The 47,528-nt window shown below is 68.1% G+C and carries 40 protein-coding genes; 19 read left to right on the top strand and 21 right to left on the bottom strand.

All coding sequences use genetic code 11. From position 1 onward, the window contains the following. Both JHD82_RS17205 and JHD82_RS17200 read right to left on the bottom strand, forming a co-directional pair. A partial coding sequence (locus JHD82_RS17205) for a valine--tRNA ligase (protein ID WP_199137719.1) occupies nt 1-1,667 on the bottom strand: 1,667 nt, incomplete at its 3' end. 146 nt (nt 1,668-1,813) lie between these two features. Further along, entirely contained in the window at nt 1,814-2,443 is a 630-nt protein-coding gene (locus tag JHD82_RS17200) for a VOC family protein (RefSeq protein WP_012204140.1), read from the bottom strand. Nucleotides 2,444-2,688: 245 nt separating this feature from the next. Between JHD82_RS17200 and JHD82_RS17195 the strand changes: the two genes are divergently transcribed. After that, the gene (locus JHD82_RS17195; RefSeq protein WP_199137712.1) at nt 2,689-3,582 is read left to right on the top strand and encodes a cation diffusion facilitator family transporter; all 894 of its coding nucleotides are present in this window, start codon (nt 2,689-2,691) and stop codon (nt 3,580-3,582) included. Between the two features lie 38 nt (nt 3,583-3,620). Then, nucleotides 3,621-3,869, top strand: a complete 249-nt coding sequence (locus tag JHD82_RS17190; protein ID WP_199137710.1) for a DUF1272 domain-containing protein — start codon at nt 3,621-3,623, stop codon at nt 3,867-3,869. Here the strand turns inward: JHD82_RS17190 and JHD82_RS17185 are convergent, their stop codons facing one another. Genes JHD82_RS17185 through JHD82_RS17175 form a run of 3 tightly spaced genes read right to left on the bottom strand, consistent with a single transcriptional unit; the run spans nt 3,870 to nt 5,306 of the window. After that, complete coding sequence (locus JHD82_RS17185) at nt 3,870-4,274, bottom strand: DUF2809 domain-containing protein (protein WP_199137708.1); 405 nt, start codon at nt 4,272-4,274, stop codon at nt 3,870-3,872. A gap of 20 nt (nt 4,275-4,294) precedes the next feature. After that, a complete protein-coding gene (locus JHD82_RS17180; RefSeq protein WP_065346822.1) occupies nt 4,295-4,642 on the bottom strand; it encodes an antibiotic biosynthesis monooxygenase in 348 nt (115 codons plus the stop codon). Between the two features lie 34 nt (nt 4,643-4,676). Further along, on the bottom strand, nt 4,677-5,306 hold the full coding sequence (locus JHD82_RS17175) for an FMN-binding negative transcriptional regulator (protein WP_197957068.1): 630 nt from the start codon (nt 5,304-5,306) through the stop codon (nt 4,677-4,679). Between the two features lie 100 nt (nt 5,307-5,406). Here JHD82_RS17175 and JHD82_RS17170 point away from each other — a divergent pair, with 100 nt between their 5' ends. Next, nucleotides 5,407-6,915 carry a PLP-dependent aminotransferase family protein gene (locus JHD82_RS17170; RefSeq protein ID WP_233174772.1) on the top strand — a complete coding sequence of 503 codons (1,509 nt, stop codon included), beginning with the start codon at nt 5,407-5,409 and terminating at the stop codon, nt 6,913-6,915. A 63-nt stretch (nt 6,916-6,978) separates the two neighbouring features. On the opposite strand, the gene JHD82_RS17165 is transcribed toward JHD82_RS17170, so the two are convergent. The 7 genes from JHD82_RS17165 to hemC form a co-directional block, all read right to left on the bottom strand. After that, on the bottom strand, nt 6,979-7,557 hold the full coding sequence (locus JHD82_RS17165; protein ID WP_012204149.1) for a YceI family protein: 579 nt from the start codon (nt 7,555-7,557) through the stop codon (nt 6,979-6,981). Between the two features lie 69 nt (nt 7,558-7,626). Next, the gene (locus JHD82_RS17160) at nt 7,627-8,199 is read right to left on the bottom strand and encodes a YceI family protein (RefSeq protein WP_012204150.1); all 573 of its coding nucleotides are present in this window, start codon (nt 8,197-8,199) and stop codon (nt 7,627-7,629) included. Nucleotides 8,200-8,291: 92 nt separating this feature from the next. Beyond that, entirely contained in the window at nt 8,292-8,885 is a 594-nt protein-coding gene (locus tag JHD82_RS17155) for a cytochrome b (protein ID WP_199137704.1), read from the bottom strand. 222 nt (nt 8,886-9,107) lie between these two features. Beyond that, nucleotides 9,108-10,415, bottom strand: a complete 1,308-nt coding sequence (locus tag JHD82_RS17150) for a heme biosynthesis HemY N-terminal domain-containing protein (protein WP_012204152.1) — start codon at nt 10,413-10,415, stop codon at nt 9,108-9,110. 19 nt (nt 10,416-10,434) lie between these two features. Then, nucleotides 10,435-11,577 (bottom strand): uroporphyrinogen-III C-methyltransferase, encoded by a 1,143-nt coding sequence (locus tag JHD82_RS17145; protein ID WP_012204153.1) that lies wholly within the window; start codon nt 11,575-11,577, stop codon nt 10,435-10,437. Further along, nucleotides 11,574-12,383 (bottom strand): uroporphyrinogen-III synthase, encoded by an 810-nt coding sequence (locus JHD82_RS17140; protein ID WP_141829459.1) that lies wholly within the window; start codon nt 12,381-12,383, stop codon nt 11,574-11,576. The genes JHD82_RS17145 and JHD82_RS17140 overlap by 4 nt, the downstream gene beginning before the upstream one ends. Nucleotides 12,384-12,396: 13 nt before the next feature. Next, nucleotides 12,397-13,335: a hydroxymethylbilane synthase gene (gene hemC / locus JHD82_RS17135; protein ID WP_199137702.1), complete on the bottom strand. Its 939-nt coding sequence runs from the start codon at nt 13,333-13,335 to the stop codon at nt 12,397-12,399. Nucleotides 13,336-13,447: 112 nt separating this feature from the next. Between hemC and ppc the strand changes: the two genes are divergently transcribed. After that, complete coding sequence (ppc, locus tag JHD82_RS17130; RefSeq protein ID WP_199137694.1) at nt 13,448-16,297, top strand: phosphoenolpyruvate carboxylase; 2,850 nt, start codon at nt 13,448-13,450, stop codon at nt 16,295-16,297. Between the two features lie 102 nt (nt 16,298-16,399). Then, nucleotides 16,400-18,508, top strand: coding sequence for a PTS sugar transporter subunit IIC/EAL domain-containing protein (locus JHD82_RS17125; protein ID WP_099734352.1), 2,109 nt, complete (start codon nt 16,400-16,402; stop codon nt 18,506-18,508). A 51-nt stretch (nt 18,509-18,559) separates the two neighbouring features. On the opposite strand, the gene flhC is transcribed toward JHD82_RS17125, so the two are convergent. The 5 genes from flhC to JHD82_RS17100 all read right to left on the bottom strand — a co-directional run bounded on the left by flhC (nt 18,560) and on the right by JHD82_RS17100 (nt 23,186). Then, a complete protein-coding gene (gene flhC / locus JHD82_RS17120; RefSeq protein WP_012204158.1) occupies nt 18,560-19,102 on the bottom strand; it encodes a flagellar transcriptional regulator FlhC in 543 nt (180 codons plus the stop codon). 27 nt (nt 19,103-19,129) lie between these two features. Next, on the bottom strand, nt 19,130-19,456 hold the full coding sequence (flhD, locus tag JHD82_RS17115; RefSeq protein ID WP_012204159.1) for a flagellar transcriptional regulator FlhD: 327 nt from the start codon (nt 19,454-19,456) through the stop codon (nt 19,130-19,132). Nucleotides 19,457-19,776: 320 nt separating this feature from the next. Then, a complete protein-coding gene (locus tag JHD82_RS17110) occupies nt 19,777-20,682 on the bottom strand; it encodes a sulfurtransferase (RefSeq protein WP_199137692.1) in 906 nt (301 codons plus the stop codon). 93 nt (nt 20,683-20,775) lie between these two features. Further along, entirely contained in the window at nt 20,776-21,681 is a 906-nt protein-coding gene (locus JHD82_RS17105; RefSeq protein WP_034391274.1) for a DMT family transporter, read from the bottom strand. A 365-nt stretch (nt 21,682-22,046) separates the two neighbouring features. Continuing rightward, complete coding sequence (locus tag JHD82_RS17100; protein WP_012204162.1) at nt 22,047-23,186, bottom strand: aromatic ring-hydroxylating dioxygenase subunit alpha; 1,140 nt, start codon at nt 23,184-23,186, stop codon at nt 22,047-22,049. Nucleotides 23,187-23,526: 340 nt separating this feature from the next. Between JHD82_RS17100 and xseB the strand changes: the two genes are divergently transcribed. From xseB to JHD82_RS17075, 5 genes are all read left to right on the top strand, one after another. Then, on the top strand, nt 23,527-23,763 hold the full coding sequence (gene xseB / locus JHD82_RS17095; protein ID WP_012204163.1) for an exodeoxyribonuclease VII small subunit: 237 nt from the start codon (nt 23,527-23,529) through the stop codon (nt 23,761-23,763). Between the two features lie 8 nt (nt 23,764-23,771). After that, complete coding sequence (locus JHD82_RS17090; RefSeq protein WP_199137690.1) at nt 23,772-24,722, top strand: polyprenyl synthetase family protein; 951 nt, start codon at nt 23,772-23,774, stop codon at nt 24,720-24,722. A gap of 203 nt (nt 24,723-24,925) precedes the next feature. Beyond that, complete coding sequence (gene dxs, locus JHD82_RS17085; protein WP_034391284.1) at nt 24,926-26,806, top strand: 1-deoxy-D-xylulose-5-phosphate synthase; 1,881 nt, start codon at nt 24,926-24,928, stop codon at nt 26,804-26,806. Nucleotides 26,807-27,054: 248 nt separating this feature from the next. After that, a complete protein-coding gene (locus JHD82_RS17080; RefSeq protein ID WP_012204166.1) occupies nt 27,055-28,137 on the top strand; it encodes a TRAP transporter substrate-binding protein in 1,083 nt (360 codons plus the stop codon). 284 nt (nt 28,138-28,421) lie between these two features. Next, complete coding sequence (locus JHD82_RS17075) at nt 28,422-29,501, top strand: TRAP transporter substrate-binding protein (RefSeq protein ID WP_012204167.1); 1,080 nt, start codon at nt 28,422-28,424, stop codon at nt 29,499-29,501. A 146-nt stretch (nt 29,502-29,647) separates the two neighbouring features. Here JHD82_RS17075 and JHD82_RS17070 read toward each other — a convergent pair whose 3' ends face one another. From JHD82_RS17070 to JHD82_RS17060, 3 genes are all read right to left on the bottom strand, one after another. After that, on the bottom strand, nt 29,648-31,477 hold the full coding sequence (locus JHD82_RS17070) for a TRAP transporter large permease subunit (protein WP_199137688.1): 1,830 nt from the start codon (nt 31,475-31,477) through the stop codon (nt 29,648-29,650). 17 nt (nt 31,478-31,494) lie between these two features. Beyond that, a complete protein-coding gene (locus JHD82_RS17065; RefSeq protein WP_199137686.1) occupies nt 31,495-32,103 on the bottom strand; it encodes a TRAP transporter small permease subunit in 609 nt (202 codons plus the stop codon). Between the two features lie 176 nt (nt 32,104-32,279). Beyond that, entirely contained in the window at nt 32,280-33,446 is a 1,167-nt protein-coding gene (locus tag JHD82_RS17060; RefSeq protein WP_199137677.1) for a helix-turn-helix domain-containing protein, read from the bottom strand. Nucleotides 33,447-33,713: 267 nt separating this feature from the next. Between JHD82_RS17060 and JHD82_RS17055 the strand changes: the two genes are divergently transcribed. The 7 genes from JHD82_RS17055 to JHD82_RS17025 all read left to right on the top strand — a co-directional run bounded on the left by JHD82_RS17055 (nt 33,714) and on the right by JHD82_RS17025 (nt 41,573). Further along, a complete protein-coding gene (locus JHD82_RS17055; protein ID WP_013803615.1) occupies nt 33,714-34,190 on the top strand; it encodes a (2Fe-2S)-binding protein in 477 nt (158 codons plus the stop codon). Nucleotides 34,191-34,219: 29 nt separating this feature from the next. Further along, complete coding sequence (locus JHD82_RS17050; protein ID WP_199137675.1) at nt 34,220-36,610, top strand: xanthine dehydrogenase family protein molybdopterin-binding subunit; 2,391 nt, start codon at nt 34,220-34,222, stop codon at nt 36,608-36,610. 10 nt (nt 36,611-36,620) lie between these two features. Next, nucleotides 36,621-37,412 (top strand): xanthine dehydrogenase family protein subunit M, encoded by a 792-nt coding sequence (locus JHD82_RS17045; protein WP_199137673.1) that lies wholly within the window; start codon nt 36,621-36,623, stop codon nt 37,410-37,412. A gap of 8 nt (nt 37,413-37,420) precedes the next feature. After that, nucleotides 37,421-38,359, top strand: coding sequence for a MoxR family ATPase (locus JHD82_RS17040; RefSeq protein WP_199137671.1), 939 nt, complete (start codon nt 37,421-37,423; stop codon nt 38,357-38,359). Next, the gene (locus JHD82_RS17035; protein WP_199137669.1) at nt 38,356-39,603 is read left to right on the top strand and encodes a VWA domain-containing protein; all 1,248 of its coding nucleotides are present in this window, start codon (nt 38,356-38,358) and stop codon (nt 39,601-39,603) included. Before JHD82_RS17040 ends, JHD82_RS17035 begins: the two co-directional genes overlap by 4 nt. Nucleotides 39,604-39,641: 38 nt before the next feature. Then, entirely contained in the window at nt 39,642-40,373 is a 732-nt protein-coding gene (locus JHD82_RS17030) for a CoxG family protein (protein WP_012204176.1), read from the top strand. 129 nt (nt 40,374-40,502) lie between these two features. Then, complete coding sequence (locus JHD82_RS17025) at nt 40,503-41,573, top strand: XdhC family protein (protein ID WP_199137667.1); 1,071 nt, start codon at nt 40,503-40,505, stop codon at nt 41,571-41,573. Here the strand turns inward: JHD82_RS17025 and JHD82_RS17020 are convergent. Continuing rightward, a complete protein-coding gene (locus JHD82_RS17020; protein WP_016452483.1) occupies nt 41,570-41,956 on the bottom strand; it encodes a nuclear transport factor 2 family protein in 387 nt (128 codons plus the stop codon). The genes JHD82_RS17025 and JHD82_RS17020 overlap by 4 nt on opposite strands. Nucleotides 41,957-42,377: 421 nt before the next feature. Between JHD82_RS17020 and JHD82_RS17015 the strand changes: the two genes are divergently transcribed. Both JHD82_RS17015 and JHD82_RS17010 read left to right on the top strand, forming a co-directional pair. Next, entirely contained in the window at nt 42,378-43,985 is a 1,608-nt protein-coding gene (locus JHD82_RS17015) for an efflux RND transporter periplasmic adaptor subunit (RefSeq protein WP_199137666.1), read from the top strand. 46 nt (nt 43,986-44,031) lie between these two features. After that, nucleotides 44,032-47,163: an MdtB/MuxB family multidrug efflux RND transporter permease subunit gene (locus tag JHD82_RS17010; protein ID WP_199137664.1), complete on the top strand. Its 3,132-nt coding sequence runs from the start codon at nt 44,032-44,034 to the stop codon at nt 47,161-47,163. Nucleotides 47,164-47,528: the final 365 nt, after the last annotated feature.

Raw genomic sequence — 47,528 nt, 5'->3', positions numbered from 1 at the left:
GCGTCACGCACCAGGCCATGCATGTAGACATGGCGGAAGGGCACGCGGCCCGTGAAGTGCGTGGTCATCATGATCATCCGGGCGACCCAGAAGAAGATGATGTCGTAGCCCGTGACCAGCACCGAGCTGGGCAGGTAGAGGTTGTAGTCATCGTCGGCCGCCTCGGTCTGGTTCGGCCAGCCCATGGTGGAGAACGGCACCAGGGCCGAGGAGTACCAGGTGTCCAGCACGTCCTCGTCGCGCGTGAGCGTCTTGCCGGGGGCCTGGGCGCGGGCTTCTTCCTCGGTGCGGGCCACGTAGACCTTGCCGTCCTCGTCGTACCAGGCGGGAATCTGGTGGCCCCACCACAGCTGGCGCGAGATGCACCAGTCCTGGATGTTGTTCATCCACTGGTTGTAGGTGTTGACCCAGTTCTCGGGCACGAACTGCACCTGGCCGCTGGAGACGGCATCGATGGCCTTCTGCGCGATGGACTTGCCCGTGGCATCGCCTTCGCCCACCTTGTTCATGGCCACGAACCACTGGTCGGTCAGCATGGGCTCGATCACCTGGCCCGTGCGCGTGCAGATGGGCACCATGAGCTTGTGCTTCTTGGTCTCGACCAGCAGGCCGGCCGCGTCCAGGTCGGCCACGATGGCCTTGCGCGCCACGAAGCGGTCCATGCCGCGGTACTTCTCGGGCGCCTCGTCGTTGATGGTGGCCGTCAGCGTCAGCACGCAGATCATCGGCAGGCCGTGGCGCTGGCCCACGGCGTAGTCGTTGTTGTCATGCGCAGGCGTGACCTTGACCACGCCCGTGCCGAACTCGCGGTCCACGTAGTCGTCGGCAATGATGGGGATCTCGCGGCCCACCAGGGGCAGGATCACGGACTTGCCGATCAGCGCCTGGTAGCGCTCGTCCTCGGGGTGCACCATCAGGGCCGCGTCGCCCAGCATGGTTTCCGGGCGCGTGGTGGCCACCACGAGCTGGCCCGAGCCGTCGGCCAGCGGGTAGGCGATGTGCCACAGAGAGCCGTCCTTTTCCTCGTTCTCGACCTCGAGGTCGGAGACGGCGGACATCAGCTTGGGGTCCCAGTTCACCAGGCGTTTGCCACGGTAGATCAGGCCCTGCTGGTACAGGCGCACGAAGGTCTCGTTGACGATGGACGACAGCTTGTCGTCCATGGTGAAGTACTCACGGCTCCAGTCCACGCTGTCGCCCATGCGGCGCATCTGGCCGGTGATGGTGTTGCCGCTCTGGTTCTTCCACTCCCAGACCTTGCTCACGAAGTTCTTGCGCGCCTCGGGAGGCGTCGCGCCCATGTCGTGGCGGCTGGCGATGCCCTGCTCCTGCAGCTGGCGCTCCACCACGATCTGGGTGGCGATGCCCGCGTGGTCGGTGCCGGGCACCCAGACCGTGTTGTGGCCCTTCATGCGGTGGTAGCGCGTGAGGCTGTCCATGATGGTCTGGTTGAACGCATGGCCCATGTGCAGCGTGCCCGTCACATTGGGCGGCGGCAGCTGGACGGAGAACGATGGCTGGGATGCATCTGCCTGGCCCGTGCCGCGCACGCCGGCTGCGCCGTAGCCGCGCTTTTCCCATTCGGGGCCCCATTGGGCCTCGATGGCTGCGGGTTCAAACGATTTGGACAGGCTGTCGAGGCCTGGCTGGGCAATGGTGTCGCTCATGGCTTGCTTGCGGGGAATTGTGCGAATGGCGTTTGGCAAATGAAAACGGCATCCGTTGAAGGGATGCCGTCTGCATATGCGAAATGGATGACGGTTTGACGGGGATTCTACCGACCCCGTCCGTCTGCCTGTTCGCCGGGTCTTATTCAGGCCGCTGCGTCGGGGACGAACTCGGGCCGGTCGTTGCTCTGGGGCTTGAGCGGCTGGGCGGCCTTGCCTTCGGCGCGTTCCTTGCGCCATTGCTCCTTGCGTGCCGTCCACTCGTTCAGGCGGGCGTGGGCGGTGGTGCTTTCGCGCGCCATCTGCACTTCGTCTGCCAGTTGGGCTGAGAGCTCCAGGCGGATGCCGTTGGGATCGAAGAAATAGATGCTCTTGAAGATGTGGTGGTCGGTCACGCCCAGCACCTCGATGCCATGCGCCACCAGGCGGGCCTTGGTGTTCTCCAGTTCCTCGACGGTGTCCACGCGGAAGGCGATGTGGTTGATCCACAGCGGCGTGTTGGGCGAGGGCAGGGCCTTTTCGTCGTCGCCGATGTCGAAGAAGGCGATGAACGAACCATCCTTCAGGCGAAAGAAGAAGTGCGTGTAGGGGCAGTACTCGCCCGTGCTGGGCACGTAGTCGCTCTGGATGATGTGATAGAGCGGCAGGCCCAGGATGTCCTCGTAGAAGTGGCGGGTCTCCTCGGCATCGCGGGCCTTGTAGGCGTAGTGGTGCAGCTGCTGCACGGCGGCGGGCGGTGGCAGTGTGGACAGGTCGGGACGGGCGCTTGTGTTCATCGAATGTCTCCTTGGTGGATGTTTTGATTCTACTATTCGTAATCAATTTACCTAAATGAAATGTTGCGATGAATGCAGGGATATGCGCGCTGCGGTGTCCGGGCCACCTGCGGTGCCAGTTGCCGGCAGCACTTGACCTTCAAGTCACTTCACGCTTTCTCATGGAGGTCCGCGCCCCGGCCTGCCATGGACGCCATCGGTGCAGCGGCCCTCTGTTCACAACCGTTTTCAAGTCAAGGAATCTCATGAGCGACAGCCATCAGCACGGCGACGTGCGTGCCCTGCCGGAATCCCGCCTCTGGTTTGCCTTCGGATTGACCGGCACCTTCATGGTGGTGGAAATCATCGGTGGCATGGTCACGGGCAGCCTGGCCCTGATCTCCGACGCCATGCACATGCTGACCGATGCGATGGCGCTGCTGCTGGCCCTGGTGGCCATACGCGCCGGCCGCAAGGCAGCCGACCTGCTGCGCACCTACGGCTATGCGCGCTTCGAGATCCTGGCCGCCGCCGTCAATGCGCTGGTGCTGCTGGGCGTGGCCTTCTACATCCTGTATGAGGCCTACCGCCGGCTGTCGGCGCCTGCAGAAATCCAGTCCTTGGGCATGATGGCGGTGGCGGCCGTGGGCCTGGTGATCAACCTGCTCTCCATGCGCCTGCTGTCTGGCGGCAAGGACGAGAGCCTGAACGTGAAGGGCGCGTATCTGGAGGTATGGGCGGACATGCTGGGCTCGGTCGGCGTGCTCGCCGGTGCTGCGCTGATCTGGCTGACGGGCTGGCGCTGGATCGACTCGGCGGTGGCCGTGGGCATCGGCTTCATGGTGTTCCCGCGGACCTGGACCCTGTTGCGCGAGTGCATCAACATCCTGCTGGAAGGCGTGCCCTCGGGGATGAGCCTGCAGGCGGTGCGCGAGACGATTTCGGGCACGGCGGGCGTGGCAGCGATCCACGATGTCCACCTGTGGGCGGTCACGCAGAGCAAGCCCATGCTGACCGGCCATGTGGTGCTGCTGCCCGGCGCGGACGGCGAGCAGGTGCGCCGCGATATCGAAGACAGGCTGCAGGCCGGCTTCGACCTGCACCATACGACGCTGCAGATGGAGCGCGAGGACCGCTCCCCAGCAGAGCACATCCACTAGGATGCCCAGTCTTCATGGACCACACCCGGAGTGCACCGATGCTTGAGCTTCGACCCAACTGCGAATGCTGCGACAAGGACCTGCCGCCAGAGTCCGCCGAGGCTCGCATCTGCACCTTCGAGTGCACGTTCTGTGCCGGCTGTGCGGATTACGTGCTGCACGGCGCCTGCCCCAACTGCGGTGGCGAGCTGGTGGCCAGGCCGCGCCGGCCGGCGGACAAGCTGGAGCGGTATCCGGCCTCGACGAAGCGGGTGCTCAAGGCCGGCGGCTGCGCTGTTCGGGCCTGATCAGAGCACAGGCCTGGCCCTGCGGCTTTGGAACGCAGCCTCCACCGCCAGCACGGCTGCAAAACCCATCACATAGGCCAGCACATCCCACCAGTCGGCCGTGCTGCCCAGAACGATGCGCAAAGCGCGGTTGGGAATGTGCAACTGGAAGGTCGATGCCAGGAACTGGCCCAGCTCCACCAGCAGGCCCACGCACAGCGCGGCCGATGCCAGCGTCAGCACGCGCGCGGCGATCACGGTCTTGAACACGGCATAGACCCAGGCCACGGCCAACACGTCGCCGAAGAAGCTGCGCACCCAGCCCCAGCGCGCGCCGACGGTGGCCAGCAGCACGAGCAAGACAAACAGGGCCACCGCCCACGCCAGGGAAACAGGATCAAAACGCCATCGCATGGCCGCCATCATCGGGCCAAAAGCGGGTCCGGTCAGCGAGCCGGGTGCGCAGTGCCTTGCGCAGTGGTGGCCAGCGGGTGCGCTATCCCGCCGTCGCCGTAGCTGCCCACCACCTGGGCGATCACCACTTGGTAGCCCTTGAGCCAGCGCGCCTGTTGCTGCTTGGCTTCGAGGTGCGCAGGGTGGCGCATTAGTTGCTGCAGCGCCTCCCAGGTCTGCCAGTAGTAGACGTTGGAGACCAGGCCTGTGGCGGGGTTTTCCCAGGCCTCTTCGCCCAGGTAGCCGGGGATGGCGCGGGCGATCTCGGCGATCCGGCCGTCAAGGGCATGGAATGGCGCGTCGTATTCGCCCGGCGCGAAGGTGAAGGTGGATGTGTACATCGGTGGTTGGCAATCTGTGTGAGGGTGGCTGGCGCTAGATGCGCGGCGCCGCATCCATGGCACCGGCCAGCGGCTCCTGTCCGCGCTCGCGCAGCGCGCCGATGGCGCCTTCCAGGTCGCGGGCCTGCCGATTCTGGCTGAGCTTGGCCTTGCCCTCCAGGCGGGTGATGCGGATCTGCAGGCCGACGATGGCCTGCAGCATGCCGTCGATGAATTCACGCGGCGAGTCGGACATCTTCCAGGGCTGGGCCTGCGATGCCTCATGGACCCGCGTGAGCCGCCCGACCAGGCCGCGCACGAATTTCTCGTCGTCATGGATGCTGATTTGCCCGTGCACATGCACGGCCTCGTAGTTCCAGGTGGGCACCAGGCGGTGCGTCTCGTGCTTGCTCGGATACCAGCTGGGCGAGATATAGCCTTCGGCGCCACGGAAGACGACCAGCACCTCGGCGCCGTCGCGGCACTGCTGCCAGATGGGATTGGCGCGGGCCACATGGGCGCTCAGCGTGCCCATCTCCCCTGGGTCCGCATCCAGCAGGAACGGCAGGTGGTTGGCGTCCAGCACGCCGTTGGCCTGGGTGACGAGCGTGCCAAGGGGGTGGCTGCGGATCAGGCCGTGCAGGCTGTCGGAATCGGTGAGGGAAAAATGGGCGGGCGTGTACATGGGCGCTTCTGGGCTGGTGTGCCGGCATCGGGGGAAACCGGACTATCCACCATCCCTGGCACAATGAAAAATCCAGTTTCGTGATTTTTTGGCAGACCAGTTGAAATCCACTTTCACCCGCCATGCCGGCGCAGCGCCCGGCGCCCGCACCCTCCACGAATGGCTGAAATCACAGGTGGCCGACGGCAGCCTGGCCGTGGGCGCACGCCTGCCCTCCACCCGCGCCCTGGCGCTGGACCTGGGTGTGTCTCGCACCACCGTCACGGCCGCCTACGAGCAGCTTGCGGCTGAAGGCTATTTGGAGACTGCTCCAGGCAGCAGGGCGCGCGTGGCGGCTGGTGCGGCGCAGCGCAGCCGTGCGCGCAGCATGCCGGCAGCGGCCCAGCAGCATGGCCGTCCCCGGCTGTCTTCCTATGGGCAGCGGGTGGATGCGCTGGCGTCAGCCCTGCCACCGGCAGCAGGCGATGGTGGGCCGGCCCCGATCGACTTTCTCTACGGCGCCCTGGCCTTTGACGACTTTCCCACGCTGGCCTGGCGGCGCGCCTACAACCGCGCCATCGTGCAGCGCCAGTCCTCCCTGTCCTACGACGCGCCCGAAGGCGAGCCGGCGCTGCGCACGGCGCTGCAAGGCTATCTGCGCCGGGCGCGGGGGCTTGTCTGTTCGGCCGATCAGATCGTGGTGGTGCAGGGCTCGCAGCAGGCCATCGACCTGTGTGCGCGCGTGCTGGTCGATCCGGGCGAGACCGTGCTGATGGAAGAGCCCTGCTACCTGATGGCGCGCCGCGTGTTCGAGGCCCAGGGCGCATGCCTGCAGGAAATGGCCGTCGATGAACAGGGCCTGGATACCTCGGCGCTGGCCGGGCGCCAGGCGCGGCTGGCCTATGTCACGCCCTCGCACCAGTTTCCGCTGGGCGGCGTGCTGCCCATAGGCCGCAGGCAGCAACTGCTGGCCTGGGCGCGCGCCACGGGTGCCTGGATTCTGGAAGACGACTACGACGGCGAATTCCGCTACGGGCTGCGCCCCATCGACGCCCTGCAGTCCATTGACGAGGTGGGTTGCGTCATCCATGTCGGCACCTTCTCCAAGGCCTTGTCGCCGCAGATGCGCATGGGCTACCTGGTGCTGCCGCCGTCCCTGGTGCCCGTGTTCCGGGAAGCCCGGCGGCTGGCCGACCGGCATGCACCGCGCCTGGACCAGCTGGTGCTGGCCGCGCTGATCGAGGACGGCAGCTACGAGCGCCATGTGCGCGCTGCCCGCCGTCGCAACGAAGGCCGGCGGGCGGCATTGCTGCAGGCGCTGGAGCGGCACCTGCCGGGCGCGGTGCAGGTCGAAGGCTCGGCCTCCGGCCTGCATGTGGTGGCCTGGGTGCCTGCCGTGCATCAGCGCGATGAGATTGCCCTGGTGCGGTTGGCGCGAGAGCGTGGCGTGGGCGTTCGCCCCATCTCGCCGCTCTATGCGGCCGGTGATGCCCATCGCCGCCAGTCCTGCGCCGGGCTGGTCCTGGGCTATGCGAGCCTGCAGCCGCAGGCCATCGAGCAAGGGGTGCGCAGGCTGGCGGGCGTGGTCAGTCAGTGGCAGACCCAATCCGCAACGCAAAAAAGCCCGTGACCGGGTGCCGGTTCACGGGCCTTGGGTGCCGACGCCCCTAAAGGCGCTTTGCCCAGCGCGGTCTTACTGCTGCTTGACCGCTTCGATGGACATCACCAGGCGCACTTGCTTGGGGAAGCCATAGTCCACGCCGTAGTTCACGCCGAAGGCGGTGCGGTCGATCACGGCTTCGAAGTCGCCGCCGCAGGTCTCACGCTTTTGCAGCATGGCGTTGGGGTAGCAGGTGAACTTGTTGGCCTTGATGGTCACGGGCTGGGTCTTGTCCAGGATGGTCAGGTGGCCGGTGACTTCCTTGAGTTTGTCGCCGTCGAAGACGAACTTGTCGGAGACGAACTTGGCCTGGGGGAACTTGGCCACGTTGAAGATGTCGGCGCTCTTGAGGTGCTTGTCGAAGGCGGCGGTGCCCGAGCTCAGCGATTCCATTTCCAGCACGACTTCGACCTTGCCGGCCTTGGCGTCACGGTCGAATTCCACGGTGCCGCTCTTCTTGTCGAAGCGCACGCGGTTGGTCGAGGCGCCGTTGTGGTCGATCTCGAACGTGGCGAAGGTGTGCGTCGGGTCGATGGCGTAGGTTGCGGGAGCAGCCTGGACAGCGGTGGCGAACAGGCCGGCAATGGCCAGGGCAAACACGGAAGTGCGCATGAAAGAACTCCTAGGTTGGGGTTGCACGAAACGGGAAAGAAAATGGCCGATCTTGGGCAGGGACGCGGCTTACAGCTTGCCCACGCCGGTCAGTGCCAGCTTGAACTGCACCTGCACCTCGTCGGCCACCATGGAGGTATCGCCCCATTCGCCTTCGCCGATCTTGAATTGCAGGCGCTTGAGCGGCAGCGTGCCGGTGGCCGTGGTCGTGGTGCCGGACTGGGCCAGTTGCACGGGAATGCTCACGTTCTGGACCTGGCCCTTGATGCTGAGCTTGCCGTCCACCTGGTACTTGCCGCCGCCCAGTGCCTTGACGGCGGTGGAGTCGAACACGGCCTGCGGGAATTTGGCGACGTTGAACCAGTCCGCCTTGGGCAGTTCGGCATCGGTTTCCTTGGCGCCCATGGTGGCGCTGCCGGTGTCCACGGTGAAGCGGATCTTGCTGGTGTCGGGCTTGGCCGTGTCGAACTGGACCTGGGCATCGAACTTCTTGAAGTGGCCCTGCAGGGGCACGCCCATCTGCTTGGCCGTGAAGTTCACGGCGCTCTGGGCGGGCACGAGCTTTTGCTCGGCCAGTGCCGCTTGGGAAGCCAGGGCCGCAGCGGCCAGGGCGATGGAGGTCAGCGTGGAGGAAAAGCGCATGGCGAGACTCCTAGGGGTCGGGAAGGTCCGGTCAGGGGGGGGCTGGGGCCGGATGGACACCGGCCCTGGCTGGCGAGAGGTTGGCGAAAGGTTCAGGCGCGGCCCGGCAGCATGCGGGAGATCAGGCCGTCGCGGTCGATGAACTGGTGCTTGAGTGCGGCGCCCACATGCATGGCAATCAGCACGACCAGGGCCCAGGCCGCCCAGCCGTGCAGGGGCTTGAGGGTCTCCGCCAGTTCAGGGCTGGCGCTCACGAAGTCAGGCAGGGGCAGCATGCCGAGGAAGACGATGGGAAAGCCGGCCGCCGAGCTGTAGGCCCAGCCCAGCAGGGGCACGGCGAAGAACAGCAGGTACATGGCGTGGTGGGTGCCGTTGTGGGCCCAGTGCTGCCATTGCGGCATGGCACGGGCCACGGCGGGCGGCAGCTCGGGCGGGCGGTGGGTGACGCGCCAGAGCAGGCGCAGCAGGCTCAGCGTCAAAAGCGTGACGCCCAGCCACTTGTGCCAGTTGTACAGCTTCAGGCGCGAAGGGGAGAACGGCATGCCGGTCATGTACCAGCCCAGGCCCAGGGCGGCGATCAGGCCCAGTGCCAGCACCCAGTGGGCGGCCATGGCCACGCCGGTATAGCGCGTGGCTCTGGAGGAGGATTTTGCTGGCGCGTTGGCGCGGGCTGAGGACTCTGTCATGGATGGCGGCAGGCTTTGGAACCGTTCAGGGCCCCTGTGAAGGGGCCCTGGATGGCAAAAAGGGTGCGGTGCGCTCTGCGAGAACTTCGTGCACTGCGGACAACGTGCAGTGTAGGAAGCGGCAAATCCAAAAGAGTTCAGCGGTATTGACGGCTCAATTCAAAAAAGATGAAGGCCGCAGCACCCGTGCCCGCAGTACCGTTACGCGCGGGCTGCAGGAGTTCAGGGCCGGGCGGGATCGGCGGGCAGCATGACCACGGCCTGCGCCGCCTGCTTCCAGGCGGCGGCGGCTGCGTCGGCATCGCCCCGGTGCTCGGCCATCAGGGCCAGGCGCTGCCAGGCACGGGTGCGCAGTGCGCTTTCCTGCAGATGGGGCGCAGCGCGCAGCAGCAGTTGCTGGGCCTTGCCCCAGAGCTGGCGCTGCACGCAGGCCATGCCGGCCAGGTATTGCAGGCGGGGTTCGCGCGGATGGCTGTTGGTGGCCGCCTCGATGCGTGCCAGCCAGGTGCCGTCCAGGCCGTCCAGGCAGGGCTCCAGCACCTGGACCAGGCGCGGCAGATGCGATTCGCTGCGCGGGCCGGCATGGGACAGCAGGCGTTCCCACACGGGCAGCAGCCAGGCGCGGGCCTGCGCGGCCTCGCCGCCCAGGGCCATGAGGCGCGATGCGGCCGGCAGCGCGATCTCGGGCATGGCACGTTCCTCACCGTCCAGCGACAGCCAGAAGTGCTGCAGTTGCGTGGTGTCGCGCGCCTCGTTGATGCTCTCCAGCACCAGGCCGCGCACCACGCTGGCGGCGGCCGCTGGCGAGAAGGCGCGGTGCTTGGCCAGCAGGCGCGCCGTGTCCAGCGCCGTCGATGTCTGGCCTGCCAGGCGCGAGGCCTTCAGGCGGATGCGCAGCGCAATCGTGCGGCGTGCCGCGCCCTGCGGCAGTTCGGCCAGGCGGCGCAGCGCGTCAGCTGCGTCGCGGTCGTCCAGGGCCCAGCGCGCGGCGCGCATCTGGGCGCCTTCGCGCATTTCCTGCTCCTGGGCATTGCCCTGGGCCGGTGCATTGGCCAGGACTTCGCGCCAGTGGTGGTCGCGCTGCGGGCTGTCCTGCAGGGCGTGGGAGGCATCGGCGGCCACCATGTGGGCGGCCGCACGCAGCCGCGTGCCGTGTGGCACGGCGGCATGGGCCTCGGCCAGGGATTCCTCCATCGCCAGGGCGGCCAGTGCCGACTTGCGTGCGCGCAGGAAGCGGCCGGCCTGCTGGTGCGACAGGGCTTCCAGCAGGCTGTGGTGCATGGCGCGCTCTTTTTGCTGGCTGCGCCAGCGCCGTGCCTGGTGCGGCATCTGCAGCAGCGCGGCCAGGGCGCGCAGCGCGGCATACAGCAGCACGAAGGCCAGCACGATGATGGCAATGGCCAGGTTCAGGGACAGGTCCAGCCGGTAGGGCGCCCAGAACAGGGTCACCGTGCCCTGGTTGGAACCCGCGAACAAGGCGGCCGCAACGGCCATGCCGAACAAACCGATCAACCACAGTGCAGCGCGCATTCGTCTGTCTCCCGGCTGCTCAGCGGCCTGCGGCGGCCGTTGCCAGCGCCGCCAGGGTTTCCTGCAGCGCAGGCTGTTCGGTGGTGCGCAGATTGGCCTGGATCTGCTGCAGCTGGGCCTGCACGATCTGGGTGCGGCGCGCGGCAGGATCGAAGTATTTGTTCACGGCCATGCCCGAGGCGGCCAGGTCGGCACGCGCCGCATCCCACTGGCGCGACAGCAGGGCCAGGCGCGAGTTCAGCAGCTTGAGCTTGAGGTTCTCGCGCAGGAAATAGGCCTGCTCGGGCGCCAGCAAGATGGCGTCCGGGTGGTCGATGCGGCTGACGCGCAGCAGGTCCTGGGCCTCTTCGCGCACGGCCGTCCAGCCGCGCTCGCCCCAGGACTGCCACCAGCTCCACTCGGTGGGGCTGCCCTCGATGGGGGCGGGCTCGGGCTGGCGGGCCGCCTGGCCGGCCACGCCGCGATGGCGGCTGGCGCGTGGCTGGGCCACGGCGTTGAGCAGGGGCATCTCGTCGACCAGGCGCACCAGGTCCTCGATGCGGGTGAGCAGGCCGGCGGTGTCGGTCACGCTCATGCGGGCCAGCCGCTCCAGGTCGCGGTCCAGCGCCCGCATCACGGGAGCCAGACGGGGCTGTGCGGCGCGCTCTATGCGCTGGCGGGCGTTCTTGAGCGTGGCCACCAGCGGCTGCAGGCTGCCGGACAGCTCGGCCTGCTGCTGGGCCAGGCGGATGGAGGAATCTATGTCCACCACCAGGTTCTCGTCGCGCGAGCGCGACATGCTTTGCAGGAGTTCGTCGAGCTGCGTGCGCTGCAGCGACAGCTCGGCAATGCGCGCTTCCATGACCGAGGTGCGCGCCGCGCTGTCGCGGGCCAGGTCCTGGGCGTCGCGCGCCAGGGTGCGGGCCTCGACCGACTGGGAGCCGGACTGCGCGGACTGGCGGGCCAATTGTTCCTGGATATTGCCCAGGCGCTGCCAGAGCATGCCGCAGGCAATGAGCGCCGCCACGGCCACGGCGCCCACGCCCAGGACCAGGGCAGAGGAGCCGCTGCGCAGGTCTGCAGCGGGGCTGCTTTGGGCGGAGCCGGCAGCGAATGCTGCGGCGGAGGCTGGGGGCGTCAGGTCCTGCGGGGTGGGGCGGTCTTGCGCTGCGTCGGAACTCATGGCGTCGATTCTATCGACGCAACCACGTCCTCCAGAGCCGGCCGACATTGCTTGACATATCCGAATCCCAGTTGCTTGGCCTGGGCGGCGATTCGCTCGTGCGTAGCAAGCGCTCGCGCCTTTTGCCACGATTGGCCCGGCAAGAGCTGTTGCAGGTTGGCAACGGATTCGGCGCTGCTGAGCAGCCAGAGCGAGCCATCTTCGGCCGCCTGGCGTGCCAGTGCCGTCTGGGCTGCATCCCAGGCAGGCAGTTCGCGCTGGTAGACGGCCAGCATTTCGACCTGGGCACCTGCCTCGCGCAGTCGGGCGGCCAGCCAATCGCGGCCGGCGCCTGCTGTGGCCGGCACGGTCCTGGGCGCTCCTGCCTGGCTGTCGCCGCGCACGATGAGCACGCGGTCGCCCGCATGGATCTGGTCATGCACGCGCTGCCATAGCGTTTCGGATTCGAACTGGGCGGCGTCCGGTGGCGGCCCGTCGATCTGTGCTGGCGCAATGCCCAGGGCCAGCAGCGCCTGGGCCGTGCCGGGGCCGGGCGTCCAGGCGCGGGTGGAGGCCGGAAGCTGTGCGGGGTCGGTGCCGAAGAAATGCTGGACGGCATTGCCGCTGACGAACATCACGGCGCGGTAGCCCCGGCCTTCGCGCAGCGCGTTGCGGGCGGCCTGCAAGGCCTGTTGCGTGGCCGCATCGCGGCAGGGGCCTATGGCCATCAGCGCCAGCGGCTGGGCCGGCAGGCCACGGGCCTGCAGCGCATCCACCCACGCGGCTGCGTCATGGGCCGGGCGGGTGACGAGTATGCGCGGTGGCATGTGGGCGTGCCGTCTAGAGCTTGGGGGCCGGTTGGGCGCCGGCCGCCTGCAGCAGCGCAGCCACGTGCTGGCCCAGCGCGTCGGCGCTGGCGAAGTCGGTGACGGTGGCGTCGGCGTGCACCTGCACCAGCGGCAGCCGGCCTTGCGGGTCTCCCCAGGCTGCGTCCAGGCGCAGTTGCCGGCCGTCGAATGTGCCGTGCGCCGCCAGCGGCATGGAGCAGCTGCCGCCCATGCAGCGGCTGACGGCGCGCTCGGCGGTCACGGTCAGCCAGGTGGTCTGGTGGGCCAGCGGGGCCAGCGCGTCGATCAGGTCCTGGCGGTCGGCGCGCACCTCGATGCCCAGCGCGCCCTGGCCAGCGGCCGGCAGCATGCCGGTGGGCTCGAACCTGGCGCGGATGCGGTCGGCCAGGCCCAGGCGCATCAGGCCTGCGGCGGCCAGCACGATGGCGTCGTAGTGGCCTTCGTCCAGCTTGCGCAGGCGGGTGTTCACATTGCCGCGCAGCGGCTCTATCTTCAGATCGGGGCGCAGGGCCTGCAGCAGTGCCTGGCGGCGCAGGCTCGATGTGCCGACGACGGCGCCCTGAGGCAGCTCGGCCAGCGTGGCGTAGCGATTGGAGACAAAAGCGTCGCGCGGGTCTTCGCGCTCCATCACGCAGGCCAGCACAAAGCCTTCGGGCAGCTCCATGGGCACGTCCTTGAGCGAGTGCACGGCGATGTGGGCGCGTCCTTCTTCCAGCGCCACTTCCAGCTCCTTGACGAACAGGCCCTTGCCGCCGACCTTGGACAGCGTGCGGTCCAGGATCTGGTCGCCCTTGGTGGTCATGCCCAGCAATTCCACTTCATGCCCCCGGGCGCGCAGCAGCGCCTGGACATGCTCGGCCTGCCACAGTGCCAGCTGGCTCTCGCGCGTGGCGATCACGATGGAGTGGGGGATCAGTGGTTTGGTGTTCATCAGGTGCCTCGGGGGGAGCGCGGGATGCTAGCATGCTGCGCCGCAGTAAACCCGGCACCAGGACCGAAGCCCAAGCAAACCGATACGCTGACCGATTCCAGGAGATTCGTTGATGGCCACCGCCCCCCGCAAGAGCAATGCGCGAGATGACAGGCGTGATGACAAGCCTGTCCGCAAGACGGACAAGGACCTGCCGCTGATCGAGGACATACGCCTGCTGGGGCGCATTCTGGGCGATGTGATCCGCGAGCAGGAAGGCGTGGCGGCCTTCGAGCTGATCGAGCAGGTGCGCCAGCTGTCGGTGACCTTCCGCCGCGATGCCGACGAGACCGCCGACCGCGCGCTCAAGCGCCTGCTCAAGGGCCTGACGACGGACCAGACGGTGAGCGTGATCCGCGCCTTCACCTATTTCAGCCATCTGGCCAACCTGGCCGAGGATCGCCACCACATCCGCCGCCGCGCCGTGCACGAGCGCGCGGGCAACACCCAGGAAGGCAGCATCGAAGTGGCGCTGGCGCGGCTGCGCTGGGCCGGCATCTCGGCCGGTACCGTGGCGCAGACGCTGGCCAGGAGCTATGTGGCACCCGTGCTCACGGCCCACCCCACGGAAGTGCAGCGCCAGAGCATTCTGGTGGCCGAGCGCGACATCTCCCAACTGCTGGCCGCACGCGAGGACATCGTGGCCCGCGCCCAGCTGTACAACAGCGCCAAGGACGCGCTCACCCCGCGCGAGCTGGAACGCAACGAAGCCCAGCTGCGCGCCCGTGTCAGCCAGCTGTGGCAGACACGCCTGCTGCGCTACTCCAAGCTCACCGTGGCCGACGAGATCGAAAACGCGCTGTCCTACTACGAAGCCACCTTCCTGCGCGAGATCCCCAAGCTGTATGCGCAACTGGAGCAGGAGCTGGGCAACACCCTGCCCGTGCACAGCTTCCTGCGCATGGGCCACTGGATCGGCGGCGACCGTGACGGCAATCCCAATGTCACGGCCCAGAGCCTGGAGCTGGCGCTGTCGCGCCAGGCCGACGTGGCCCTGCGCCACTATCTGCGCGAGGTGCACTACCTGGGCGGCGAGCTGTCGCTGTCCCAGCGCCTGGCCGATGTCACGCCCGAGATGCAGGCCCTGGCAGAGCGCTCGCCCGACACCAACGAGCACCGCTCCGACGAACCCTACCGCCGCGCGCTCACCGGCATCTACGCGCGCCTGGCCGCCACGCTCAAGGGGCTGACCGGCGGCGAGGCCGCGCGCCATGCCGTGGCGCCGCAGAACGCCTATGCCTCGCCCGAGGAATTCCTGGCCGACCTGCGCGTCATCGATGATTCCCTGAGCCGCAACCACGGCGAGGTGCTGGCGCCCCAGCGCCTGCGCCCGCTGATGCGCGCCGTGCAGGTCTTCGGTTTCCACCTGGCCACGGTGGACCTGCGCCAAAGCTCGGACAAGCATGAGGAAGTGGTGGCCGAGCTGCTGGCTGCCGCGCGCCTGGAGCCCGACTACTCGGGCCTGCAGGAAGACGCCAAGTGCGCCTTGCTGGTACGCCTGCTGGAAGAGGCGCGGCCGCTGCGCGTGGTGGGCGCCGACTATTCCGAGCATGCGCGCGGCGAACTGGCCATCTTCGAGACCGCGCGCCGCCTGCGCGCGGCCCTGGGCGCCGAGGCCATACGCCACTGCATCATCAGCCACACCGAATCGGTCAGCGACCTGCTGGAAGTGCTGCTGCTGCAAAAGGAGGCCGGGCTGCTGCGCGGCACGCTGGACGACGGCGCCATCTGCGATGTGATCGTCGTGCCGCTGTTCGAGACCATCGGCGACCTGCGCAGCGCCTCGCCCATCATGCGCCGCTACTTCCAGCTGCCCGGCGTGGCGGCCATGGTGCAGCGCAGCGGCGGCGAGCAGGACATCATGCTGGGCTACAGCGACAGCAACAAGGACGGCGGCATCTTCACCAGCAATTGGGAGCTGTACCGCGCCGAGATCTCGCTGGTCGAGCTGTTCGACGAGCTGGCCGACAGCCATGGCATCAGCCTGCGCATGTTCCATGGCCGCGGCGGCACGGTGGGCCGGGGCGGCGGCCCCAGCTACCAGGCCATCCTGGCCCAGCCCCCGGGCACGGTGCGCGGCCAGATCCGCCTGACCGAGCAGGGCGAGGTCATCGCCTCCAAGTACGCCAACCCCGAGATCGGCCGGCGCAACCTGGAGACCCTGGTGGCCGCCACGCTGGAGGCCACGCTGCTGCAGCCGACCAAGCCGGCCACGCGCGCCTTCCTGGATGCGGCGGCCTTCCTGTCCGACGCCAGCATGGGCGCCTACCGCGCCCTGGTGTACGAGACCCCCGGCTTCACCAGCTACTTCTTCAGCAGCACGCCCATCCGCGAGATTGCCGAGCTGAACATCGGCTCGCGCCCGGCCTCGCGCAAGCCCTCGCAGAAGATCGAGGACCTGCGCGCCATTCCCTGGGGCTTCAGCTGGGGCCAGTGCCGGCTCACGCTGCCGGGCTGGTACGGCTTTGGCGCCGCGGTCAAGGCCTTCATCGACCAGCCGGGCAAGGATGGCAAGGCCCAGCTGGCCCTGCTGCAGAAGATGTACCGCCAGTGGCCGTTCTTCCGTACCCTGCTGTCCAACATGGACATGGTGCTGGCCAAGAGCGACCTGAACCTGGCCTCGCGCTATGCCGACCTGGTGCCGGACGCGCGCCTGCGCCGGCGCATCTTCAGCGCCATCGAGGCCGAGTGGCACAGCACCGTCGATGCGCTGGCGCGCATCACGGGCGACAAGCAGCGCCTGGCCCACAACGAAGCGCTGGCGCGCTCCATCCGCCATCGCTTCCCCTACATCGATCCGCTGCACCATCTGCAGGTGGAGCTGGTGCGCCGCTGGCGCGCTGGCCAGACCGATGAGCGCATCAAGACCGGCATCCACCTGTCCATCAACGGCATCGCGGCCGGGGTGCGCAACACGGGCTGATCCTGCTCTCTGCAGGCCGCAACAGCCCTTTGCGGCCGGCGTTGTACGATGTGCTCCGGACAGGAGCGCCTGACTTCTGCCGGGAAGAAAAGGGTGGGAGCCATGGGCAACAAGAGGTCACGGGCCGGCTTTCCGGACGTGCAACTGTTCCTGACACAGCGCCTGGCCAGGCTGGCCGGCGCCAACTCCATGCGGGCCATACGCGAGGGCCTGCTCTGGCTGGTTCCCTGTCTGCTGGTCTCGGCCCTGTTCCTCATCCTGTCGGCGCTGGCGCAGATGTCCGGCCAGCCCGAACCCGTGGTGCGGGTGCTTGCGGGCCTGCACGCGGAGATCGGCAGCATCCTGCCGCTGCTGGTGGCTGCGTCCATCGGCTACATGCTCTCCATACGCCACCGGCTGCCGCGCCTGCCGGTGACCTTTCTGTGCTTCGCGCATGTGCAGATGGCCATCTATCTGCTGAGCGAGCATCCGCGCGCGGCGGCCACCCTGGTGCTGTTCATCTCCATCGCCTCCCCCCTGATCACCGTGCCCCTGATGGCGCGCCTGAGCCGGCTGCGCTGGACGCGCATCGCGCGCACCGGCTTCGTGAGCGAGAACGTGCGCGAGGTCATGAACCTCGTCGTTCCCGGCGCCCTTGTCGCCGTGCTGCTCGTGCTGCTGCTGCTGGGCCTGCAACAGGTGCTGCCGGATATCACGCGGGCCGAACTGCCGCTGGCCATCGCGGGCCCCGAGAACCCCTACCGCAGCGGGCTGACGCTGGCACTGCTCAATTCCGTGCTCTGGTTCTTCGGCGTCCAGGGGTACTACGCCATGCAGCCCTTCTTCCAGGTGCTGGACCAGGCGGTGGTGGCCAATGCCGCCGCCGTGGCGCAGGGGCTGCAGGCGCCCTGGGCGCTCAGCGGCGGGCTGATGGGCTCCTTCGTCTTCATCGGCGGCTCCGGTGCAACGCTGTCGCTGGCGCTGGCCGTGCTGCTGTTTTGCCGGGGGCGGGGCCTGCGCGTGCTGGCGCTGGCGGCGCTGCCCATCTCCTTGCTCAACGTCAACGAGATCCTGCTGTTCGGGCTGCCGATCATCCTGAACCTGCGCCTGCTCGTGCCGTTTCTCGCGGTACCCGCCATCAACCTGGTCGTGGCCGTCACGGTGGTGCAGGCCGGCTGGGTGGCTCCGGCCTCCATGGTGCTGCCGCTGACTGCGCCCGTGGTCTTCAATGCCTATGTGAGCACGGGCGGGGACATGGCGGCCGTGGTGCTGCAACTGGCATTGACGGCCCTGGGAGCACTGATCTATGCGCCCTACGTGCGGGCCATCGACCGGCTGGGCCAGGACGACGGTGCCATCGTGCTGCACGCGCTGGACACCACGTTCTCGCGCCTGCCCGAAGAGGCCGGCCTGATCGTGCGCGATCCGCTGGTGCAGGCGCACCAGGCGCAGGCCCGGCGCGAGACCATGCTGGCGCATATCCGGCGCATCAGCGAGTACGAGTTCCACCTGGAATTCCAGCCCCAGGTCTCGCACCGCAGCGGCCTGTGCCTGGGCTGCGAGGCCCTTCTGCGCGCACGGGACGCGCAGGGCCGCTTGCAGCAGCCCGGCAGTTTCCTGCGCTGGCTGGCCGATGCGGGGCTGATGCGCGAGGTGGACCTGTGGGTGGCGGGCGCTGCCGTGCGCCAGAGCCGGCACTGGCGTCAGGAGGGCTTTGCCATGCCGATCAGCATCAATGTGTCGGGTGCCACGTTGACCTCGCCCGAGCACTGCTCGCGCCTGATGCTGCTGCTGGCCCAGGCCAGGGGGCAGGTCGGCGTGGAGATCACGGAGGAAGAAATGGTGGGCGACGTGGAGGCGATCCGCCGCGCCATAGGGCAGATCCATGCGCTGGGCGCCAAGGTGTCCATCGATGACTTCGGCACCGGCTTCTCGTCCATGAGCTACCTGCACCAGTTCGATGTGGATGCCATCAAGATCGACCGCAGCTTCGTCGTGGCCAGCGGCCATGCCAAGGGCGAGCTGGTGCTGGACGGCCTGCTGCGCTTTTGCGAGGCGCTGCAGCTGAACGTGGTGGCCGAGGGCGTGGAGACCGAGGCGCAGTTGCAGTCCCTGGGCTTCGAGGGCGATCTGCTGGTGCAGGGCTGGTACTTCAGCCGCGCCCTGCCGGGCGAGAAACTGCCGCAGTTCGCCAGGGACTGCGCCGCCAGGGCAGGCGGCGGGACGGTCTAGATTCCTGGATTCCTGTGGCGGCATCGCGGGTGCGATGCGCAGTGCAGATCATCAGTGCAGCATCAGCGAGCCGGCGCTCTTGCTCTTGCCGGCGCGTGCGGGCGGATTGCACAGGCCGCACTGGTAGTGGCGCTCGTTCTCGTAGGGCTCGGTCACGAACTGGCCCTTGCACACCGTGCACTGGGTGCGGGTCAGCATCTGCGCGTCGACGAACTTCACCAGGCGCCATGCGCGGGTGAAGGACAGCAGCGCTTCCAGTTCGGCGGCCTGGATCTGCTCGGTATAGAGACGGTAGGCCTTGGTCAATTGTTCAACGGCATCCAGCTCGGCGCCCTTGGACAGGTATTCGTAGATATTCAGGAACAGCGAACTGTGGATGTTCTCCTGCCAGGTCAGGAACCAGTCGGTCGAGAACGGCAGCTGGCCCTTGGAAGGCGACTTGCCGGCGATCTCCTTGTACAGGCGGATCAGGCGCTCGTAGGACAGCGTGGTCTCGGATTCGAGCACCTGCATGCGTGCACCCATCTCGATGAGCATGGCGGCGCGCTCGATCTGCTTGGACTCGTTCAGGACACTTTTGGCGGGGGTGGACATGGCGGGCTCCAGAGTTCTTCAGGCGGATCAGAGGACTTCGGAGACGCGGCTGGCCATCAGGATGTTGGCGTGCAGCGTGTTGGTCGCACCGTTGCCGATCTTGTTGCTGCTGTGGTTGGTCAGCAAGCTCCAGACCATTTCGTCGTCCACCCGGAAGCTGGCGAGCAAGGTGTTGCGCGAGGCCAGCTTCAGCACCTGGGCTGCCGACAGTGCGGCCAGCAGGTCGCACGATTCTTCGTTCAGTCCCAGGCGGAACACCGCTTCGGCCTTGTCCTGGCGGATCAGGGTCTGGGCCAGCATCAGGTAAGTGAGGTTGGCTTCGCGGATTTCGGCAAGCAGCTGTTCATTGTTCATAGGACCATCCTTTGCATCTCGGCAGCCGCAACGCCCGGGTAGAAACAAGATGTTCAACCTGTTGCGATCTGTTGAGATGGATTGTGGAGGAGGGGCCTTCGCCGTTGAAGTCGGGGCAGGTCTGCGCCGGATGTCTGGTTGTGAGACGGCGTTTGTAAGATTTACCTTACACCTGTAGCAAGGTTTGGATGACTCGATTTCGCTCGGTCCCCGCCGTCCGGGGGCTTGGGAGCAGGCCGCTGCAGTGGTGTTGTTGCATGTCGGCCTTTTGACACAGTGCTGTCATTGTGCAGCCTCCCCAAGGGGAGGCATAAGCCGAATTAGCCGCGCTCCACCGGCCTCTTCGGGTCACTGCACCACTCGCTCCAGCTGCCCGCGAACAGCCTTGCAGGCGGCAGCCCCGCAATGCGCATGGCCAGCAGGTTGGGCAGCGCGCTCACGCCGCTGCCGCACTGGTGCACCACACTGGCCGGATCGCGGCCTGCCAATAGCTGGTCGAACTCCGCACGCAGCAGGGCGGCAGGCTTGAAGCGGCCGTCGGCGGCGATGTTCTCGGTGAAGGGCCGGTTGAGCGCGCCCGGGATGTGGCCGGCCACAGGGTCCAGCGGCTCGACCTCCCCGCGGTAGCGGGCCGGGGCGCGGGCATCGACCACGGTCTGGCCTGCGCTGCCCAGTGCATCGAGCACCTGCTGCGCCGTTGCCAGTTGCTGCAGCGGCTCGCGCAGCTCGAAGTTGGACTGGAAACGCGCGCTTTCCTCGCCCGATGCCACAGGCTGGCCTGCGGCCTGCCAGGCCTGGAGACCTCCGTCGAGCACGGCCACATCGCCATGGCCGGCCCATTGCAGCATCCACCACAGGCGCCCGCAGTAGTTGGCGCCGTTGCGGTCATAGACCACGGCCTGCATGTCGTTGGAAAAACCGATGCTGGACAGCCACACGGCAAAGCGTTCGCGGTTGGGCAGCGGGTGGCGGCCACCCGAGGCGGCCTGCTCGCTGGCCGCCACGCTGCCATGGGCGCCGGGCACGCCATGCTTGGCACTGAGGTCATGGTCCAGATCGGCGAAGACGGCGCCTGGAACATGGGCCTGCAGGTACTGGGCCTTGCCGGCCGCAGGCTGGGTCAGGTCGAAGCTGCAGTCGAAGACCATCAGCGGACGGCCGCTGGCCTGCAGCGCGGCCAGCTCCTGGACGGAGATCAGGGTCTGGTAGGAGGTATTGGAAGTCATGGATGCGGAACTCCGAAGGCCTGTGCAGGCGGCGGTGCGCCTGCGGCAATAGATCCGATCCATTATGCGACGGCCCCAGGCGGGCCGGCGGCGTCAGCCGCGCGAACGCAGGGCCGTGGCCAGGGCGCCGCTGGCCACGATCAGGCCAATGCCGGCCCAGCCGATCAGCGGCACGCTTTCGCCGAACATCGCCAGGCTCAGCAGGGCCGCGAAGACGATGCCCGAATACTGCAGGTTGGCCACGACTAGGGTGTTGCGGCTGTTGCTGGCCGAGGCGTAGGCCGCCGTCATGCAGACCTGGGCCACGGCGGCCAGCACGCCCACGGGCAGCAGCCACAGCGCGCGCCAGCCCGGCCAGGCGGACACGCCCGTGAAGCACATGGCCAGGGCGCCGGCCACGGCCGAGCCCAGTGCGAAGTAGAAGACCACGCGCGCCTCGGGCTCGCCCATGCGCGACAGCGTGGCCACCTGCATATAGGCCATGGCGGCGAACACCCCGCCGATCAGGCCGCCCGCGCTGGCCACGAATTCCTGCGGCGCCGCGCTGGGGCGCAGCACCAGGATCACGCCCACGAAGCCCAGGGCCACGGTGGCGACCAGGCTCCAGGGAAACGGCGGCAGCGCGCGCAGCGCATGCGATTCGGGTTGGCGGCGCAGCTGGTGGCGCAGCAGCAGGCCCTGGCCGATCAGAAAGACCGCCATCCAGATGCTGCTCATGGAGTTGAAGGTGGCGGCCGTGGCCAGCGGCAGATGGCCGATGGAGTAGAACCAGGCGCCCATGGAAGTCACGCCCACGAAGCTGCGCCAGGCATGCTCGCGCGGGTAGCGCGTGGCCAGCGAGATGCCCTGGTGGCGCGCCAGCCACCACAGCGCCACCATGCTGACCAGCCCGCGGTAGAAGACGATTTCCGCCGCATTGAAATCCTGGGAGGCGAACTTCACACACACACTCATGACCGCAAAAACGAATGCGGCCGCCACCATCCACAGGGCTTGCATATAAATGACCGGATAGAGCCGCACAAGGGCCGCGGCGCTGGACGAGAAAAGGGTTGGGTTTTGTTTTTGGCGCATGCCGCCTGGCTGCGTACGGCCCAGGGCCGTGGCAGGGACACGCGCAAGGAACTGTATTGCATAAGCCAAGACATTGGACTTGCCTCGGGATGCATTGCCGCCGACAGCCCTGCCCATTGGGCACATCAGGGCGCTTGCATTCAGAGGAGCTGGGCAGCAGGCCTGCCGCTCAATGCAGACGGCCCGATGCAAGCGGCCCAATGCAAGCGGCCTAATGCAGACGGCCCAATGCAGACGGCCCAATGCAGACGGCCCGCACGAATGCGGGCCGTCGGGAGAGCCGGAGCAGATCAGCGTGCGGGGACTGCGTCACCCATCACGCCGCGATACCACTCATGGAAGTGCTGCATGCCGTCTTCCATGGGGCTCTGGTAGGGGCCGACCTCGTTGTCGCCGCGCTCATACAGTGCCCTGCGGCCGGCGTCCATGCGCTCGCCGATCTCGTCGTCCTCGATGCAGGTCTCCATGTAGGCGGCCTTTTGCGCCTGCACGAATTCGGGCTCGAAGGCCGCGATCTCCTCGGGGTAGTAGAACTCGACCACGTTCAGTGTCCGGTCCACCGCCAGCGGGTGCAGGGTCGAGACCGTGAGCACGTGCGGATACCACTCCACCATGATGTGCGGGTAGTAGGTCAGCCAGATCGCGCCGCGTTCGGGCAGCTCGCCGTTGCGGTAGGCCAGCAGCACGTCGTGCCACTTCCTGTAGGTGTCCGAGCCGGGCTGGGCAAAGCCGGGTGCCACGCCCACGGTCTGCACCGAGTACTCCTTGGCAAACTCCCACTGCAGGTCGTCGCAGGTCACGAAGTTGCCCAGGCCCGGGTGGAAGGGGCCCACGTGGTAGTCCTCGAGGTAGACCTCGATGAAGGTCTTCCAGTTGTAGTTGCACTCGTGCATCTCGACATGGTCGAGCACGAAGCCCTCGAAGCTCAGCTGCTCGCGCAGCTTCATGCCGGCCAGGTCGGACTCGATGTCGCGGCCGTTGTCCTCGAACAGCAGGCCGTTCCACTCGCGCAGCCGGTAGTTGTTCAGGTTCAGGCAGGGATCGTGGCTGAAGTGCGGTGCGCCCAGCAGCTCGCCGCTGGTGCTGTAGGTCCAGCGGTGGAGCGGGCAGACGATGTTGCCCCCCGCATGGCCCTTGCCTTCGGTCATCAGATTGCCCCGGCCCTTGAGCATCACGGCCTGGCGGTGGCGGCAGACGTTGGAGATCAACTCCACCTGCCCCCTGGCATTGCGCACCAGAGCGCGGCCTTCCTTTTCCTGGGGCAGGGCGTAGTAGTCGCCTATCTCGGGAACGGCCAGTTGGTGGCCCACGTAGCGCGGGCCGCGTTGAAAGATGGTCTCCAACTCGCGCTGGAACAACGCAGGGTCGAAGTAACTGGAAACTGGTAGTTGGCTTGCGGCCTGCTGCAGTTGAAGACTTAAATCAGACATGGGTGACCTGACCTAAAGACTCCCCACAGGGAGGGTGCGCGTGCGCACGGGATTGGAAAAAGCAAAACCGGCCGTTCCTGGACATGGAGGCAGGCTTCACGACGTGAAAAGAAGCTGCGCCCGAGGCGCTGTGTCTTGTCGATGAGCCCGACCGTATGCCCAGGCAAGGGGCCGGTTTGACGGGGAATGGGATTATAGCCCGTGGGGTTATTTCCGGATGCCCGGTACGTGTATTGCGCGCGCCGGATGCCGCCTGTCAAGGGCTGTCCGGTTATTGGCGGCACGGTCATGGAGGGGCGCCTAGAATCGTCGGTTCCCCACAACGCACCGCCATCGCACCATGCCCAAGGCTGCTCCCAAGGCTCTTGCCGAGCCCACCAGTTACGAATCCGCGCTGCAGGAGCTGGAGCAGCTCATCGCGCAGATCGAGTCGGGCCAGCTGCCTCTGGAGCAGATGCTGACAGGCTACCAGCGCGCGGCGCAGCTGCTCGGCTATTGCCGCGGCCAGCTCGACGCGGTGCAGGAACAGGTCAAGGTGCTTGACGAGGGGACGCTGGCCCCGTGGAGCCAGGATTGAAGATTGCCATGAGTGCCGTGATGACTTGCGCTTCCGATGTTTCCCAGCCGGCCGGCTCCGGCGCGCTGGATTTCCCCTGCTGGATGACCGATCGCCTGGCGCGCACCGAAAGCGCGCTGTCGCAATGGGTGGGCGTGGATGCGCCTGCGGGCCTGGGCGAGGCCATGCGCTACGCCGTGCTCGATGGCGGCAAGCGCCTGCGCCCGCTGCTGGTCTGGGCCGCCGCCGAGGCCGTCGATGGCCTGCAGCCCGCCGCCGTGCGCGCCGGCTGCGCGGTGGAGCTGATCCATGCCTATTCGCTGGTGCACGACGACATGCCCTGCATGGACAACGACGTGCTGCGCCGTGGCAAGCCCACGGTGCATGTGCAGTTCGGCGAAGCCTCGGCCCTGCTGGCTGGCGATGCGCTGCAGGCGCTGGCCTTCGAGCTGCTCGTTCCCGAGCCCGATCAGGCCGGCAGCATGCCGGACGCCCTGCAGGCGCGGCTGTGCCGGCTGCTGGGCCGTGCCGCAGGCGCGCAGGGCATGGCCGGTGGCCAGGCCATCGACCTGGCCAGCGTGGGCCTGCAATTGAGCGAGGCCCAACTGCGCGAGATGCACCGCCTCAAGACCGGCGCCCTGCTGCATGCCAGCGTGCTCATGGGCGCGGCCTGCAAGGAGGGCGTGGATGCCCAGGCCTGGCAGGCGCTGTCCGACTACGGGCAGGCGCTGGGCGTGGCCTTCCAGGTGGTGGATGACATCCTCGACGTGGTGGCCGACTCGGCCACCCTGGGCAAGACGGCCGGCAAGGACGCGGCTAACGACAAGCCGACCTACGTCTCGCTGCTGGGCCTGGACCAGGCCCGCGCCCATGCCGACGAGCTGTGCGCCCTGGCGCACGCGGCGCTGGCGCGCAGCGGTCTGCCTGATACCCGCGCGTTGGCGGCGCTTGCCGACATGGTGGTGAGCCGCACCCACTGACAATGAAGCACCCCCTGAGTCGCTTCGCGCCTTCCCCCTCTCTACCCGCTTCGCGGGGGAAGGGGACGACACCCTCGCTGCGGGGCGGCCCTTGCTCGGTGTCCCTTGGTGGGGGCGCGCTACTTGCAAGGGTGGCGTTCGATGCCACAGGCAACTGATACGAAAATATGGGCGATGGTCTTGCGGCCATCAAGATACCTAGCATGACCACGAACACCTACTCCCTGCTGCAGACCATCGACGATCCCGCGGATCTGAGGCGTCTGTCGCGTGCCGAACTCAAGACCCTGGCCCAGCAACTGCGTGCCTATGTGCTCGACAGCGTCTCCAAGACCGGCGGGCATCTGAGTTCCAACCTGGGGACGGTGGAGCTGACGGTGGCGCTGCATGCGGTGTTCGACACGCCCTACGACCGCGTGGTCTGGGACGTGGGCCACCAGACCTATCCGCACAAGATCCTCACGGGCCGGCGCGAGCGCATGGCCTCGCTGCGCCAGTTCGGCGGCCTATCGGGCTTTCCGCAGCGCGCCGAGAGCCCGTACGACACCTTCGGCACGGCGCACTCCTCCACCAGCATCTCGGCCGCCCTGGGCATGGCCCTGGCTGCCAAGCAAAAGGGCGAGGACCGCCGCGCCATCGCCGTCATCGGCGACGGCGCCATGACGGCCGGCATGGCCTTCGAGGCGCTGAACAACGCCGGCGTGACCGATGCCAACCTGCTGGTCATCCTCAACGACAACGACATGAGCATCAGCCCGCCCGTGGGCGCGCTCAACCGCTACCTGGCCCAGCTCATGAGCGGGCAGTTCTACGCCAAGGCGCGCGACATGGGCAAGAGCGTGCTCAAGCAGGTGCCTCCGCTGCTGGAGCTGGCCAAGCGGCTGGAGCAGCAGGCCAAGGGCATGGTCGTGCCGGCCACGCTGTTCGAGAACTTCGGCTTCAACTACATCGGCCCCATCGACGGGCATGACCTCGATTCGCTGATCCCCACGCTGGAGAACATCAAGAGCCTCAAGGGCCCGCAGTTCCTGCACGTGGTCACCAAGAAGGGCCAGGGCTACAAGCTGGCCGAGGCCGATCCCGTGGCCTACCACGGCCCCGGCAAGTTCGATCCCAGCGTGGGCCTGGTCAAGCCGGCCACGCCCCCGAAGCAGACCTTCACCCAGGTCTTCGGCCATTGGCTGTGCGACATGGCGGACAAGGACCAGCGCCTGGTGGGCATCACCCCCGCCATGCGCGAGGGCTCGGGCATGGTGGAATTCCACAAGCGCTTTCCGGGCCGCTACTACGACGTGGGCATCGCCGAGCAGCATGCGGTCACCTTCGCGGCCGGCATGGCCTGCGAGGGCCTCAAGCCCGTGGTCGCCATCTATTCGACCTTCCTGCAGCGCGGCTACGACCAGCTGATCCATGACGTGGCGCTGCAAAAGCTGCCCGTGGTCTTTGCGCTGGACCGCGCGGGCCTGGTCGGCGCCGATGGCGCCACGCACGCAGGTGCGTATGACATCGCCTTCGTGCGCTGCATTCCGCACATGAGCATGGCCTGCCCGGCCGACGAGCGCGAGTGCCGCCAGCTGCTCACCACCGCCTACGAGCAGGACCATCCCGTGGCCGTGCGCTACCCGCGTGGCGCGGGCGTGGGCGTGGCGCCGCTGGAGAGCCTGGAGGGCCTGCCCTTCGGCAAGGGCGAGGTGCGCCGCGAGTCTGCCAAGAAGCAGGTCGCCATCCTGGCCTTCGGCACCCTGCTGTATCCGGCCCTGGCCGCGGCCGAGGCGCTGGACGCCACCGTGGTCAACATGCGCTGGGCCAAGCCGCTGGACGAGGAGCTGCTGCGCCAGGTGGCCTCCACGCACGAGCTCATCGTCACCGTGGAAGAGGGCTGCATCATGGGCGGCGCTGGCAGCGCCGTGGCCGAGTCGCTGCAGGCCGCCGGCATCACGCGCCAGCTGCTGCAGCTGGGCCTGCCCGACGAGTTCATCGAGCACGGCGATCCCGCCAAGCTGCTGGCCCTGCAGGGCCTGGATGCGGCGGGCATCGAGGCCTCGGTCCGCGCCCATCTGGCACCCGAGCGCGCGGTGGCCTGAGCGGCGCCGGGCAGCCGGCCAGCCGAGCAGAACTACGCGGGGGAAAACCCCGTCCGCGCTTGCTTTGCGGCGTTTTTAGAATCGATACCACCTGATACAGTGTGAATGCACGTGCGAACGTGCGTTTTTTTTGCCGCCGGGTCGCCCCAAGGCAGAAAGCGGCCCCCTCGGGGTGGCCGCGGACCTTGCGCAGCAAGGGGGCGTGGGGGCTTTTTCTGACTGACACAACACATCGCGGAGAGACATTCATGGACCGTCGTTCGATCATCAAACATGCGGGAATCGCTGGCGTGCTGGCTGTGGGAGCCGCACCCGCAGTCCATGCCCAGGAGGCGATCCGCTGGCGTCTGGCCGCGAGCTTTCCCAAGTCGCTGGACACCATCTTCGGCTCGGCCGAAATGTTCTCCAAGACGCTCAAGGCGATGTCGGGCGGCAAGTTCGAAGTCTCGGTGCATGCGGCCGGTGAGCTGATGCCCGCCTTCGGCGTGGTCGATGGCATCCAGAACGGCACCATCGAGATGGCGCTGACGGCGCCCTATTACTTCACCGGCAAGGACTACATCTTCGCCTTCGGCTGCGCCGTGCCCTTCGGCCTGACCGCCCGCCAGATGGATGCCTGGATGGAGCACGGCGGCGGCCGCAAGCTCATGGACGAGTTCTATGCCCAGTACAACATCAAGAGCCAGAGCGCAGGCAACACGGGCACCCAGATGGGCGGCTGGTTCCGCAAGGAAATCAAGTCGGTGGCCGATCTCAAGGGCCTGAAGATGCGCCTGGGCGGCGGCCTGTTCGGCGACGCCATGCTCAAGCTCGGCGTGGTCGCGCAGAACATGCCCGTGGGCGAGGTCTACCAGGCGCTCGAAAAGGGCACGCTGGATGCCGTGGAATTCGTGGGCCCCTACGACGACCAGAAGCTGGGCTTCAACAAGGTCGCTCCCTACTACTACTACCCCGGCTGGTGGGAAGGCGGCGCCGAGCTGGAGTTCTTCATCAACACCAAGGCGTATGCGGCCCTGTCGCCCGAGTACAAGGCCATGGTCGATGCAGCCTGCAACGTGGCGGCACGCGACATGACGGCCAAGTACGACGCCAACAACCCCGTGGCGCTCAAGAAGCTGGTGGCCGACAAGACCCAGCTCAAGGCCTTCCCCAAGGACTTCATGGATGCCGGCTACAAGGCCGTCATGGAGATCATGGCCGAGCATGACGCCAAGTCGCCCATGTTCAAGAAGATCAACCAGAGCCTGCGCACCTTCCAGCGCGACCAGCTGCTGTGGGAGCGCTTCTCGGAGTTCCGCTACAACAGCTACATGACCACGGCCAAGCTGTAAGGCCAGGTCTCCCCAGCCAGCAGCACGCACAAGGACGGTCCATGCCTTCCAAGCCTGCAGGCCAAGCCCGCGTCCCTTCTGCGAAATGCAGCGGGGACGGCGGGCTTTTTTGCCGCCGGGCCGCCCCAAGGCAAAAAGCGGCCCCCCTGGGGGGCTGCGGACCTTGCGCAGCAAGGGTAGCGTGGGGGCTTTTTTGTTCCGAGGATGTATGTGGGCCGGGCTGCCAAGAGCAGTCCGGCCTTTTTTGAATGCTCTCAAGCAGAGCGAACCAGGAGGAGACAGTGATGGACAGAAGAAAAGCACTCAAGCACGCCGGTCTGGCCGGTGTGTTGACTGCCGCAGCGGCACCGGCCGTTCACGCTCAGGCGGCAATACGCTGGCGCCTGGCGTCGAGCTTCCCGCGCTCGCTGGACACCATCTACGGCTCGGCCGAGGTGTTTTCCAAGGCGATCAAGGAGATGTCGGGCGGCAAGTTCGAGATCTCGGTGCATGCGGCCGGCGAGCTGATGCCCGCCTTCGGCGTGGTCGATGGCGTGCAGAACGGCACGGTGGAGATCGCGCACACGGCGCCTTACTACTTCTTTGGCAAGAACGAGGCCTTTGCCATTGGCGGCGCCATTCCGTTCGGCATGAACTCGCGCCAGCTCACGGCGTGGATCGTGGACGGCAACGGTGGCAAGCTGATGCGCGAGTTCTATGCCGAATACGGCATCGTCAACTTCCTGGGCGGCAACACGGGCGCACAGATGGGGGGCTGGTTCCGCAAGGAGGTCAAGACACCCGAGGACATCAAGGGCCTGAAGTTCCGCATCGGCGGCTTCGCGGGCCGGATCATCGAGCGCATGGGCGGCGTGCCCCAGAACATCCCGGGCGGCGAAATCTACCAGGCGCTGGAAAAGGGCACCATCGATGCGGCCGAATGGATCGGCCCCTATGACGACCTCAAGCTGGGCTTCAACAAGGTCGCTCCGTTCTACTACTACCCCGGCTGGTGGGAAGGCAGCCTGAACCTCGAGTTCTACGTGAACCAGAAGGCGCTGGCCGCGCTGACGCCCGAGCAGCGCGCCATGGTGCAGGCCGCATCACACGAGGCCCACGTGGTCACCCAGGCCCGCTACGACGCGCGCAATCCCGGCGCGCTCAAGCAACTGGTGGCCAGCAAGGCCAAGGTGCTGGCCTTCCCGCAGACCGTGCTCGATGCCTCCTACAAGACCACCATGGCGGTCTATGCGGAGCTGGCCGAGAAAAATCCTGCGTGGAAGAAGATCTACGGCGACTACCGCAACTTCCAGCGCGACGAGGTGCTGTGGTTCCGCTTTGCCGAGGCGCGCTACGACGCCTTCATGTCGGCGCAAAAGCTGTGAAGTCGCGGCGCCCTCGGGCGTCATGCGGGAAAGCCGGGCACTGCCCGGCTTTTTTCATGCTCGCAGGGGACCGGCGCACGCCGGGGTCCGAACGAAAAAAGGCCCCGCAGTTGCGGGGCCTTTGCTGTCCTTGAGGGAGCCTGCGATCAGCTGCCGGACTTGCTCTCGCCCGGCGTGGCCGGTTGCTCGCGCTGCAACTGGTCCTGCAGCGCCTTGAGCGCATCGTCCTCGCTGCCCGGGGCCGAAGGCTCGCCAGGCGTTGCTCCGGGGGCAGGTGGCTGGTTCGCGCCGTCGCCGTTGAACATGGGGTCGTTGAAGTCGATGGCCTCGGGCATGGATGCCTCCATCTCCTGGCGCACCTTGTCCAGGTCGTACTCCACCTTCTTGTCCAGCCCGCTGGAGACGATGCCGGGGAAGATGATGATCAGGGCCACCATGAGCAGCTGGATCAGCAGGAAAGGGATGGCGCCCGCATAGATCTGCATGGTGGTCACGGGCTCGGTCATCTTCTTGGTGACCTTGTCCACGTAGGCCTTGGCCGGGGCCACGCTGCGCAGGAAGAACAGCGCGAAGCCGAAGGGCGGGTGCATGAACGAGGTCTGCATGTTCACGGCCAGCAGCACGCCGAACCAGACCAGGTCGATGCCCAGCTTGTCGGCCACGGGGGCCAGCAGCGGCACGACGATGAAGGACAGCTCGAAGAAGTCCAGGAAGAAGGCCAGCACGAAGATCATGATGTTGACCACGATCAGGAAGCCGATCTCGCCGCCGGGCAGGGACACCAGCAGTTCCTCCACCCACTTGGGGCCGTCCACGCCCTGGAAGGTCAGGCCGAACATGGTCGCGCCGATCAGGATGAACATCACGAAGCACGACAGCTTGGTGGTGGACATCAGCGCCTGCTTGAGCAGGTCCATGCTCAGGCGGCCGCGCACGAAGGCCATGATGGCCGCGCCCAGCGCACCCATGGCGCCGCCTTCGGTGGGGGTTGCCACGCCCAGGAAGATGGTGCCCAGCACCAGGAAGATCAGCAGCAGCGGCGGGATCAGCACGAAGGTCACGCGCTCGGCCATGCGGCTGAGCAGGTGCAGGCCCGTGAGCTTGTTGAACATGGCGGCAATGAAAGCCAGCGCCACGCCGAAGCACATGGACACCACGATGGTCTCGTCCAGAGCGACCTTCTCCACCACATCGCCGGACCACCAGGTGTGCAGCTGGGGCATGTACTGGGCGACCACCATCGAGGCGGCCACGCACAGCACGGTCAGCACCAGGGTGGAAGGCAGGCCGGAGTTGCCGTTGGGCTCGCGCAGCGTGCGCGCCTCGGGCGGCAGGGCGGGCACCATGGCGGGCTTGAAGATGGCCAGCACGACGATGAACAGCGCATAGAAGCCCGTCAGCATCAGGCCCGGCAGGAAGGCGCCCTTGTACATGTCGCCCACGCTGCGGCCCAGCTGGTCGGCCAGCACGATCAGCACCAGGGATGGCGGAATGATCTGCGCCAGCGTGCCGGAGGCCGCGATCACGCCCGAGGCCACCCGGCGGTCATAGCCGTAGCGCATCATGATAGGCAGGGAGATCAGGCCCATGGAGATCACCGATGCCGCGACCACGCCCGTGGTCGCCGCCAGCAGCGCGCCCACGAAGATCACCGCAAAGGCCACGCCGCCGCGCACGGGGCCGAAGAGCTGGCCCACGGTCTCCAGCAGGTCCTCGGCCATGCCGCTTCGCTCCAGTATCAGCCCCATGAGGGTGAAGAACGGTATGGCCAGCATCGTCTCGTTCTGCATGATGCCGAAGATGCGCAGCGGAAGGGCCTGCAGCAGGGCTTCGGGCAGCACGCCCAGTTCGATGCCGACAAAGGCGAAGAACAGGCCGCAGGCGCCCAGGCTGAACGCCACGGGAAAACCCACGAGCAGGAAAAGTATCAGCCCCGCGAACATGATCGGGGCCAGGTTGTGGATCACGAATTCCATGATGTCTGTTTCCCCGATCAGGCGCTTTGCCCGCTTTTGTCCTTGGCACCTGCCAGCCCGCGCAGGGCGTCGGCCAGGTCTTCCTCGGCGGTCTTCTCGCCCTTCTTGGCCGTGGGATCGTCGATCAGGCCCTTCAGGAAAGCGATGCGCTTGATCAGCTCCGACATGCCCTGCAGCAGCAGCAGCCCGAAGCCCAGGGGAATCATCAGGTAGACGGGCCAGCGCACCAGGCCGCCTGCATTGCCCGACATCTCGCCGGTCTGCATGGCCTGGATCACGAAGGGCGTGCCGAACCACAGGATGGCCAGGGCCATGGGGGTCAGGAAGAAGACGAAGCCGAAGATGTCGATCCAGATCTGCGTGCGCTTGGACAGGCGGCTGGCGATCACATCCACCTTCACATGCTCGCCCTGCAGCAGCGTGTAGCCGGCGGCCAGCAGGAAGGAGGCCGCGAACAGATACCACTGCACTTCGAGGTAGGCGTTCGAGCTGGTGTGCAACACCTTGCGAACGATGGCATTGATGCCGCTGATGACCGTGGAGGCCAGGATCAGCCAGATAAGCCATCGCCCGACCAGGCTGTTGAGCCAGTCGACCCCCCTTGAGAATTTGAGCAAAGCCTGCATGGTGTCTCCAAAAAGTAGGCTGTATTGGGTCCGTCGCCGTACGCCAGCCTGTAGGCCGGCGCGCAGCGCTCTTGTCGGCGCATGGACCAAAGCCGTCGATTCTACGGAGACCCGAACGCCGCAGGCGGCCCGCTCCCCCTAAAAGAAATCCGTGTGAACCCGAGGAAACGTCCCTTTCAAGTGGCGGTGTGTGGCTTGCGGGCCCCCAGTTTGCGGTATAGCGTGGCGCGGCTGATGCCCAGCGCGCGGGCGGCGCGGGTCACATTGCCCTGGGCGTCCTGCAGGGCCTGCTCGATCAGCACGCTCTCGCTGGCGCGCAGCGGGCTGGGCTGGGCGGCGGCAGCGAGTGCCGCCGTGCCCAGCGCGGGCAGCAGCTGGCGCAGCTGGGGGCCGGGCTGCACCAGGGCCTGCAGCCGCAGTCCCGACCACAGCGGCAGGCGCAGCGGCTCGTTGGGACGCAGGCGCGCATGGTCCACCAGCGCCGTCCAGGGCATGGCCAGCAGTTCGCTGCAGTGCAGCGGCTGGCCCGGCAGCGACAGCGGCTGGGGCACGAGCTGGCGGGCCAGGGTATTGCTGCCCGCCACATGCCCTTCGGCGTCCACGGCCAGCAGGCCTTCGCCCTCCTGGCCCAGCGGCCCGCCGGGCCAGTTCAGGTGCAGAAGCAGGGCATGGGGCAGGGCGCGCAGCAGCCGGTCCTCGATGGCGCGGGCACAGCGCAGCGCCAGGTGCATGAGTTCGGGCCGCTCCGGCACATCCACGCCCGTGATGTCCAGCATGCCCAGGCAGCTCCCGTCCGGGCCGGACAGCGGCGCACCCGCGCAGCTGTAGTGGCGGTTGGCCTCGAAGAAATGCTCTGCCCGGTGCAGCCAGACGGGGCTGTGCTCGGCCAGGGCCGCGCCAATGGCCGTGGTGCCCACGCCCTGCTCGGACAGGTCCACGCCCACGCGGGCGATGGCCTGCACGCGGATGTCGCTGCGCTCCAGCGGCCCCTGCACCTCCAGCACCGTGCCGCGTGCATCGGTCAGCAGGCTGAAGTAGTGCATGGCGCCCACGGCGCCCACCAGCTGGGCCATCACGGGGCGCGCGGCCTGCAGCAGCACCTCATGGCCATCACGGGTCTGGCGCAGCGCATGCGGCCCCAATGCTTCGTAGACCACGCGCTCGTCCGGGCGGCGGCCTGCCGCCAGGCAGCGCTGCCAGGAGCGCCACAGCCAGGGTGCGATGCCGGGCGGTGAGCCGGCGAGCGCCTGATCGCCGAAAACCAGGCTGCGGGCCCGGGCGACCTGCTGGTGGCGCGGATCGGCGGGGCAGGGCTGCGCGGCGTCGGGGCTCAGGGCGAACATGGGGCGGGGACTCCTGTGGCTGGCTGGCAAAGATTGCGAACGGGCTGGCAGGCTGGCACGGTCGAGGCCGGGGCGCGCAGGCGCAAGCGGTGCGGGCTGCGGCTGCGGTGAAGACTGTGTCATTTTGAGAATATCCGCGCCGCCCGGCCCGGGCTTGCGGGTCAACCCTAGAACGGGCGCCTGCGGGCAGGGCGACCATGGCAGGCGAGGTTCCCGGCGTTCCCCCACGTTCCAGATCACCGCCGATCACAGGCAGGAGACAGCACGATGAATGTCCAGCTCACCGTCAACGGGCGCGCGCAGCGCATCGACGTTCCGCCCAACACCTTGCTCGTGCATGCGCTGCGCGAGCACCTGCGCCTGACCGGCACGCATGTGGGCTGCGACACCAGCCAGTGCGGGGCCTGCACCGTCATCGTCGACGGCCACGCCGTCAAGTCCTGCGCCATGCTGGCCGTGCAGGCCGAGGGCTGCGAGGTGCGCACCATCGAAGGGCTGGCGGATATCGACGGCGGCCTGCACCCCATGCAGGCGGCCTTCAAGGAGTGCCACGGCCTGCAATGCGGCTTTTGCACGCCGGGCATGGTCATGAGCGCCGTGGACCTGTGCCAGCGCCAGCCGTGCGCGGGTGATCGCGAGATCCGCGAGGCGCTGGAGGGCAACCTGTGCCGCTGCACGGGCTACCAGAACATCGTGGCCGCCGTGAAAAAGGGCAGCCAGGCCATGGCAGGGCCTGCGGCCTGAGCGCCGCAGGCCACCACAAGGAGACAGCCATGGGTGCATCCGACTTTTCCAAGCTCCCCCACATCGGCGAGCCCGTCAAGCGCAAGGAGGACTACCGCTTCCTCACGGGCGCGGGCCAGTACACCGACGACATCGCGCTGGCCGCCCAGGCCCATGCGGTGTTCGTGCGCTCGCCGCACGCGCATGCGCGCGTGCGCTCCGTTTCCACCGATGCGGCCAAGGCCGCGCCCGGCGTCATCGGCGTGCTCACGGGCGCCGACGTGGCGGCCGACAAGATCAACGGCCTGCCCTGCGGTTGGCTGATCACCAGCACCAACGGCGAGCCCATGAAGGAGCCGCCGCATCCCATTCTGGCGCTGGACACCGTGCGCTACGTGGGCGACCAGGTCGCCATGGTCGTGGCCGAGACGCTGGAGCAGGCGCGCGACGCGGCCGAGCTGGTGGAGGTGGACTACGACCCGCTGCCCGCCGTGGTGCTGGTGGCCGACGCGGCGGCCGGCAGCGTGTCCGGCGCGGTGGTGCACGACATCGCCCCCGACAACCACTGCTACAAATGGGCCATCGGCGACAAGGCCGCCGTGGACGCCGTGTTTGCGGGCGCCGCCCACATCGCCCAGCTGGACCTGGTCAACAACCGGCTGATTCCCAACGCCATGGAGCCGCGCGCGGCCATCGGCAGCTACAGCCGCGCCAATGACGAGTACACGCTGTATGTGGCCAACCAGAACCCGCACGTCGAGCGGCTGCTGATGACGGCCTTCGTCATGGGCCTGCCCGAGCACAAGGTGCGCGTGATCGCGCCCGACGTGGGCGGCGGCTTCGGCTCCAAGATCTTCCTGTATGCCGAGGATGTCTGCCTGACCTGGGGCGCGCGAAAGCTCAACCGCAACATCAAGTGGACGGCCGACCGCAGCGAGTCCTTCCTCACCGACGCCCATGGCCGTGACCACGTCAGCCATGCCGAGATGGCCATGGACGCCAGCGGCAAGTTCCTGGCCATGCGCGTGCACACGGATGCCAACCTGGGCGCCTACCTGAGCACCTTCGCCAGCGCCGTGCCCACCATCCTCTATGCCACCTTGCTGGCCGGCCAGTACGCCACACCCCAGGTCTATGTGGAGGTCGATGCCTGGTTCACCCACACCGCCCCCGTCGATGCCTACCGGGGCGCGGGCCGGCCCGAGGCCACCTACCTGCTGGAGCGCCTGGTCAGCCGCTGCGCCTGGCAACTGAACCTGTCGCAGGCCGAGATACGGCGGCGCAACTTCGTCACCAGCTTTCCCTACCAGACGCCCGTGGCCCTGCAGTACGACGTGGGCGACTACGGCGCATGCATGGACAAGGCCGAGGCCCTGGCCGACGTGGCCGGCTTTGCCGCGCGCCGTGCCGACAGCGAGGCGCGGGGCCTCAGGCGCGGCCTGGGCTACAGCAGCTACATCGAGGCCTGCGGCCTGGCGCCCAGCAACATCGCGGGCGCCCTGGGCGCGCGGGCCGGCCTGTTCGAATGCGGCGAGGTGCGCGTGCACCCCACGGGCAGCGTCACCGTGTTCACGGGCTCGCACAGCCACGGCCAGGGGCACGAGACCACCTTCGCCCAGGTGGTGGCCGCGCGCCTGGGGATACCCGTGGAGAACGTGGACATCGTCCACGGCGACACGGGCCGTGTGCCCTTCGGCATGGGCACCTATGGCTCGCGCTCCATCAGCGTGGGCGGCGCGGCCATCATGAAGGCGCTGGACAAGATCGAGGCCAAGGCCAAGAAGATCGCGGCCCACCTGATGGAGGCCAGCGACGCCGACATCGACTTCGCGGGCGGCGAGTTCACGGTGCGTGGCACGGACAAGAAGATCCCCTTCGCCCAGATCGCGCTCACCGCCTATGTGCCGCACAACTACCCGTTGGACAAGCTGGAGCCCGGCCTCAACGAAACCGCCTTCTACGACCCCACCAACTTCACCTTTCCCGCAGGCACCTACATCTGCGAGGTCGAGGTGGACCCGGCCACGGGCGTGGTGCGCGTGGACCGCTTCAGCGCCGTGGACGACTTCGGCACCATCATCAATCCCATGATCGTCGAGGGCCAGGTGCACGGCGGCGTGGCCCAGGGCATAGGCCAGGCGCTGCTGGAAAACTGCGTCTACGACCGCGAGACCGGCCAGCTGCTCACCGGCAGCTTCATGGACTACGCCATGCCGCGCGCCGACGACTTCCCCGAATTCAAGCTCGGCACCGTCTGCACGCCCTGCACGCACAACCCGCTGGGCACCAAGGGCTGCGGCGAGGCGGGGGCCATAGGCTCGCCGCCCGCCGTCATCAATGCCGTGCTCGACGCACTGCATCCCCTGGGTGTCAGGGACCTGGACATGCCGGCCAGCCCGCACCGTGTCTGGTCGGCCATCGACGCCGCAGCCACCTCCTGAGGAGAGCGCCATGTACGCATTCACCTATGAAGCCCCAGGCACCACGGCCGACGCCGCCGCGCTGGCCGCGCAGGGAGGCCAGTACCTGGCCGGCGGCCAGAGCCTGCTGCCATCGATGCGCCTGCGCCTGGCGCGGCCCGAACAGATCGTGGACCTGAACCGCGTCCAGGGCCTGGCCGGCATTGCCGTCAACGGCCAGACCGTGGAAATCCGCGCCATGACGCGCCATGCCGACGTGGCCGCCAACCCGCAGGTCCAGGCCGCCATCCCGGCCCTGGCCGAGCTGGCCGGCGGCATCGGCGACCGCCAGGTGCGTGCGCGCGGCACCATCGGCGGTTCGCTGGCCAACAACGACCCCGCTGCCTGCTACCCCAGCGCCGTGCTGGGCCTGGGCGCCACCGTCGTCACCGACCGGCGCGAGATCGCGGCCGACGACTTCTTCCAGGGCATGTACACCACGGCGCTGGGCAGCGGCGAGCTGATCACGGCCGTGCGCTTTCCCGTGCCGAAGAAGGCCGCCTACCTCAAGTTCAAGCAGCCCGCCTCGCGCTTCGCCCTGGTGGGCGTCTTCGTCGCCCAGACCGACAGCGGCGTGCGCGTGGCCATCACGGGCGCCGGGCTCAGCGTGTTCCGCCACGCGGGGCTGGAGGCCGCGCTCAACCAGAGCTTCACGCCCGACGCGGCCGCCCAGGTGCTGATCGACCATTCCGACCTCAACAGCGACCTGCATGCCAGCGCACGCTACCGGGCGCAATTGATCAGCGTGCAGACGCAGCGTGCGGTATCGCAGATGCTGGGGTGACACGGCGGATGCCTTCCGAGCAAGCCATTGCCTCCATAGACGCCCTGGCCGCCGCGCTGCAGGCCGAAGGCTATTTCGCCGACCGGCGCCTGGCCACGGCCGTCTTCCTGGCCCTGCGGCTGCAGCGGCCGCTGCTGCTGGAGGGCGAGCCCGGCGTGGGCAAGACCGCGCTGGCCCAGGCGCTGGCACGCGTGCTGGCGCGCCGCCTGATCCGGCTGCAGTGCTATGACGGCATGGAGCAGCGCGAGGCGCTGTATGAATGGAACTACGCGGCCCAGCTGCTGCACCTGCGTGCGGCCGAGCTGGCCTCGGCGCAGCCCGCGGCCGCACCGCAGCACGACCGCCTGCAGCGCGCCGAGCAGGAGGTCTACCAGGAGCGCTACCTGGTAAGCCGCCCGCTGCTGCAGGCCCTGCAGCAGCCCGAGCCCGGCGCCGTGCTGCTGATCGACGAGATCGACCGTGCCGACGAGCCCTTCGAGGCCTTCCTGCTCGAATACCTGGGCGAGTACCAGGTCAGCATTCCCGAGCTGGGCACGGTGGCGGCACGCGTGCCGCCCGTGACCGTGCTCACCAGCAACCGCACGCGCGACCTGCACGATGCCGTCAAGCGCCGCTGCCTCTACCACTGGCTGGACTATCCCGGGCGCGAGCGCGAGCTGGCCATCGTGCGCGCCCTGGTGCCCTGGGCCGGGCAGGCCCTGACCGCCCAGGTGGCGAGCTTCGTGGGACGGCTGCGCAGCCAGCCCTTTGCCGACGCCTTCCAGCGGGTGCCCGGCATTGCCGAAAGCGTGGAATGGGCCAAGGCCCTGGTGGCGCTGGACACCCTGATGGTCGATCCCGAAGTCGTGCACGACACGGCCGGCATCCTCTTCAAGCAGCGCGAGGACGTGGCCGCGCTCACGCCCGAGCGGCTGCAGCAACTGCTGGCGCCGGAGCCCGCGCCGTGACGGCTGGGGCAGCCGGTGCAGCCGATGGGGGCGAGCGCACCAGCTGGCTGGGCGATGCGCGCAGCGGCAAGCTGGCTGGCAACCTGGTCGGCTTTGCGCGTGCGCTGCGCCGCGCGGGCGTGCCCGTGGATGGCGGGCGCATGGCGCTGGCCCAGCAGGCCCTGCCCCTGGTCGGCCTGGCGCGCGAGGACATGGCCGCCGCGCTGGAGGCCGTATTTGTGAGCAACGCCCAGGACCGCGCCGTGTTCCGCGAACTGTTCGACGCCTACTTCCGCAATCCCGATGTGGCCCAGCAACTGCTGGCCCAGTTGCTGCCGCAGGCGCCCCGGCCGTCCGCGCCGCGCCACCGCCCGCGCGTGCAGGAAGCCCTGTCGCCCCGCCAGGCAGGCGAGGGCAGGGCCGCCGTCGATGAAGAGCTGAAGCTGGACGCCGCCATGACGGCCAGCGAGCGCCACCGCCTGCGCCATGCCGACTTCAACCAGCTCAGCGCCAGCGAATACCTGCTGGTGCAGCGCCTGGCCCGGGACATTGCCCTTCCCTTGCCCCGCTACCGCAGCCGCCGCACGCGCACCGGCCAGCGCGGCGCGGTGCCCGACTGGGCTGCCAGCCTGCGTGCGGCATCGCACCACGGCGGCGAAATGCTGCAGCTGCTGCGGCGCGAACGCCTGCACCTGCCGCTGCCCTGGCTGGCCCTGGTCGATGTCTCGGGCTCCATGGAGCGCTATGCGCGGCTGCTGCTGGCCTTCCTGCACGCGGCCACCAGCACGCAGCGCCATGCGGGCCTGCGCCGTCACGTCTTCAGCTTCGGCACCGAGCTGCGCGACCTGGGCCCGGCCTTTGCCCAGGCCGATACCGACGCCATGCTCGAGCGCGCCAACGCCGCCATTGCCGACTTTGGCGGCGGCACGCGCCTGGGCAGCAGCCTGGGCGAACTGCGCCGCCTGCATGCGCGCCACCGGGTTTCAGGCCTGGTGGGCCGGCGCACCCTGGTGCTCATCATCAGCGACGGCCTGGACACCGGCGATGCCGCCGAGCTGGACCGCGAACTGGCCTGGCTGCGCCGCCATAGCGCGCGGCTGCTGTGGCTCAACCCGCTGCTGCGCTTTGACGGGTATGCCCCACTGGCCCAGGGGGCGGCCGTGCTGCATCGTCATGCCCATGCCATGCTTGCGGTACACAACCTGGAATCGCTGCAGCAGCTGGCCGGTCACCTGGCGCGGCTGCTGGCGGCGCCAGGCCGCTGAGCCGCTTGCGGCCACCCCCATCGCAGAAAGGAATTGCCATGGAAATGCAAGCCAGCCGTTCCCTCGCCGTCAGCCAGCAGCAGGCCTGGGAGGCGCTCAACGATCCCGAAACGCTCAAGGCCTGCCTGGCCGGCTGCGACCGCTTCGAACCCTTGGGCGATGACCAGTACGCCGTGGGCATGGCGGTCAAGGTGGGGCCGGTATCGGCCAAGTTCAGCGGCAAGGTCACGCTGTCCGACATCACGCCGCCCGAGCGCTACCGCATCGCCTTTGAAGGCCAGGGCGGCGTGGCCGGCTTCGGCAAGGGCGAGGCCGACGTCACCCTCACTCCCGAGCCCGCTGACGCCGCAGGCCAGCCGCGCTGCCTGCTCAGCTACAGCGTGCAGGCCCAGGTCGGCGGCAAGATCGCCCAGCTGGGCCAGCGGCTGATCGACGGCGCCGCCCGCAACATGGCCGACGACTTCTTCGCGCGCTTCGACACGCTGATGCAGCAGCGCCACCCGCGCGCGGCGGCAGCGCCTGCCGATGCAGGCGACACCGCCGACCTGTCCCACCTGCCTGCCGGCCTGGCCGATGAAACCGGCCACATCGAGCCCACCGTGGACGCCCAGGCCTGGGAGCACGACGCCGCAGCCGGCGTGGCCACGCCGCTGGATGCCGCACCGGCCACCGAGGCCGAGGAACGCTCGCGCCGCGCTATCCCGCTGTGGTGCTGGGGGCTGGCCATCGTCGTCGTTCTCGGGGCCGGCTGGCTGCTCTCGCGGTACTGAGTCCTTGCGCCGACCCACGGCTTTTCCCACCCACCCTGAACGATGCGCGCTGGCGCAGCACAATAGCCGCCGAAAAACGCCAGGCGCCCAGCTGCACATGCAAGCCAGGTGCCGGCGTGGAGATTTGCAATGGAAAACCTGGATGTTCATGTTCTGCGCCACCTCGCGCAATGGCGCGCTCAGGGCGAGCGCGCGCTGCTGGCCACGGTGGTGCGTACCTGGGGCTCGTCGCCCCGGCCCATCGGCTCCATCATGGCGCTGGGGGCCTCGGGCGCCGTGGTCGGCTCCGTGTCCGGCGGCTGCATCGAGGACGACCTGATCGCCCGCTACAGCCACGCCTCGGACGCCGACGCCCTGAGCGACGGCGCGCCCCGGCTGCTGCGCTACGGCGTCAGCGCCGACGAGGCCCACCGCTTCGGCCTGCCCTGCGGCGGCACGCTGGAGCTGCTGCTCGAATTCAATCCCGACGCTGCTGCGCTGCAGCAACTCGTGCAATGGCTGGACGAAGGCCGCATGGTGCGGCGCACCGTGGACAAGGCCACCGGCCAGGTCGTCCAGCAGGTCAGCGACGCGCCCGAGCCGCTGGTGCATGCCGGGCAGCAGGTCGCCAACAGCTTCGGGCCCGAGTACCGCATGCTGCTCATCGGCGCAGGCCAGCTGTCCGAATACCTGGCCACCATGGCGCTGTTCAACGGCTTTGCGGTCACCGTCTGCGACCCGCGCGAGGAATACAGCCGCCACTGGAGCGTGGCCGGCGTGCAGCTGTCGCGCGAGATGCCCGACGACCTCGTGCGCACCATGCGCGCCGATGCGCGCACCTGCATCATCGGCCTCACGCACGACCCCAAGCTCGACGACCTGGCGCTCATGGAAGCCCTGGAATCCCCGGCCTTCTACGTGGGCGCCATCGGCTCGCGCCGTAACACCGCGCTGCGCCTGCAGCGCCTGAGCGAGCACTTCGGCCTGGGCGACGCACAACTCGCGCGCCTGCGCGGCCCCATCGGCCTGTACATAGGCAGCAAGACGCCTCCCGAAATCGCCGTCAGCATCATGGCCGAGGTCCTGGCCGCCAAGAACGGCGTGGCCCTGCCGCGCGGCATGACCGTGGAAGAAGGCAAGCTCGCCGCAGCCCAGCCCCCGCAGCCGCTGGAGGATGACGGGCCCGAGGGCATCACGCCCCTGGTGTGCGGAGTGGGTTAGACCACCGCATGGAAGGCCTTGTTGGCAATCTTCCAGCCGGCCTCGGTCTTGAGCAGCACGAAGTAGTCGATGAAGGTGATGGCGCCGTGCACCAAGGTGATCTTGGCGCTGGCCGCCGTGCCGCCGATGTCGATGGCGTCGATGCTGCGGCGGCGCGTGGCCTCGTCGGCGGCGGGCTGGCCCTTGAAGCGGGCGCAGTAGGTGTCGATGTCCCAGGAGGTCAGCGGGCCTTCGCGCACGCTTTCGATGCGGGCGGTGGGCATGAAGGCGGCGCGCATGTGGGCGCTGTTGTCCTCGGCATGGCCGCGCATGTACAGCTCCAGCGGCACGCGCACGGCGGCTTCTTCGGGATGGTCGGTCAGGCGTGGGTTGGCAGTCGTCATGGTGTTCTCCTGGGACGGATGGATGGCGGCCTGCGCTTGCAGGCCGGCGGCCGCGCATCGTAGCCACAAGCGCGGGGGGCAGTCCAACCGGGGGCGAGGCGCGGGCCGCGCCGGGGTGCGGTGCAATGCCTTGTTTTCAATGGACTTTTCGGCCGATGCACCCCGCATTGGCCGTGCCTGGGTCAACAGTGTTTTGAGCGCCATGCCCTGTCTGCATGCCGGCCGGCGCGTGCCCGTGCGGGCCAGAAAACGCTCTGGTCAGAGCGGGTAAAGCCGGGGTAAAGCGGGGGTAATGCCTGCGTAAAACGGCGTTCTGCCTCGTTTTGGAGAGCATGGGACTGGCTACCATAGCCGCATCCGCCGCCGTTCCCCGTTCCGGGGCCGGACCCACGGTTTCCTCCCACGACTTCCCGCAGTGACCATGAAACGCCTGTCAAGCAGCCCCTTTGTTGCAGATGCCCACGGCGTACGCCAGCGCGGCCGGGTACGGCCCGCACTGATGTGGGGCGTGGTGGCACTGGCCCTGGTGGCGGGGGGCGGGCTGTGGTGGTGGAACAAGCGGGCGCCGGCCCAGGGCGAGCAGGCCTCGGCCGGTGCGCCCGGCCCGGGTGGCGGGCGTGCGGGAGGCGGCCGGCGCGGCCCCGGCGGGCCGGGTGGGCCTGGCGGCCCCGGCGCCATGGGAGCCCAGGCGCAGCCGGTGTCCGTGGGCGTGGTGGAGCGGCGCGACATGCGCGTGCTGATCAGCGCCATCGGCACCATGAACCCGCGCGCCACGGCCGTGGTGCGCGCCAAGGTGTCGGGCGAGTTGCTGCGCCTGCATTTCAAGGAAGGCGACGAGGTCAAGGCCGGCCAGCTGCTGGCCGAGATCGATCCGCGCAGCTTCCAGGCCAGCTTCAACCAGATCCAGGGCACGCTGCAGCGCGACCAGGCGCTGCTCAAGAACGCCCAACTGGACCTGCAGCGCTACAAGGAGCTGCAGGCCCAGGATTCCATTGCCGGCCAGCAGGTCGATACCCAGGCTGCGCTGGTGCGCCAGTACCAGGGCACGGTGGCCGCCGACCAGGCCCAGGCCGATGCGGCCAAGCTGCAACTGAGCTACACGCGCATCACGGCGCCCATTGCGGGCCGGCTGGGCCTGCGCCAGGCCGACCGGGGCAATGTGGTCAATCCTTCGGATGCCAACGGCATCGTCACCATCACCCAGGTCAAGCCCATCGACGCGGTGTTCTCCGTGCCCGAGGCCCATGTGGGCACGCTGGCGCGGCGCCTGGCCGAGGGGCGCGAGCTGCCCGTGGAGCTGTGGGATCGTGACCTGAAGCAGCAACTGGGGCGCGGCCGCCTCAATGCGGTGGACAACAGCATCGACATCGCCACCGGCACCATCAAGGCCAAGGCCGCCTTCGACAATGCCGAGGGCCGGCTGTTCGCCAACCAGTTCGTCAACGTCAAGCTGGAAGTGGACCGGCTGGAGCAGGCGCTGACCGTGCCGACCACGGCCGTGCAGAACAACTACGTCTACCTGGTCCAGGAGGATGGCACGGTGACGCAGCGGCGTATCGCCGTGGGCGTGACCGATGGCGACCGGGTGAGCGTGAAGGGCGAACTCAAGCCTGGCGAGCAGGTGGTGGTGGACGGCATTGACCGCCTGCGCGAAGGCGCCAAGGTCACGGTGATCGAGCCCGACAAGGTGCAGAAGGTGGACCAGGCCGTGCAGGATGCCTCCGGCCAGCCGCGCGGCATGCGCAACCTGCCGCCCGATGTGCGCGCCAAGCTGGCGACCATGAACCCCGACGAGCGCAAGGCCTACCTGCAGAAGCTGCGTGCCGAGCGCGGTGGGCAGCGCAATGGGGGTAACGGTGGCAACGGCGGCAACGTGACCGCGCCGGCGGCCGAAGGCTCCGCGCCCGCAGGCCGGTCGCCGGCACCGTCGCCCGGATCGCCCCAGCCTTCGCCCGGCCCTGCAGCTGCCGCGCCCTCTGCGCCCTCCGCGCCTGCTGCTCCGGCGGCTCCCGCTCCGGCCGGGCGCTGAGCAGCGCCCCGGCACCTGAAGACTGCAAGCCCTTCCAGGCGGCCCCATGAATCTTTCCCGCATCTTCATCCTGCGACCCGTCGCCACCTCGCTGCTGATGGTGGCGGTGCTGATCGCCGGCCTGTTGGCCTACCGGCTGTTGCCGATTTCGGCCCTGCCCGAGGTGGACTATCCCACCATCCAGGTCACCACGCTGTACCCCGGTGCCAGCCCCGACGTGATGACCTCCAACGTCACCGCGCCGCTGGAGCGCCAGCTGGGCCAGATGCCGGGGCTGTCGCAGATGTCGTCCACCAGCTCGGGCGGCGCCTCGGTGATCACGCTGCGCTTTGCGCTGGACATGGCCATGGACGTGGCCGAGCAGCAGGTGCAGGCCGCCATCAACGCGGGCTCCAACCTGCTGCCCAGCGACCTGCCCATGCCCCCGCTGTACAGCAAGGTCAACCCGGCGGACGCGCCCATCCTCACGCTGGCCATCACCTCGCCCTCGCTGCCGGTGATCCGCGTCAACGACCTGGTGGAAAACCGCCTGGCGCCCAAGCTCTCGCAGGTCAATGGCGTGGGGCTGGTGGCGATTGCCGGCGGGCGCCGGCCTGCCGTGCGCATCCAGGCCAACCCGACGGCGCTGGCCGGCCTGGGCATGACGCTGGACGATGTGCGCACCGCCATCGCCGCCGCCAACGTCAAGCAGGCCAAGGGCGGCTTCGACGGCCCGGCGCGCGCCTCCACCATCGATGCCAACGACCAGCTGCAGTCGGCGGCCGAGTACCGCAACCTCATCATCGCCTTCAAGAACGGCCTGCCCGTGCGCCTGTCCGACATCGCCCAGACCGTGGATGATGCCGAGAACACGCGCCTGGCCGCCTGGGCCGGCACGCCCGAGGGTGGGTCGCGCGCAGGCGTGATCCTCAATATCCGGCGCCAGCCCGGCGCCAATGTGATCGAGACGGTGGACCGCATCAAGGCGCTGCTGCCCCAGCTCAAGGAGACCCTGCCGGCCTCGCTGGACGTGCAGGTGCTGACCGACCGCACGGTGACCATCCGCGCCTCGGTCAACGACATGCAGCTGGAGCTGATGCTGGCCATCGCCCTGGTGGTGGCGGTGATCTTCGTCTTCCTGCGCAGCGCCTCGGCCACGCTGATACCGAGCTTTGCCGTGCCGCTGTCGCTGATCGGCACCTTCGGCGTGATGTACCTGGCCGGCTTTTCCATCAACAACCTCACGCTGATGGCGCTGACGATCTCCACCGGCTTCGTGGTGGACGATGCCATCGTGATGATCGAGAACATCGCGCGCTTCGTGGAAAAGGGCGAGCCGCCCATGCAGGCCGCGCTCAAGGGCGCCAAGCAGATCGGCTTCACCATCATCTCGCTGACGATTTCGCTGATCGCCGTGCTGATCCCGCTGCTGTTCATGGGCGACGTGGTGGGGCGGCTCTTCCACGAGTTCGCCATCACCATGGCGGTGGCCATCCTGATCTCGGCCGTGGTCTCGCTGACGCTCACGCCCATGCTGTGCGCACGGCTGCTGCGCCACCAGCCCGAAGGGGCCGAGGAGGAAAAGCACGGCCGCCTGTACCACGCCACGGGCCGCTTCTTCGACCGCACCATCGCCGGCTACGGCCGCATCCTCACCTGGGTGCTGGACCGGCGCGGCCTGACCTGGATCGTCTTCCTGGCCACGCTGGCCGTGACCGTGCTGCTGTACTTTGCCGTGCCCAAGGGCTTCTTCCCGGACCAGGACACGGGCACCATCCAGGCCACGACCGAGGCCGACCAGTCCATCTCGTTTGCCGCCATGGCCGAGCGCCAGCAGGCCCTGGCCGAGCTGCTGCTCAAGGACCCTGCCGTGCAGAGCATCTCGTCCTTCATCGGCGTCGATGGCAGCAACACCACGCTGAACACGGGCCGGCTGCTGATCGACCTCAAGCCCCATGGCCAGCGCGATGGCGTGCCCGCCGTGCTGCGCCGCCTGTCCGACGATGCGCTGCAGATTCCGGGCATACGCCTGTACGCCCAGCCCGTGCAGGACCTGACCATCGAGGACCGCGTGGCGCGCACCCAGTACCAGCTGCTGATGTCCTCGCCCGACATGGCGCAGCTGGCCAAGAGCACCCAGGCCCTGGTCGAGCGCATGCACGGCCTGCCCGAGCTGGTGGACGTGGGCAGCGACCTGCAGGACCAGGGCCTGCAGGCCTTCGTGCAGATCGACCGGGCCCAGGCCAGCCGGCTGGGCGTGACGGTCTCGGCCATCGACACGGCGCTGTACAACGCCTTTGGCCAGCGGCTGATCTCCACCATCTTCACGCAGTCCAACCAGTACCGCGTGGTGCTGGAAGTGGCGCCGCAGTTCAAGATCGGGCCCGAGTCGCTGCAGGCCATCTATGTGGCCTCCAGCGCGGGCGCGCCCGTGCCGCTGTCCTCGGTGGCCACGGTCAGCGAGCGGCCCATGGCCCTGGCCGTGAACCATGTGGGCCAGCTGCCCGCCGCGACCATCTCGTTCAACACCGCGCCCGGCGTGTCGCTGGGCCATGCGGTCAAGGCCGTGCAGGACCTGATGGCCCAGCTGCGCACCGAGGGCCATATGCCGCTGTCGGTGGATGCCGCCTTCCAGGGCGCAGCCCTGGCCTTCCAGGCCTCGCTGTCCAACACGCTGCTGCTGGTGCTGGCGGCCGTGATCACCATGTACATCGTGCTGGGCGTGCTCTATGAGAGCACCATCCACCCGGTGACCATCCTGTCCACGCTGCCCTCGGCCGGCGTGGGCGCGCTGCTGGCCCTGCTGCTGGCGGGGCTGGACCTGGACATCATCGCCATCATCGGCATCGTGCTGCTGATCGGCATCGTCAAGAAGAACGCGATCATGATGATCGACTTCGCGCTGGAGGCGCAGCGCGAGGAGGGGCACACGCCGCGCGAGGCCATCTACCAGGCCTGCCTGCTGCGGTTCCGGCCTATCCTGATGACGACCTTGGCTGCTTTGCTGGGGGCCTTGCCGTTGATGTTGGGGACGGGGGTGGGCAGTGAGTTGCGGCATCCGTTGGGGGTGACGTTGGTGGGGGGCTTGCTGGTGAGCCAGTTATTGACTCTGTTCACTACGCCTGTGATTTATTTGACGTTTGAGGGGTGGGCGCAGAGGTGGCGGGATCGTTCTTCTCGGGAGAGCGTTCATGCCTGAGCTTGCGCTCTTGTCTTGGCTGGCGCCGCTGGCCGGGTCTCGGCCCGGCGGCCGACCTACTTTCTTGCCTCGCAGCAAGAAAGTAGGCAAAGAAATGCGCCCCCACTGCCCACGACCCTTCGCTTCGCTGCGGGCAACCTGCGTTGGGCGCGATGCGGGGTGTGCCGCAGAACTCGCTTTGCGCCTGTCTCTTATACACATCTCCGAGCCCACGAGACGCTGACGTTGATCTCGTATTCCGTCTTCTGCTTGAAAAGAGGGGGGGGGGGGGGGGGGGGGGGGGGGGGGGGGGGGGGGGGGGGGGGGGGGGGGGGGGGGGGGGGGGGGGGGGGGGGGGGGGGGGGGGGGGGGGGGGGGGGGGGGGG

It is taken from the genome of Delftia sp. ASV31 (assembly GCF_016428765.1).
GTDB classification, from domain to species: domain Bacteria; phylum Pseudomonadota; class Gammaproteobacteria; order Burkholderiales; family Burkholderiaceae_C; genus Comamonas; species Comamonas acidovorans.
Note: the sequence above shows the minus strand (reverse complement) of the source record. Positions and strands in the feature narration are given on the sequence as shown.

Bases quoted from the DNA above. Each gene is read 5' to 3' on its own strand.
- JHD82_RS17030 (WP_012204176.1), top strand. From the start codon at position 39,642: ATGGAAATGCAAGCCAGCCGTTCCCTCGCCGTCAGCCAGCAGCAGGCC.
- flhD (WP_012204159.1), bottom strand. From the start codon at position 19,456: ATGAACAATGAACAGCTGCTTGCCGAAATCCGCGAAGCCAACCTCACT.
- JHD82_RS17025 (WP_199137667.1), top strand. From the start codon at position 40,503: ATGGAAAACCTGGATGTTCATGTTCTGCGCCACCTCGCGCAATGGCGC.
- JHD82_RS17075 (WP_012204167.1), top strand. From the start codon at position 28,422: ATGGACAGAAGAAAAGCACTCAAGCACGCCGGTCTGGCCGGTGTGTTG.
- JHD82_RS17070 (WP_199137688.1), bottom strand. From the start codon at position 31,477: ATGGAATTCGTGATCCACAACCTGGCCCCGATCATGTTCGCGGGGCTG.
- xseB (WP_012204163.1), top strand. From the start codon at position 23,527: ATGCCCAAGGCTGCTCCCAAGGCTCTTGCCGAGCCCACCAGTTACGAA.
- hemC (WP_199137702.1), bottom strand. From the start codon at position 13,335: ATGAACACCAAACCACTGATCCCCCACTCCATCGTGATCGCCACGCGC.
- JHD82_RS17015 (WP_199137666.1), top strand. From the start codon at position 42,378: ATGAAACGCCTGTCAAGCAGCCCCTTTGTTGCAGATGCCCACGGCGTA.
- JHD82_RS17040 (WP_199137671.1), top strand. From the start codon at position 37,421: ATGCCTTCCGAGCAAGCCATTGCCTCCATAGACGCCCTGGCCGCCGCG.
- JHD82_RS17045 (WP_199137673.1), top strand. From the start codon at position 36,621: ATGTACGCATTCACCTATGAAGCCCCAGGCACCACGGCCGACGCCGCC.
- JHD82_RS17180 (WP_065346822.1), bottom strand. From the start codon at position 4,642: ATGTACACATCCACCTTCACCTTCGCGCCGGGCGAATACGACGCGCCA.
- JHD82_RS17125 (WP_099734352.1), top strand. From the start codon at position 16,400: ATGGGCAACAAGAGGTCACGGGCCGGCTTTCCGGACGTGCAACTGTTC.
- flhC (WP_012204158.1), bottom strand. From the start codon at position 19,102: ATGTCCACCCCCGCCAAAAGTGTCCTGAACGAGTCCAAGCAGATCGAG.
- JHD82_RS17190 (WP_199137710.1), top strand. From the start codon at position 3,621: ATGCTTGAGCTTCGACCCAACTGCGAATGCTGCGACAAGGACCTGCCG.
- JHD82_RS17110 (WP_199137692.1), bottom strand. From the start codon at position 20,682: ATGACTTCCAATACCTCCTACCAGACCCTGATCTCCGTCCAGGAGCTG.
- JHD82_RS17160 (WP_012204150.1), bottom strand. From the start codon at position 8,199: ATGCGCTTTTCCTCCACGCTGACCTCCATCGCCCTGGCCGCTGCGGCC.
- JHD82_RS17105 (WP_034391274.1), bottom strand. From the start codon at position 21,681: ATGCAAGCCCTGTGGATGGTGGCGGCCGCATTCGTTTTTGCGGTCATG.
- JHD82_RS17155 (WP_199137704.1), bottom strand. From the start codon at position 8,885: ATGACAGAGTCCTCAGCCCGCGCCAACGCGCCAGCAAAATCCTCCTCC.
- JHD82_RS17185 (WP_199137708.1), bottom strand. From the start codon at position 4,274: ATGATGGCGGCCATGCGATGGCGTTTTGATCCTGTTTCCCTGGCGTGG.
- dxs (WP_034391284.1), top strand. From the start codon at position 24,926: ATGACCACGAACACCTACTCCCTGCTGCAGACCATCGACGATCCCGCG.
- JHD82_RS17140 (WP_141829459.1), bottom strand. From the start codon at position 12,383: ATGCCACCGCGCATACTCGTCACCCGCCCGGCCCATGACGCAGCCGCG.
- JHD82_RS17150 (WP_012204152.1), bottom strand. From the start codon at position 10,415: ATGCGCGCTGCACTGTGGTTGATCGGTTTGTTCGGCATGGCCGTTGCG.
- JHD82_RS17145 (WP_012204153.1), bottom strand. From the start codon at position 11,577: ATGAGTTCCGACGCAGCGCAAGACCGCCCCACCCCGCAGGACCTGACG.
- JHD82_RS17020 (WP_016452483.1), bottom strand. From the start codon at position 41,956: ATGACGACTGCCAACCCACGCCTGACCGACCATCCCGAAGAAGCCGCC.
- ppc (WP_199137694.1), top strand. From the start codon at position 13,448: ATGGCCACCGCCCCCCGCAAGAGCAATGCGCGAGATGACAGGCGTGAT.
- JHD82_RS17055 (WP_013803615.1), top strand. From the start codon at position 33,714: ATGAATGTCCAGCTCACCGTCAACGGGCGCGCGCAGCGCATCGACGTT.
- JHD82_RS17080 (WP_012204166.1), top strand. From the start codon at position 27,055: ATGGACCGTCGTTCGATCATCAAACATGCGGGAATCGCTGGCGTGCTG.
- JHD82_RS17010 (WP_199137664.1), top strand. From the start codon at position 44,032: ATGAATCTTTCCCGCATCTTCATCCTGCGACCCGTCGCCACCTCGCTG.
- JHD82_RS17090 (WP_199137690.1), top strand. From the start codon at position 23,772: ATGAGTGCCGTGATGACTTGCGCTTCCGATGTTTCCCAGCCGGCCGGC.
- JHD82_RS17195 (WP_199137712.1), top strand. From the start codon at position 2,689: ATGAGCGACAGCCATCAGCACGGCGACGTGCGTGCCCTGCCGGAATCC.
- JHD82_RS17175 (WP_197957068.1), bottom strand. From the start codon at position 5,306: ATGTACACGCCCGCCCATTTTTCCCTCACCGATTCCGACAGCCTGCAC.
- JHD82_RS17165 (WP_012204149.1), bottom strand. From the start codon at position 7,557: ATGCGCACTTCCGTGTTTGCCCTGGCCATTGCCGGCCTGTTCGCCACC.
- JHD82_RS17100 (WP_012204162.1), bottom strand. From the start codon at position 23,186: ATGTCTGATTTAAGTCTTCAACTGCAGCAGGCCGCAAGCCAACTACCA.
- JHD82_RS17200 (WP_012204140.1), bottom strand. From the start codon at position 2,443: ATGAACACAAGCGCCCGTCCCGACCTGTCCACACTGCCACCGCCCGCC.
- JHD82_RS17065 (WP_199137686.1), bottom strand. From the start codon at position 32,103: ATGCAGGCTTTGCTCAAATTCTCAAGGGGGGTCGACTGGCTCAACAGC.
- JHD82_RS17060 (WP_199137677.1), bottom strand. From the start codon at position 33,446: ATGTTCGCCCTGAGCCCCGACGCCGCGCAGCCCTGCCCCGCCGATCCG.
- JHD82_RS17050 (WP_199137675.1), top strand. From the start codon at position 34,220: ATGGGTGCATCCGACTTTTCCAAGCTCCCCCACATCGGCGAGCCCGTC.